We start from the raw sequence: 57,671 nt of genomic DNA, 5'->3' as shown, positions 1-57,671 counted from the left end.
GCCTGCGGGTGGAAATTCCGTCTGATGTGAATATCAGCGATGCCTTAAAACAGCGCCTTGAAGCCAAAGAGGGAGTCAGTGAGGTATTACTGGTACCTGAGGAGCGCAGTTTGTATGTCAAAATCGACAGTAAAGTGACAAACCGCTTTGAAGTTGAACAGGCCCTGAAAGCCTGAAAAAATGCCCGGCTTAGCCGGGCATTTTCTTAATCGCGGAAGTTCTTGAACTGGAACGGCTGGCCGAGATCGCCGCCGCGTACCAGCGCCATCACGCTCTGCAGATCGTCGCGGGATTTCCCGGTTACACGAATCTCTTCGCCCTGAATCTGCGCCTGTACCTTCAGCTTGCTATCTTTGATGAGCTTAACGATCTTCTTCTGAACCGCGCTCTCAATGCCCTGCTTCAGTTTGGCCTCAACAAACCAGGTTTTACCGCTGTGAACAAAATCTTCTGGCACATCCAGGGATGTCCCCTCGATGCCGCGCTTCAGCAGTTTTGCGCGCAGAATATCGAGCAGCTGATTCACCTGAAAGTCAGACTCGCTCAACACCTTAATTGTCTTATTCGCGTCATTCAGCTCAAATGAAGCCTCAACGCCACGAAAATCGAAGCGAGACTCAACCTCGCGGCTGGCGTTGTCTACGCCGTTACGTACTTCCTGGATATCAACTTCGGAAACAATATCGAAAGATGGCATCTTTTCTTCTCCCTTCACTTTTGTTGCGTTGCATAATACCCGCTACGGGGCATAACTCAACAGAAGCTTAGTTGTCGACGCTATACTAAATGTTGAAACACCTGGTGCAGTTGCAGGTGAGGAGGAACGATGAAAATTACCGTGCTCGGATGCGGAGCATTGGGACAACTTTGGCTCACCGCACTTTGCAAACATGGGCATGAAGTACAGGGCTGGCTGCGCGTGCCACAGCCCTATTGCAGTGTAAACGTAATTGAAGAAGACGGAAGTATCTTTAACGAATCGCTGATCGCTAACGACCCTGACTTTCTGGCGCAAAGCGATCTGCTACTGGTCACCCTGAAAGCCTGGCAGGTTTCCGATGCCGTCCGGGCGCTGGCAACCCCCCTCCCCCGCGCCTCCCCAATCATGTTGCTACACAACGGCATGGGCACCATTGAAGAGCTCAGACACGTTCACCAGCCACTGCTGATGGCAATCACCACCCATGCCGCCCGCCGGGATGGCAATGTAATTGTTCATGTCGCCAGCGGCATGACCCATATCGGCCCTGCACGTGACCAGGAGGGTGACTACAGCTATCTGGCGGATCGCTTTCAGCAGGTGCTGCCGGATGTCGCCTGGCACGATAACATTCGTCCACAGATGTGGCACAAGCTGGCGGTAAACTGCGTGATCAATCCGCTGACTGCCCTGCTGGATTGCCCGAACGGCGAGCTTAAACATCACCCTGAGGAGGTGGCAACCCTGTGCGCTGAGGTGGCTGCCGTGGTGGAGCGGGAAGGCATTCACACCTCAGTGGATGATATTCGCTATTACGTCGAAGAGGTCATTGAGAGTACGGCGCAGAATATCTCCTCGATGCTGCAGGATATCCGCGCTCTGCGCCATACTGAAATTGACTATATTACCGGTTACCTGCTAAAACGCGCCCGGGCACACGGTATCAGCGTGCCAGAAAATGTCCGGCTGTATGAACAGGTTAAACGTAAGGAGAGTGAGTATGAGCGCGTCGGCACTGGTATGCCTCGCCCCTGGTAGCGAAGAGACCGAAGCGGTCACCACCATCGATCTGCTGGTTCGCGCCGGGATTAGCGTCACAACGGCAAGTGTCGCCAGCGATGGCAACCTGGTCATCACCTGCTCCCGTGGGGTGAAAATCGTGGCAGATGCACCGCTGGTGGAAGTCGCCGACGGTGATTACGACGTTATCGTCCTGCCGGGTGGCCTGAAAGGCGCCGAGTGCTTCCGCGACAGCCCGCTGCTGGTCGAGACGGTCAGGCAGTTCCACCATTCCGGGCGGATCGTCGCGGCTATTTGCGCGGCGGCGGCCACGGTGCTGGTTCCGCACAATATCTTCCCGATCGGCAACATGACCGGTTTCCCGACGCTGAAGGATAAGATCCCCGAAGAGCAATGGGTGGATAAGCGTATGGTCTGGGATCCGCGCGTCAACCTGCTCACCAGCCAGGGGCCTGGAACCTCGATTGATTTTGCGTTGAAGATTATTGAGCTGCTGGTTGGGCGCGAAAAAGCGTATGAAGTGGCCTCATCGCTGGTGATGGCGGCGGGGATCTACAACTATTACGAAGCGTAGAAATTGCCCGGCGGCGCTACGCTTGCCGGGCCTACAAAGCACGACCAGGCCGGGTAAGGCATAGCCGCCACCCGGCACAACCACTACGGGCGATACACCTTCACATTGGTAAAGCCCTGCTCGCGCAGATAGAGCGCTTGCAGGCGGCTCATCACTCCGCGCTCGCACCACAGCAGATAGGTTTTGCTCTTATCGAGATCGCCAAATTTGGTGCTCAGCTTGTAGAATGGCAGTGAGGCCACTTCTACCCCATCCGGCTCAAACGGCTTCGCATCCTGCTCATCGACGGAGCGGATATCCAGCAGCACGTCATCCGGGCCGAAACCGTTAACGGTCTCCACTTCGACGACGTCCTGCTCGGTCTGCTGGGCGATTTCGCGGATATCGATGTTAGAGGCTTCCTCCACCACTTTATCAAGAATGGAGAAGTCGAAGTTCTCCTCTTCCGCTTCGATCTTCGCCTTCACCGCTTTGACCGTCGGGCTCTTTGAGATCACGCCGCAGTATTCTGGCATGGTGCGGGCAAAGTCTTCGGTGCCGATCTCACGCGCCAGATCGATGATGTGCTCTTTGTCGTGAGAGATCAGCGGACGCAGGATCAGCGTGTCGGAGACATTGTCGATAAGACGCAGGTTGGTCAGAGTCTGGCTGGAGACCTGGCCCAGCGCTTCGCCGGTCACCAGCGCCTGTACGCCATAGCGTTCAGCGACTTTTGAGGCCGCACGCACCATCATACGCTTCAGCACCACGCCCATCTGGCCGTCGTCCACTTTTTCGAGGATTTCACCCACCACAGGTTCAAAGTTAATGGCAACAAAACGGACGCGGTGGGAGCTGCCGAAGCGGTTCCAGAGATAGTGCGCAACCTGACGCACGCCAATTTCATGGGCAGCGCCGCCAAGGTTAAAGAAGCAGTAGTGTACGCGGCAGCCGCGACGCATCAGCATATAGCTGGAGACACCGGAGTCGAAACCGCCGGAGATCAGCGACAGCACATCTTCCTGAGTACCAATAGGGAAACCGCCAATCCCTTCATAGCGGCCTTTAATCAGCAGCAGACGGTCGTTTTCGATTTCCAGATGCACGGTCACTTCCGGGTTGGTCAGGCGCACGCGCGCAGATTCAACGTGCTGATTCAGACCGCCGCCCACGTAACGTTCTACTTCAATCGAGCTAAACTCATGTTTACCGCGACGCTTGGCGCGCACGCAGAAAGTTTTGCCTTCGATCTGATCGCGATACTGCGCCAGCGCTTTTTCGAAGATGTCGTGCAGGGAAGTGAACGGAACATCTTCCACTTCCAGAATATGGTGGATCCCCGGGATGCGGGTTAAGGCATCACGAATGTCCAGGCGCTTATTTTCATCTTTAGCGCGGACTTCAACATGATCCCAGTGACGCACGACGGCAAGGGTTTCGTCGTAGTGCTTCAGAACGTTACGAATGTTCCCGGTTAAAATTTTTATAAAGCGCAAACGCACAGATTGGCTTTTGATGGTGATTTCCGGGAACAATTTAATGATAAACTTCATGGCGGCAATGTTTCTTTGGCAAGCATTTAAGCTTGTAATGGAAAAGTACAGCAGCCCCTATAACCGAAGGCTGCTTCCAGGCGCGCAAGTATACCACCATCAGGCGCCTCCTGTGCACATTGCGCGTTATTTGATAATTACCCTGAGTCCGATACCATATCAGGGATAAAAAACTGAGAGTCAGACATTCACTATGCCGAAGAAAAACGATGCACCTGCCAGTTTCGAAACTGCGCTGAGTGAACTGGAGCAAATCGTTACCCGTCTGGAAAGCGGCGATCTGCCGTTAGAAGAGGCGCTTAATGAATTCGAACGCGGTGTGCAGCTGGCGCGCCAGGGCCAGGTAAAGCTGCAACAGGCGGAACAGCGCGTGCAGATCCTGCTCTCCGATAACGAAGACGCAGCCACCACCCCCTTCACCCCGGATGCCGAGTAGATGGATTTTTCGAACCAGCTTCAGGCGTGTGTCGAGCGTGCTAACGACGCACTGCGCCGTTTTATAGAACCGCAGCCTTTTCAGAACACTCCACTGGTTGAGGCCATGCATTATGGCGCACTGTTAGGCGGTAAGCGCCTGCGTCCTTTTCTGGTCTATGCCACTGGCAGAGTGTTCGGTATCAGCCTGGATACGCTGGATGCCCCGGCCGCTGCGGTCGAATGTGTTCATGCCTATTCGCTGATCCATGACGATCTCCCGGCAATGGACGACGACGATCTGCGCCGCGGCCAACCGACCTGCCATATTAAGTTTGGCGAAGCGAATGCCATTCTGGCAGGCGATGCCCTGCAAACGCTGGCGTTTTCGATCCTGAGCGATGCACCGATGGTGGAAGTGGCGGATCGCGACCGTCTGGCGATGGTTTCGGAGCTGGCGAGGGCCAGCGGGGTTGCCGGCATGTGCGGCGGCCAGGCGCTGGATCTGGAGGCGGAAGGCCGTCAGGTTAATCTGGAACAGCTGGAGCGCATTCATCGTCACAAGACCGGGGCACTGATTCGCGCCGCCGTTCGTCTGGGGGCGCTGAGCGCGGGTGAGCGAGGACGCGAAGCCTTACCGATTCTGGATCGCTACGCAGAAAGTATCGGTTTAGCGTTCCAGGTTCAGGATGACATTCTGGATGTCGTGGGCGATACTGCAACATTGGGTAAACGTCAGGGTGCCGATCAGCAGCTTGGCAAAAGTACCTATCCCGCCCTTCTGGGCCTTGAGCAAGCCCGACAAAAAGCCCGGGACCTGATTGATGACGCCCGCCAGTCGCTGAATCAACTGGCTGCGCAGTCACTGGACACCTCGGCACTGGAAGCGCTAGCGGACTATATAATCCAGCGTGATAAATAACGAAAACACCACGATGAGTCTCTGATGAGTTTTGATATTGCCAAATACCCGACACTGGCGTTGGTTGACTCCACCCAGGAGTTACGTCTGTTGCCGAAAGAGAGCCTGCCGAAGCTGTGCGACGAGCTGCGTCGCTATCTGCTCGACAGCGTAAGCCGCTCCAGCGGCCATTTCGCCTCTGGGCTTGGCACGGTGGAGCTCACCGTGGCGCTGCATTATGTCTATAACACGCCCTTCGATCAGCTGATCTGGGACGTGGGTCATCAGGCTTATCCGCACAAAATTCTCACCGGCCGTCGCGATAAAATTGACACCATTCGCCAGAAAGGCGGCCTGCATCCGTTCCCGTGGCGGGGCGAAAGCGAGTACGACGTGCTGAGCGTCGGTCACTCTTCCACCTCTATTTCTGCCGGGATCGGGGTAGCCGTCGCAGCGGCTAAAGAGAACAAACAGCGCCGCACCGTCTGCGTCATTGGCGATGGCGCGATCACCGCCGGGATGGCCTTTGAAGCGATGAATCACGCGGGTGATATCAAGCCAGACATGCTGGTTGTCCTCAACGACAACGAGATGTCGATTTCTGAAAACGTCGGGGCGCTGAACAACCACCTGGCGAATCTACTCTCCGGCAAGCTCTACTCCACCCTGCGTGAAGGCGGCAAAAAAGTGCTCTCCGGCGTGCCGCCCATTAAAGAGCTGCTGCGTCGCACCGAAGAGCACATCAAAGGGATGGTGGTTCCCGGCACGCTGTTTGAAGAGCTGGGCTTTAACTACATCGGCCCGGTGGATGGTCACGACGTTCTGGGCCTGGTCAGCACCCTGAAAAATATGCGTGACCTGAAAGGCCCGCAATTCCTGCATATCATGACCAAAAAAGGTCGTGGCTATGAACCGGCGGAAAAAGATCCCATTACCTTCCACGCGGTACCTAAATTCGATCCGACCAGCGGCTGCCTGCCAAAAAGCAGCGGCGGCATGCCGAGCTACTCAAAAATCTTCGGTGACTGGCTGTGTGAAACCGCCGCCAAAGACGGCAAGCTGATGGCCGTGACCCCGGCGATGCGCGAAGGCTCCGGGATGGTCGAGTTCTCCCGCAAATACCCGACCCAGTATTTTGATGTCGCCATCGCTGAGCAGCATGCGGTGACCTTTGCCGCGGGCCTGGCGATTGGCGGCTACAAACCGGTGGTGGCGATCTACTCTACCTTCCTGCAGCGCGCCTACGATCAGGTGATCCACGACGTCGCGATCCAGAAACTGCCGGTGCTGTTTGCCATTGACCGCGCGGGTATTGTCGGTGCCGACGGCCAGACGCACCAGGGGGCGTTCGATCTCTCCTATCTGCGTTGTATCCCGGATATGGTGGTGATGACCCCGAGCGACGAGAACGAATGTCGTCAGATGCTGTTCACCGGCTATCACTATCAGGATGGCCCAACGGCCGTGCGTTATCCGCGCGGTAACGCGGTTGGCGTTACCCTTGAGCCGCTGGCAAAACTGCCGATTGGTAAAGGCGTGGTTAAGCGTCGCGGTGAAAAGCTGGCGATCCTCAATTTCGGTACGCTGATGCCGGAAGCGGCAAAAGTGGCGGAATCTCTTAACGCGACGCTGGTGGATATGCGCTTTGTGAAGCCGCTCGATGAGGCGCTGATCCTGGAGATGGCATCTGAGCACGAAGCGCTGATCACGCTCGAAGAGAATGCGATTATGGGCGGCGCGGGCAGCGGCGTGAACGAAGTGCTGATGGCGAAGCGTAAAGTTGTGCCTGTTCTGAACCTCGGCCTGCCGGATCACTTTATTCCGCAGGGTACCCAGGACGAAGCGCGCGCCGACATCGGCCTGGATGCCGCAGGTATCGAAGCGCGCATCGCCGCCTGGCTGGCGTAATCCCTCCCCTTTCCGCTCCTGCTATGCTTAACGGTACGTTTTAAGCAAACAGCAGGAGTGGAACCATGCAATACAATACATTAGGAAAAACGGATCTTAAGGTTTCCCGTCTTTGCCTGGGCTGCATGACCTTTGGCGAACCGGACCGGGGTAAACACGCCTGGACGCTGCCGGAAGAGAGCAGCCGTCCGATCATCAAACACGCCCTCGAAGGCGGCATTAACTTCTTTGATACCGCCAACAGCTACTCCGACGGCAGCAGCGAAGAGATTGTTGGCCGGGCGCTGCGCGATTTTGCCCGCCGCGAGGAGGTAGTGGTCGCCACCAAGGTTTACCATCAGGTAGGCGATCTGCCGGAAGGCCTCTCCCGGGCGCAGATCCTGCGCTCCATTGATGACAGCCTGCGCCGCCTGAATATGGAGTATGTCGATCTCCTGCAGATCCACCGCTGGGATTACAACACCCCGATTGAAGAGACGCTGGAAGCGCTGAATGACGTGGTCAGAGCAGGTAAGGCGCGCTATATCGGCGCGTCGTCGATGCATGCCGCGCAGTTTGCCGACGCGCTGGCATTACAGGAACAGCACGGCTGGGCACCGTTCGTCACCATGCAGGATCACTACAATCTTATCTACCGCGAAGAGGAGCGGGAGATGCTGCCCCTCTGCTACCAGCATGGCGTGGCGGTGATCCCGTGGAGTCCGCTGGCGCGCGGGCGTTTAACCCGTCCGTGGGGCGAAACCACTGCCCGCTCGGTGTCCGACGAGTTTGGCAAAACGCTGTATGACGAAACCGAGGCCAACAACGCGCAAATCGCCGAGCGCTTAACGGGCGTTGCCGAGGATCTTGGCGTGACGCGCGCTCAGGTGGCGCTGGCATGGGTGCTGAGCAAACGGGGCGTAGCCGCACCGATTATCGGTGCCTCGCGGGAAGAGCAGCTGGATGAGCTGATCAACGCCGTGGACATCACTCTGACGCCGGAGCAGATTGCCGAGCTGGAGACGCCGTACAAGGAGCATCCGGTGGTGGGGTTTAAATAGATGTGAACGCATTTGTAGGCCGGGTAAGCGCAGCGCCACCCGGCAATACAAGCCGCACAGAACTATGCGAAGTGGTCGTAACCTTTCCAGTCGAGCGTCACCGGCTCGCCGTTCTGCACAAATTGCAGCCCTTCGCTCTCCGGCATAATCTGGCCGATACAGGTAAACCCTGCCCCCAGATTGGCTAACGCCACATCCAGCGTGCCGCGGTTCAGCTCGGGTACGGTAAAGCACAGCTCGTAATCTTCCCCGCCGGAGAGCGCCCAACGCAGCGCCTGCTCTGGCTCCACATGCCTGCGCATCGCCTCAGAGAGCGGGAAGTGATCGAGGTCGATCCGCGCGCCCACGCCGCTGGCTTTCAGAATGTGGCCGAGATCGGAGATCAGGCCATCGGAGAGATCGATAGCTGAACTGGCGCGATCGCGCAGCGCCTGACCGTGCAGAATACGCGGCGTCGGGCGCAGATGGCGCTGCACGAAATAGGCCGCGTCATCGGCGTTTTCCACCATCAGGCGCTTCTGCAAAATCGCCAGCCCGGCCGCGCTGTCACCCGGCGTACCGGTGACATAAATCCAGTCGCCCGGCTTCGCGCCAGCGCGTTTCAGCGCGCGGCCTGCTGGTACGTAACCGTGGATCGCCAGAGTCATCGACAGCGGCCCGGCAGTCGTGTCGCCGCCGATCAGCTGCATATCGTAGTAGTTAAGCTGCTCAAACAGCGCATCGCTGAAGGCCTCGAGCCAGCTTTCATCGACCTCTGGCAGGGTCAGCGCCAGGGTTAACCACGCGGGATCGGCCCCCATTGCCGCCAGATCGCTCACGTTTACCGCCAGCGCTTTGTACGCCAGATCGGCAGGAGCAATATCCGGCAGGAAATGGTTACCGCACACCAGGGTGTCGGTGCTGATCGCCAGCGTCTGTTTTTCGGGAATATTGAGAAGTGCACAGTCGTCGCCGATGCCGGTTTCCACATCGCGACGCGAGCTTCTGACTCGGTCAAAATAACGGGCAATCAGGGAAAATTCGCCGCATGCCATACGTTATGCCTCAGCAAAGAAAATAAAAAAACCGGAGCCCGCACCACCCAAAGGCAGTACGACACTCCGGCTTGCGGATCACTTTTTACGGGGACGGATCGCAGGTGCAGCTTTGTCCAGCACGCCATTCACAAATTTGTGGCTGTCTTCAGCACCGAAGGTTTTCGCCAGTTCGATCGCTTCGTTGATGGCCACTTTGTAAGGCACATCGTCACGTTTAGACAACTCAAACAGTGCGATACGCAGCACCGCTTTTTCAACCTGACCCAGCTCTTCGAGCAGACGGGAGAGGTACGGCTTCATCAGACCGTCGAGATACGCGCTATTAGTCGCCACTCCCGACAGCAGTTCACGGAAGTACACGACGTCAACGTCTTTGACGTCTTGTTCCGCCAGGAACTGGTATTCAACATCAGCGATGTCGTTCTGGGACAACTGCCAGGAGTAAAGTGCCTGAACGGCACATTCACGGGCGCGGCGACGAGCAGCAGGTTTCACGGAATTCCCCTTACAAAAAAATCAGGCCTTGATGGCTTTCAATACATTGATCATTTCAAGCGCGGTCAGTGCAGCTTCTGCACCTTTGTTACCGGCTTTGGTGCCAGCACGTTCGATGGCTTGTTCAATACTTTCAGTGGTGAGTACGCCGAACGCGACAGGAATTTCTGCATCCTGCGCCACGTGCGCCAGACCGTTGCTTGCGCCACCCGCAACATATTCAAAGTGCGCGGTACCGCCACGAATCACCGTACCCAGTGCGATTACCGCATCGTATTTGCCGGTTTTCGCCAGTGCGCCCGCTGCCAGTGGCAGTTCGTAAGCACCCGGAACCCAGACAACGGTAATGTTTTCGTCTTTCACCTGGCCGATACGTTTCAGGGCGTCAATCGCGCCATCCAGCAGGCTGTCATTGATGAAGTTGTTGAAACGCGCAATGGTGATGGCGACGCGAGCGTCCGGGGTAGCAACGGCTGCTTCAATAATGTTCATACTCTTCCTTAACGGGTTCATTTGGTGGCCCCGCAGGGGGGCGGATTTTATCATAATATTTTGCGCACTGCTTCCCTATTTAGGCAAGCCTTACGCGGTGGTCAGGTGAAGACAGACATCCGGCCCTACCGGACGTATTTCGCTGAAGCTAAATGCCGGTGCATCCGCCAGTTTTTCCAGCCCTGGCAAGGCGCACAGGCCGCGCGCGTCGTTGCCTAACAGTTTAGGCGCAAGATAGACGATCAGCTCATCCACCAGCCCCGCCTGCAACAGCGCCCCGGCGAGCGTCGGGCCAGCTTCGACCCAGATGCTGTTGATCTGCTGTTTGCCCAACAGCATCATCAGCACCACTAAATCGAGATGTCCTTTATGCTCCGGCACCAGAATGGTGCGCACGCCTTCCGGCCAGCTGCGGTCATCTTCCTGGGTGCGGGCAAACCAGGTCTCGCCTGGCTGCTGCACAATGCGGTGCTCAGGGGTAACAAGATTCTGCCGGTCGACCACAATCCGCAGCGGCTGGCGTAAATTCTCTTGCGGGTAGAGTGCCTGAGTATCCGCGTTTAGCTCATCCCAGCGCACGGTCAGCGCAGGATCGTCGGCCAGCACGGTGGCATGCGTGGTGAGAATAGCATGGCTTTGCGCGCGCAGACGTTGCACATCGCGCCTTGCCTGTGGGGAGGTGATCCACTGGCTTTCACCGCTGGCCATTGCCGTGCGGCCATCCAGCGACGCGCCAAGTTTCAACTGCACGTAAGGGAAACCGGTCCGCATCCGCTTGAGAAAACCTTTATTCAGGCGTTCGGCTTCACTCATCATCAGGCCGTGACTGACCTCAATCCCAGCCTCCTGAAGGCGGTACAGACCGCGCCCGGCTACCTGCGGATTAGGGTCCTGCATCGCCGCCACAACCCGTGAAACGCCAGCGGCAATCAGGGCATCGCAGCAGGGCGGGGTTCGGCCATGATGGCTACAAGGCTCCAGCGTGACGTAGGCGGTTGCGCCCCGCGCCTTCTCGCCGGCCATGCGCAGGGCATGCACTTCGGCATGGGGCTCCCCGGCACGGTAGTGAAAACCCTCCCCGACGATCTCGCCATCCTTCACAATGACGCAGCCGACATTTGGATTGGGATGGGTGGTAAAACGCCCGCGTTGCGCCAGCTTGAGCGCTCGCGCCATGTAAATCTCATCCAGCATGGGCTTAATCCTGTAGGCGGGCGATCTCTTCGCCGAACTCTTTGATATCTTCGAAACTGCGATACACGGAAGCAAAGCGGATATAGGCAACTTTATCGAGCTTTTTGAGCTGCTCCATCACCAGGTTACCGATCATTTTACTTGGCACTTCGCGTTCGCCGGTGGCGCGCAGCTGGGTTTTGATGTGATTAAGCGCCATTTCAACGTCGTCTGCGCTCACTGGCCGTTTTTCCAGTGCCTTGAGCATCCCGCTGCGCAGTTTTTCTTCGTTGAACGGTTCGCGGATGTCGTTACTTTTCACCACACGCGGCATCACCAGCTCAGCCACTTCAAAAGTCGTGAAACGTTCGTTACACACCAGGCACTGCCGCCGGCGGCGCACGGACGAGCCCTCTCCCACGAGTCGGGAGTCGATTACTTTGGTATCCACGGCGAGACAGAATGGGCAATGCATACGGTGTCCTGACTATCGGGTTAACTGAACTCTATTTTACCCCGAACTGGCTCCACAACAAAGAAGGAGCGTTTTTGAGATAAAGGATCTATACGAACGCCTGCGTCGTTGACTACCCTTAGCAGAATCCGATATTTCAGGGAAATAAGTGCCATGACAAGACGTTACCTGAGGATCCTGCTGGTGGGAAGCCTCTTTAGCCTTAGCGCCTGCGCGCAGCAAAGCGAAGTTCGTCAGATGAACCAGAGCATCAGTTCGCTGAACACAACCATGAACAAGCTGAACCAGGAAACCGTCAAAATCACCCAGCAGAATGCGCTGAACGCCAAATCGACCAGCGGCGTCTATCTGCTGCCAGGGTCAAACACCCCTGCCCGGCTGAACAGCCAGATCGGCACGCTGCGTATGTCGCTGATGAATGTTGCGCCTAATGCCGATGGCACCCGGGCCACGCTGCGCATCCAGGGCGAATCCAACGATCCGCTGCCGGCATTTAGCGCCACCGTAGAGTGGGGCCAGATTCAGGGCACGACCGACAGCTTCCAGGAGCTGAACGTTCAGACCCAGCTCATTAATGCTCCGGCCAGTGTGCTGGCACCCAGCGATGTTGACATCCCGCTGCAGCTAAACGGCATGACGCCCGATCAGCTCGGCTTTATCCGCATCCACGATATTCAGCCCGTCGCGCAATAATCCCCCTGCGGAACGTGTTCACGTTCCGCTCCCTTCTTTGGTTACAAACATTGGCAACAGAAATGTTTGCTATTACAATCCGCTCCGTTAAAAATACGCAAACGTGAACGCAATCGATTACGTATGTGAGAGATCTGTGAAACAACACATATTTTTGTGAGCAAGGATTCCTATAATAGGCCCCCAGAAACACGAAATATTTAGAAACGCAATTCGCGCCTTTTTCACGCCCGCAAGGGATTTCAAATCAGTGGCATTATTATGAAAAAAACATTACTCGCAGCCGGTGCACTCCTGGCGCTCTCTTCTACGTTCTCTGTGCAGGCAGCGGAAAACGATAAACCAGAGTACGTCTCCGACTGGTGGCACCAGAGCGTTAACGTCGTCGGCAGCTATCACACCCGTTTTGGACCGCAGATCCGCAACGATACTTACCTGGAATACGAAGCGTTTGCCAAGAAAGAGTGGTTTGATTTCTATGGTTACATGGATGCGCCGGTATTCTTCGGTGGTAACACGGATGCAAAAGGTATCTGGAACCACGGTTCCCCACTGTTCATGGAGATCGAACCGCGCTTCTCCATCGACAAGCTGACCGGCACCAGCCTGGCGTTTGGTCCGTTCAAAGAGTGGTACTTCGCGAACAACTACATCTACGACATGGGTCGCAACAAGTCTGGCCGTCAGAGCACCTGGTACATGGGTCTGGGTACTGACATCGACACCGGTCTGCCGATGAGCCTCTCCATGAACGTCTATGCCAAATATCAGTGGCAGAACTACGGCGCAGCGAACGAAAACGAGTGGGATGGCTACCGTTTCAAAGTGAAATACTTCGTGCCAATCACCCAGCTGTGGGGCGGTAACCTGAGCTATATCGGCTTCACCAACTTTGACTGGGGTTCTGATCTGGGCGACAACGATTTCCGTGACCTGAACGGGAAGAAGGCGCGCACCAACGACTCTATCGCCTCCAGCCACATCCTGGCGCTGAACTACGATCACTGGCACTACTCTGTTGTTGCCCGTTACTGGCACAACGGTGGTCAGTGGAACGACGACGCAAGCCTGAACTTCGGCGACGGTGACTTCAGCGTTCGTTCTACCGGCTGGGGTGGTTACCTGGTTGTGGGTTACAATTTCTAAGATGATTTGTGCCGGGTGGCGCTTCGCTTACCCGGCCTACAAAACATGTTAACGGCACAAACCGTAGGCCGGGTAAGGCGCAGCCGCCACCCGGCAAAAAAGCCAGCTTAAAAGCTGGCTTTTTTATTGCTTCACCTTCCGTAAAAAATCGGCCAGCGACCTGTTCGCGCTTTCGCTAAAGCGTCTCTCCGTCATGGTGATATTCAGACACCTGTCGAGCCGGAAGCAACGATAGTCATCACGTCGCTCGCACCACGCCGCCAGCAACCAGTGCTCTCCCCAGAAGAACAACCCCAGCGGCTGCACTTCGCGAGAAGAGAGCTGCCCGGCTTCATCACGATAATGCAGCGCCAGCACCCGCTGGCTGGATATCGCCTGATGAATAAGATCAAACCCGCTGCGGGAGTGGTGCTGCATGGCAATATCCGGGGCGTAGATCCGCGTCTGCTCTGCCTTGCGACGGCTCTCTTCCGGCAGGATCGCCAGCACTTTCTCCTGGGCCGACTCCAGTTCGCGCGACAGCGACTCCCCGCCCCAGGTTTTGAGCAGGCGGATCGCCACCATCAGCGCCTCCGACTCCTTGTTGGTGAGCATCAGCGGTGGCAGGTCAAAACCCGACATCAGCCGGTAACCGCTCCCCGCTTCGCCTTCCACCGGCACGCCGGAGAGCGACAGATCGCGGATATCGCGGTAGACCGTGCGTTCAGAGACGCCCACTCTTTCCGCCAGATGCGCTGCCGTTGTCAGACGTCTTCCCCGCAGGATCTGCACAATCTGAAACAAACGGTCAGCGCGTCGGGTCATTTTTTCTTACGCTCTCAGGCAGGTTGATGAAGGCCGACGCGATTACCTTCGCTGTCGGTAAATAAAGCGATAGTACCAATACCGCGCGGCAACGTCAGCGGGCCAAATACGCACTCGCCACCGGCAGAGGCAACGCGGTCAAGCGTGGCCGTCAGATTGTCAGTATGCAGATAGATAATGGCTCCCTGCACCGAGGGAATAATCCCCTCAAATTTTGCCAGCGCGCCACCGGTAGCCGGATCCTCATGCGGGAATACCGCCAGCTCGGCGCAGTCCATTTTCTCGCGCCTCAGTGAAACCTGCATTACCGGCTCATAAAATTTGATGGCGCGATCCATATCTGCGACCGGAATTTCAAACCAGTTAATCACACTTTTCATACATCCTCCTGACTCTTGTTTGGGTTCAGAAGGAGTCTACGACAGGCCTCCTGACAGCATACTGTCAGGAGTGTTTGTCAGGAACAGGCAAAAAAAATCCCGGTCAACAGACCGGGATTTTGATAACACGATAAACGTGGCCTTACGGCAGAATAGACGGCTGATCCGCCCCTTCTTTCTCAACCTTCTGCTGGAGCAGGTGCTCGCGCTTCATGCCCAGCTTCAGCGCCAGAGCGGACGCCACGTAGATAGAAGATGCTGTACCAATGGAGACACCGATCAGCATGGTCAGCGAGAAGCCTTCCAGAATCGGACCGCCGAAGAGATAGAGCATCAGGATCACCATCAGGGTGGTCCCGGAGGTGATCAAGGTACGGTGCAGCGTCTGGGTCAACGACACGTTAAAGATTTCGTACGGCGTACCGCGACGGATCTTACGGAAGTTTTCACGGATACGGTCCGATACCACGATACTGTCGTTCAGCGAGTAGCCAATAACCGACATCAACGAGGCCACAATGGTCAGGTCAATCTCGATATGGAACAGCGACAGAACGCCCATGGTGATCACCACGTCGTGCGCCAGGGCGATAACCACCCCGGCAGCCAGACGCCATTCGAAGCGGAAACCGACATACGTCAGGATACAGAGCAGCGCCACCAGCAGCGCCATCGCACCGGTCTGAGCCAGATCCGCGCCTACGCTTGGGCCAACGAATTCAATACGTTTTACCGTCGCATTCTGGCTGGTCGATTCGTTAATCACCTGTACGACTTTGCTGCCCAGCTCCTGGCTGCCGTTGGCATCCTTCACTGGCGGCATGCGCACCATGATGTCACGGCTGCTGCCGAAGTTCTGCAGCAGCGGCTCTTCAAAGCCCGCCTTCTGCAGCGACTCGCGCATCTGGTCCATATCGACCGGTTTTTCCAGGGTGATTTCAATCACCGTACCGCCGGTGAAATCGAGCCCCCAGTTAAAGCCTTTTACGCCCATGATGGCGATGGACAGAACCAACAGCAGACCCGAAATGCCAAAGGCCCAGTAGTCCCAGCGCATAAAGTCCCAGACTTTACGGCCGTAGTTCAATTGTTCAACAGTATATTCCTGTGCCACAACGCACTCCTCAGATAGACAGCTTTTTAACGCGCTTGCCGCCGTACAGCAGGTTCACGATGGCACGGGTGCCGACAATAGCGGTAAACATTGACGTCGCCACACCAATACCGGTGGTGATAGCAAAGCCCTTGATCGCGCCGGTACCCACTGCATACAGGATAAGAACCTTAATCAGTGTTGTTACGTTCGCATCGAAGATGGAGCTGAACGCGCCCCGGTAGCCTTCGTCGATCGCCTGTTGGATGGAGCGACCGTTGCTTAGCTCTTCTTTGATACGTTCATTTATCAGTACGTTGGCGTCAACCGCCACCGCAAGGGTTAAGACGATACCTGCAATCCCTGGCATGGTCAGCGTTGCCCCCGGCAGCAGGGACATAATGCCGACAATCAGCACCAGGTTTGCAATCAGCGCAGAGGTCGCAATCAGACCAAACTTCTTGTAGAAGAAGACCATGAAGATGATGGAGATCGCCAGACCCGCCAGACACGCTTCCAGACCCTGCTGGATGTTCTGCATACCCAGCGTTGGACCGATGGTACGCTCTTCAACAATCTGAATTGGCGCAATCAGCGCACCGGCACGCAGCAGCAGCGACAGCTGACGGGCTTCGTTCGGGTTGTTGATACCGGTGATACGGAAGCTGTTACCCAGGCGAGACTGGATATTGGCGATGTTAATCACCTCTTCCTCTTTCACCAGAACCGCACGACCGTTGGCATCTTTTTTACCGCTGTCTTTGTACTCCACGAACAGGGTCGCCATCGGTTTACCGATATTGTCCTTAGTGAAGTTAGACATGATGTTACCACCTGCGCTATCAAGCGAGATGTTAACCTGCGGCTGGTTGTACTCATCCTGGCTGGAGGTGGAGTCAGTGATGTGGTCACCGGTCAGGATCACACGCTTGTACATCACAACCGGCTGACCTTCACGGGTCTGTTTCACTTCAGAGTCGCCCGGAACGCGGCCAGATGCGACAGCAGACTGATCGACGTTGGTGTTCACCAGACGGAATTCCAGGGTCGCGGTTGCGCCGAGAATCTCTTTGGCACGGGCGGTATCCTGGATACCCGGCAGTTCAACCACGATACGGTCAGCACCCTGACGCTGTACCAGCGGTTCAGCCACGCCGAGCTGGTTTACACGGTTACGCAGGATGTTGATGTTCTGCTGCACCGCGTATTCACGCGCTTCTTTCAGACGTTCATCGGTCATGACCGCACGCAACTGGTTGCTGCCCTGAGAAGAGAGCACCAGATCGCGGTGACGCTGGGTCAGATAATCCATCGCCTGGTCGCGGGCGTTGCTGTCACGAAACGTGATGCTCATCCCGTATTTATCTTCCTTACGCACGGTGGTGTAAGGGATGCCTTTATCACGCAGATCGCTACGCAGGCTATCAATGTTTTGTTCCTGAAGTTTTCCGAGTGCGGTTTCCATATCCACTTCCATCAGGAAGTGAACGCCGCCACGCAGGTCGAGACCGAGTTTCATCGGCTCAGCGTTGATAGCAGCTAACCAACGCGGAGTTGCAGGAGCAAGGTTCAACGCCACGACATATTTATCACCCATCACGCCCATCAGCGCTTCACGAGCGCGGAGCTGCGTGTCGGTGGAGTCGAAGCGAGCAAGAATTGCGCCCTCTTCCAGTGCCACAGACTTAGCGGTAATTTTTTCTTCTTGTAAAGTTTTCTGGACCTGGATCAGCGTTTGCTCACTGGCGGCGACACCGCGCGCGCCAGTGATTTGAACAGCCGGATCCTCACCATACAGGTTGGGAAGCGCATACAGCAGGCCGACGACAATGACGACGACCAGCATGACGTACTTCCACAAAGGATAACGGTTTAACACGGCAGTTCCCTTTGGGAAAAGTTAATTACAGCGCCTTCATGGTGCCTTTCGGCAGAACGGCAGCAACGAAGTCACGTTTGATAACCACTTCAGTGGTATCGTTCAGTGCGATAACGATATAGCCGTTATCAGCGACTTTGCTTACGCGACCTACCAGACCACCGTTAGTCAGAACTTCATCGCCTTTCGCGATGGAGTCCATCAGCTTTTTGTGCTCTTTGGTGCGCTTCTGCTGTGGACGCAGGATCATGAAATAGAAGATCAGACCGAACACCACCAGCATCAGAATCAGAGACATCGGGCTGCCCTGCGCCGGTGCACCTGTTGCCGCTACCGCATCAGAAATAAAAAAGCTCATTAAATTTCCCTCATTAAATAAATTAATCAACGTTCAAAGGTGGAACATCCCGACCCTGTCGTTGGTAAAAATCGGTCACGAAGCTCTCTAATTTACCCTCTTCAATAGCCTTGCGTAAACCAGCCATTAAGCGCTGGTAATAGCGAAGGTTATGAATCGTGTTGAGACGCGCGCCTAATATTTCATTACAACGATCAAGATGATGCAAATAGGCACGAGAATAATTGCGACAGGTATAGCAATCGCACTCGGCATCGAGTGGGCTGGTGTCGCTTTTATGCTTCGCATTACGGATTTTTACCACGCCATCGGTCACAAACAGGTGACCATTACGGGCGTTGCGGGTCGGCATAACGCAGTCGAACATATCAATGCCGCGACGTACGCCTTCAACCAGATCTTCTGGTTTACCGACGCCCATCAGGTATCGAGGTTTATCTGTTGGAATTTGCGGGCAAACATGCTCCAGAATACGGTGCATATCTTCCTTCGGCTCCCCTACAGCCAGACCGCCGACAGCGTAGCCATCAAAACCTATCTCTACCAGACCTTTAACAGAGATATCGCGTAAATCTTCGTAAACGCTGCCCTGAATAATGCCAAACAGCGCATTTTTATTGCCCAGGCTATCAAAACGGTCGCGGCTGCGCTTCGCCCAACGCAGCGACATCTCCATCGAGCGCTTGGCGTAGTCCCAGTCCGCCGGGTATGGCGTACATTCGTCGAAGATCATCACGATATCGGAGCCGAGATCGTACTGAATCTCCATTGATTTTTCAGGATCGAGGAAAATCGGGTCGCCGTTAATCGGGTTGCGGAAATGCACACCCTCTTCGGTGATCTTGCGGATATCACCCAGGCTGAAGACCTGGAAACCGCCGGAGTCGGTCAGGATCGGTCCTTTCCACTGCATAAAGTCATGCAGATCCCCGTGCAGCTTCATGATCTCCTGACCAGGACGCAGCCACAGGTGGAAGGTGTTACCGAGGATAATTTGCGCACCAGTGGCTTCGACTTCTTCCGGCGTCATCCCTTTTACGGTGCCGTAAGTGCCCACAGGCATAAAAGCGGGCGTTTCTACTACGCCGCGATCAAACACCAGGCGGCCACGGCGAGCGCGACCGTCGGTAGTATCGAGTTCAAATTTCATTTTTTCTCCTGCACCAGAAAAACAGTCCGGCGCGTTAAACCAGTGCCGCGGACTTATTCCCCGACACGTTCATTCAAAGCCTGCGGATTGTACGTGATAAACATCGCGTCACCGTAACTAAAAAAGCGATATTTTTGTTCTACCGCAGCCTTGTAGGCGTTCATGGTGTTTTGATAACCCGCAAAGGCCGAAACCAGCATGATCAGGGTCGACTCCGGCAGATGGAAGTTGGTCACCAGCGCGTCGATCACCTGATATTGATAACCCGGATAGATGAAGATTTGGGTATCGTCGAAGAAAGGGGCGATCAGCGCATCTTTCGCGGCCTGGGCTGCGCTTTCCAGCGAGCGAACCGAGGTGGTGCCCACAGCTACGACGCGGTTACCGCGCGCTTTGGCCGCCATCACCGCGTCCACAACCTCCTGCGGCACCTCGGCATATTCGGAGTGCATGATGTGATCTTCGATACTGTCCACGCGCACCGGCTGGAAAGTACCCGCGCCGACGTGCAGCGTGACAAACGCCATCTCAATGCCTTTTGCGCGCAGTTTTTCCAGCAGCGGTTCATCAAAGTGCAGGCCCGCGGTCGGTGCCGCGACTGCGCCAGGCTTCTGGCTATAGACGGTCTGATAGAGCTCGCGGTCGGCCTCTTCGTCCGGCCGCTCAATGTACGGCGGCAGCGGCATGTGGCCGATGCTGTTGAGGATATCCAGTACCGGACGCTCATCGTTGAACTGCACTTCAAAGAGCGCATCGTGGCGCGCCACCATGGTGGCATTGATGCTCTCGTCATCCCCCAGCAGCAGCTCCGTACCCGGCTTCGGTGCCTTGGAAGCGCGAATATGTGCCAGAATACGTTTATCATCGAGCATTCTTTCGACCAGCACTTCAATTTTGCCGCCGCTGGCTTTACGGCCAAACAGACGGGCCGGGATCACGCGGGTGTTGTTGAACACCAGCAGGTCGCCCGGGTTGAGCTTGTCGAGCAGATCGGTGAAGGTTCCGTGCGTCAGCGCACCCGTCGGCCCATCCAGCGACAATAAGCGGCAGCTACTGCGCTCCGGCACAGGATAGTGGGCAATCAGGGACTCGGGTAAATCAAAAGAGAAATCGGCGACGCGCATGGCATATACTCGTGACTTAAAAACAGGCGGCTTAGTCTAGTGCTCACACCTCTTTGCTGCAACAACTAGCCTCGCTTCGGATAACGAATCGCATGAATTTTCTCGCTCACCTGCACCTCGCTCATCTCGCTGACAGCTCCCTTTCCGGCAACTTGCTGGCCGACTTCGTCCGCGGTAACCCCGCCGAGGCGTATCCCGCCGACGTGGTGGAAGGCATCTTCATGCACCGCCGGATTGATGTCCTCACTGACAACCTGCCCGAGGTCAAAGAGGCAAAGGAGTGGTTCCGCCCGGAGACCCGCCGCGTGGCGCCCATTACGCTGGATGTGATGTGGGATCACTTTGTCTCCCGCCACTGGGAACAGCTCTCACCCGAGATGCCGCTGCCAGCGTTCGTGCGCTATGCCCACGCCCAGGTGACGATCATTCTGCCGGACGCCCCGCCGCGCTTTGTTAATCTGAATGATTACCTGTGGTCAGAGCGCTGGCTCGAACGCTATAGCGAAATGGACTTCATCCAGCGGGTGCTCAACGGCATGGCCAGCCGACGTCCGCGTCTCGATGCCCTGCGCGACTCCTGGCAGGATCTGGATGCCCATTATGAGGCCCTGGAGCAGCGCTTCTGGCAGTTTTATCCCCGCATGATGGAACAGGCGAAACATAAGCAGCTTTAATATAAATGTGATTGATAGGTAAAAGCTGGGTTAACGATTGTCAACGCCTCTTTGTCTTTAGGACAAACACTCTCTATACTGGCCCGCGTTGCGTTCTAAATAACCTTAGTATCTACAGGAGAATCATATGGTTCTGGTAACTCGTCCGGCTCCGGATTTTACAGCTGCAGCAGTTCTGGGCAACGGTGAAATCGTTGAGAACTTCAACTTCAAACAGCATACCAACGGTAAAGCCACCGTTCTGTTCTTCTGGCCAATGGACTTCACCTTCGTTTGCCCGTCTGAGCTGATCGCGTTCGACAAGCGTTACGAAGAGTTCCAGAAGCGTGGCGTAGAAGTGGTTGGCGTCTCCTTCGACTCTGAGTTTGTACACAACGCATGGCGTAATACCCCTGTCGACAACGGCGGCATCGGTCCAGTGAAATACGCGATGGTTGCGGACATCAAACGTGAGATTCAGCAGGCTTACGGTATCGAACATCCGGACGCGGGCGTTGCCCTGCGTGGCTCCTTCCTGATCGACGCGAACGGCATCGTGCGTCACCAGGTCGTGAACGATCTGCCGCTGGGTCGTAACATCGACGAAATGCTGCGTATGGTTGATGCGCTGCAGTTCCACGAAGAGCACGGTGAAGTGTGCCCGGCTCAGTGGGAAAAAGGTAAAGAAGGTATGAACGCGTCTCCAGACGGCGTTGCTAAATACCTGTCTGAGAACGTATCCAGCCTGTAATTGGCACGGTTTACGAAAAAGGCCCGCTTATGCGGGCCTTTTTTTATGCCTTACGCTGTGTCTCCCGCCAGATGCGCCAGGCCATACCTGCCAGCAAAATCACGCCCGCAATCAGCACGCCCCACACCAGCAGCGTGTTCATCCTGCTCTCCCGCTCGGCCGCGGAGGTAGCGGTCAGACGCTCCTCGCCGCCTAACGCGACATTATCCTGAATGTCAGCCTGCGGCAGGTTTGCCATATCATAGGTTTTACGCAGGTCAGCAGGGATCAGCATGTCGGGCTCCACGCTGGCAGGCTTTGCCGCCCCATTGCCCCAGGCGAGCACATACGGCGCTTTCCCCTGTGCGTTGAACACCAGGTCATAGCGGTCGCGATGCCCCATGACGCTCGGCAGGTATTCTGGCAAACGCGCATTCAGCGTCGTGATTTTTACCGCCTGCACCAGGCCCCCGTTAAGCGAAACCGGTGGAGACATTTTCCCTTCCAGACGGTAAAGGATCTCTTTTTTCAGCGGGTGCCATTTGTCCTTCTCCGTACTCCGCCACGCTATCTCTACGGGTAGGACGCCGTCGCCATTCAGTGAGATAGTGACAGCACTCAGCGGCTGCGGTCGCGACCAGTGCCACTGGACTTCACTTGTCGATAACTGCTCCCCTTCCCCCTCCAGGCCGATCTCTTCCGGGGCCGCCTGCGCAGGTGCGCGAATTGCGTTTACGCCGGTCAGGGTTATCTCCTGGCTCTGCGTATTCAGCACCACCATGAGATAGCGATTCGCATCGGGAGATAAAACCATATCGGTATCGATCCGGTCGAGCTTAAGGCGATCCTGGCCGCTGACCACGTCCAGCAAGGGCATCTCTTCGCGCAGGGTATACCACTGCTTAAGATCCTCGCTGTAATAAACCGACGCCGTTCCCTGCCAGGACGTCTGGGGGGTATTCCAGAGCAGCTGCAACTGGGACAGGCTTATCTCGCCCGTAGCCTGCTCCGGCAAGGTCAGCAGATAATGTTGCCCGGCTGCGGCGGCTTTTTGCCCCTCGAGCACAATCTCTACGCCGTTTCGGGAGCGGAGCAGGATTTTATCGCTATCCTCATCCCCTCGCGCAGGTGCAAGCGGCGAGGCGTCCAGATGAAAGAAGCGAAGTGGTGTGGATTGCACTGACGCCTTGGGAGGCGTCGCGGTGACCAGGCTGAAGGGAACCGGCTCGCCTGACTGGTTAAAGACGCGGACATCATGCAGATCGGGTGACGTGCTCTGCTCATAGACGGCAAGCGGCAGCATCACCCGATACCACTGGGAAGGGACGGAGGTATCCAGTGAACGACCAAAGGCATAGTCCCGGGGCGATTCCGTTTGTACCCCGTCGCAAAACGCCGGGCCGGAAAGCACCAGCAGCGCGCTACACGCTACCGCTTTCATCCATTTCATTTTTCATCTCCTGTTTTGGGCGGCAGCGGTGAGAAATAACCTACGATCAGTACCAGGATCGCCACGCCGATAAACGCCACCGCGCGCGACAGCCCGCCTCCGCCCGCGCTATCTACCAGCATCAGTTTAACCATCACGACACCCAGCAGCACAGCGCCGCAGAGCCACTCCTGCCGGGAAGCCCGACGGGTAGCATGGATCATGACCACCAGCGCGCTCAGCATCCAGAACAGGGCAAAACAGGTCTGGACAAGCCGGGAATCCCACAGCGATGCCATATTCCAGGCCACGTCGCCATACCAGGCCAGCGCGCGCATTAGCGCACCGTTAAGCCACCAGAAGCCAAACGCCATAAGCGCGACGGCAGGCCACGGGCGGGCCTGCGAAAGCAACGCGGGGTAGTAGCGATCCACCGCGCGATAAAAGACCACCAGCCCCAGCAACGCGAACGCGGCACCTTCCTCAAGCGGGTTCACCAGCGGTAGCCAGGTCTGGCGATAGACCACGCCGTCCTGGAAATTGGTCACGACCAACAACACCAGCAGCGCCACGACAACAGGGATCGGCGCCAGGCAGGTGTAAAGCGCAGGCCATTCCCGGAACGGCCACCCGCGACGCCGTACCGCCGCAGAGAGCGCCATAATCAAACCGCCACCTGCTGCCATCGCCAGTCCACTGCCCCAGGCCGCCATTCCCCACGGCAGCGACCGGGCAAACCAGTAAAGCTCGGCGGCCAGCGCCAGTAAAATCATCCAGAACAGCGACAGATGCAGCCCCATCGCGATGCGCGGCAGGAGCCTTTCACCGTCACGCCGCAGCAGCATCAGCGCGGCAGGAAGCGCAACGCACCAGGCCAGGTTTGACCAGCCGGCGGCAAAGACCTGCTGATGCCAGAGCTGATACCCCACCATCAGCAGCATCAGCGGCCACAGCAGCCATTTGCTGGCATCCAGCTCTCGCCACGCCAGATGAGCGGCAGCCTGCCGCCAGCCCCAGACCGAGACGGCCGAGAGCGCCAGCACGCCTGCCAGAACAGATAATTCCTGCTTCAGCATCAGCTGTGACGCCCCCAGCAGCGCCACTATCCAGAACAGCAGCCCGCCTGCCAGCAGTACCCAACTGACGGGCAGAACGATTTCCCGCCACAGCCAGGCCGCAGCCAGCCAGCAAAGGCTGAGGACGGCGAAGATAAGCAGCAGGCTCAGCGATGTCACACCGTTCGTTTGCGCCCACAGCGTGCTACCCAGCGCCAGCACCAGCAGCGCCGTCCCACTATAGCTCATACGTCGCTGCTGCTGTTGCACGCCCAGCCAGAGGATGCCCAGACCCTCCAGCGCCCAGGCCATCGCCGTCCAGCGCGCCGACAGCGCCAGCGGAATGGCGAGCGTGGCAAACCCGCCGCCGATCGCCAGCGCCGCCATGACCAGCGGCCGTCCGAGGGAGGGATAGCGCCGCAGGGCGAGGAACGCCAGCGAGAGGTAAAAGGCACCGTACCCCAGCGCGCTGAGCGCCGGGCCGTAGGTCCAGTGCTGAGTCATGCCGTACTGCATTCCAAAACCAACCAGCGGCGGAGCAAACAGCAGCACGCCGTCAATAATTTGCTTCCCTTTCTCCTGCGCCCGCAGCGACAGCGCCACGCTCAGCACGCCGAATATCAGCGTATTGGCAATCAGGAACAGCTGGCAGACCCCATACTCTTCAGGCCGGTAGTCGTTCAGTCCCCAAAGGCCGCCCACGCCGAATGTAAACAGCAGCCCGAGCAGATTCAGCTCGCGCCAGTGCTGCCAGATGCTGATAGCGAGAATGCCGATGGAAAGCAGGAGGTAGAAAGAGAAGAGCGCCACAAAGCTGCCGCCTCCGGTAGACAACAGCAGCGGCGCAAGATATCCACCGAGACTCGCCAGCATAGCGAGGCTCAGCGCCCTCTGCAGCACCGCCAGCCCGACGCTCGCCGCGCAAATGACCACCAGCAGCGCAAAGGCCAGCGTCATCGGTAACATCTGCCAGAGCCGGAAGGCGCCAAAGACGGTCAGATAGAGGATGCCTGCCGCCCCTCCCTGGAGGATCAGCGAATAGACGCGCTGTCTGTGCCGCAGTCGCCACCCGAGGGCCAGCAGAACCATGGCAAACAGCGCCGTCGCGGCCAGGCGCAGCTCAAGCGGGAACAGGGAGTGCTCGACGGTATAGCGCAGGAGGAATGAAAGACCGAGAAAGAGCAGCAGGATGCCAAGCTTCGCCAGCGGGTTCCCCTGCATAAACCAGCGCACCAGCGACGTCAGTATGCCGCCAAAGGCAGAAGGCTGTTTTGCCGCGGGCGCAGGAGCCGGAGCGGTTGCGGGTTCTGCCGCGGCAGCGGGAATATCCGGGCGCCAGGGGTCGACAGGCGCGGGCGCGTCATCAACCACCGGCTCAGCCACGACCACCGGCGCAGCGGCCTGTTCAGGCTCCGGCGCTTTCTCCGCCACGCCGCGCTGCTCAAGTGCCTCAATGCGCTGGCGAAGCCTGGCGATCTCCTGTTTCGCCGCCGTGCTTCGATTAAAGCCGATAACCGCAAGCACGGGCGCAACCACCAGCGCAAAAATCAGGAATATACAGCCAAAGATGTAAAGCTCGTCCATGTTTCCACCTTCACCGTTAACGATCCGTTAAGATTGACACAAATCGTTGCATTTACGCCATCTTAAAAGGTGGAAACCGTCCCGCCCGACATTAACTGCCGAACCAGACCGAGGCGGAGATCGCCGGTAGCGACAGTACGCCCTCCTGCGCCACCCCTTTCCCCTCTTTCAGCTGCCACTGTTTGACGTTGAGCAGCGGCGAGTCATCTATCACCACTTCGCAGGCATCGCCCCGGTTAATCGCCACCAGCACCCGCTGCTGGTTGTAGACGCGCATAAACACCACCACGTTGTCGTGGGCGTAGACCACCTGACAGCCGCCGTAGCGCAGGGCCTGGCTCTGCTTGCGCAGCTTAATCAGCCGCTGATAGAGCGCCAGTAGCGTCTGGTCCTGCTTTTCAGCCTCCCATGGGAAGGTCTTACGGCAGAAGGGGTCATTGTTGCCGTCGAGCCCCACCTCATCGCCGTAATAGATACAGGGCACCCCAGGCCAGGTAAACAGCCAGGTGACCGCCAGCGGCAGGCGGGCGACATCCTTACCGAGCAGCGACTTAAAGCGGGCGGTGTCATGGCTGTCGAGCTGGTTAAACATGCGTAGCTGCTGCTGATGGGACAGGCTGGCGCGGTAGTTATCCATCCATTTCACGCAGGTTTCAGCGTCGATGTGCTGCGGATCGTAGGAGATGTCGGTGTTGGCAAGGAAGCCCCACAGCGGGAAGGTGAAGCCGCGGTAGTTCATCGCCGAATCTTCCGCGTCGGCCTGCAACCACTGGCGAGCGTCGCCAAAATGCTCGCCAAAGACGAAGGCCTCCGGATTGGCCAGCTTCGCCGAACGGGTGATCCCGGTGACATGCTGTAGATTATGGCGCGCCCCACCCTCTTCTCCGAGCATATGCACCACATCCAGCCGCCAGCCGTCCATACTCCACGGCGCTTTCAGCCAGTGACGAACAATACTCTCCTCGCCGCCGTAGATCTCGTTCACCACCCCTGACGACTGATAATCGAGCTTCGGCAGGCTGGCATAGCCCAGCCAGTCGAGGGCGCGGCCCTCGTCGTCAAAGCTGTACCAGTCGCGGTGGGGCGAGTCCGGGTTATGGCAGGCGCCGCCGGTTCCGCGGTTGTGGCGATCAAACCAGGCGTGGGAGTCCCCGCTGTGGTTAAACACCCCGTCCAGAATCAGGCGCATCCCCTCCCGTTGGGTATTTTCCCGCAGGCGTAACAGCGCCTCGTCGCCGCCAAACCGCTCATCCACGTGGCGGTAATCTTCGGTGTCGTATTTATGCACGCTGGGGGCGACAAACACCGGATTGAGATAGAGTGCCGTGACGCCGAGTTTTTTCAGCCAGGGCAGCTTTTCGCTAATGCCGTCGAGATCCCCGCCGTAAAAGGTGGAGCCCCCCGCCTGGGCGGTGACCGGTTCGTCCCACGCGCGGAAAATCGTCTCATGGCCTGCGGCATGGTGATAATACGTTTTGTCCAGCTCAGGGTTGCGCCGCTGGCTGCGGGCAAAGCGGTCCGGGAAGATCTGATAGAAGACCTGCTCCACTACCCACTGCGGTCCGGCATCCGGGTAATCAATGGCAAACTGCTCCAGCCGGGCGGGAGGAAAGCGGCTGAAGCCCTGCGGGGTGAACCACAGCTGGCGGTTATGCCAGAGCATTTTGAAGCTGTAGCGGTGCCGCGGCTGCCCTTTCGTCGTGTCAATGGTCGCCCGCCAGGCCGTCACGCCGGGCTGCGGCTGGCTGCGCTGCTTATGCATCGGCAGCGAGGTCTCTTCGTTATCGAATTCAGCGCGTAGCGTCACCCGCTCAGGCAGGTTTTCCCCTGTCAGCCACAGGGTAATGACAAGTTTGTCGTTGTTTTGTTTAACAAATGGGGCAACCGGCAGGTGCCATGCATTCAACATCTTTTATCCCCTTTCCCAGAAATGAGGCCACCTTGCCACAGGGTAGTTGATGTTCCCTCCTCATGGAGAGATTTATTGGGGGAGGAGAAAGGGGGAGGAGAAAAATGCCCGGCGTTTGCCGGGCATTTCGGTTACTGAGCTTCTGCTAACTGGCGCTCGCGGCGGCGTTTAAAGACCCACCCCACCAGCAATAGCGCAATCCACGCAAAGCCGACATACAACGAGATGCGGGTTTCCGGGTGGTAACCAATCAGGCCGATAATAAAGACCAGGAAGATCAGGCCAGCAACGGTAGTTGCCACGCCGCCCGGCACTTTAAACTTCAGCGCTTTTACCTCTTCAGGCGACAGACGGCGACGGAAGCCAATCTGCGACATCAGAATCATCATCCAGACCCAGACGGTGGCAAAGGTCGCCAGCGACGCGATCACCAGGAAGACATTCTCCGGCATGATGTAGTTGAGATAGACCGACAGCAGCAGCGCCACGGTCATCACCAGCACCGTCACCCACGGCGTACCGCGGCTGGAGGTTTTGGCGAAGGCCTTCGGCGCACTGCCCTGCTCGGCCATACCATGCAGCATACGCCCCACGCCGAACACGTCGGCATTGATAGCGGAGAGCGATGCGGTGAGCACCACGAAGTTCAGAATACTGGCGGCGAAGGTGATCCCCAGATGCTGGAAGGTCAGCACAAACGGGCTACCGTTCGTGCCCACCTGGTTCCACGGATAGATGGACATGATCACAAACAGCGTGCCCACGTAGAAGACCAGGATACGCATCGGTACCGAATTAATGGCGCGCGGAATAGACTTCTCCGGATCTTTCGCTTCCCCGGCGGTGATACCGATAATTTCGATCCCGCCGTAGGCAAACATCACCATCTGCAGCGACATCACCATGCCTATCCAGCCGTTACTGAAGAAGCCGCCGTTACTCCACAGGTTATGGATGCCGGTTGGTTCGCCGCCGTTGCCGATACCCCAGATAATGATGCCAATACCGGCGGCAATCATGATGATGATGGTGGCCACTTTAAAGAAGGAGAACCAGAACTCCAGTTCGCCAAACACCTTCACGCTCATCAGGTTGATGGCGCAGATGATCAGCACCACGCTGAGCACCCAGATCCAGTGCGGGACCGCCGGGAACCAGACGCCCATATAGATGCCGAAGGCCGTTACGTCGGCAATGGCGACAATCAGGATTTCGAAACAGTAGGTCCAGCCGGTGATATAGCCCGCCAGTGGGCCTAAGTTGTCTTGCGCATAGCGGGAGAAGGAGCTGGCTGAGGGGTTATGAACGGACATCTCCCCCAGCGCGCGCATGATGATGTAGGCGGCAACACCGCCGATAAGATACGCCAGCAAAACGCTGGGACCGGCCATTTTGATGGCATCTGCCGAGCCATAAAAAAGACCAGTACCGATCGCAGAACCCAGCGCCATAAAGCGGATGTGGCGGGCGGTAAGGCCCCGCTTCAGTTTGTTAGAGCTTTCCATTTACGTCTTGCCATTCAACACAAAAAAAACAAAAAACCACGGGGCCATAAGCCCCGTGGTTGAACATTTATCCGTTGATTAGTGCGCGTTCGACGTTACCCGACGCCCCGCAGCACGATCCCAGATTACGGCCAGAACCAGTGCAACAACGGTAGGCATCAACCAGGCCAGGCCCTGTTCGGACAGCGGCAGACGCTGTGTCCAGGCAGGGAGCGTATCGCCAATAGCCGATGCTTTGATGCCGTCAAGGATACCAAAAAGCAGGCTAATAAACATGGCCGGGGCAATAATTCGGGAAGAATTATTCCACCAACCACGGGTGAAGCTCAGCACCACCAGCACGATACACGGCGGGTAGATGGCCGTCAGTACCGGAATGGAGACCTGGATCAGGTGGCTCAGACCGAGGTTAGAGACCGCCATGGAGAAGATACCGAGGATGAACACCAGCGTACGATAAGAGAGCGGCAGATACTGGGCAAAGAACTCGGCGCAGGCGCAGGTCAGGCCCACCGCCGTCACCAGACAGGCCAGGAAGATCAGGATCGCCAGCAGGAAGCTCCCCGAACCGCCGAAGGTGTTCTGAACATAGGCATGCAGGATAGCCGCGCCGTTTGCGCTCTGGTCTACCAGGGCCGCGCTGTCAGAACCCAGACGGAACAACGCCAGATAGAGCAATGTCAGGCCTACGCCCGCAATCAGACCCGCCCAGATGGTGTAGCGGGTCAGCAGACGCGCTTCGGTCACGCCGCGGGAACGGGCGGCGTTCACAATGACGATACCAAACACCATCGCGCCCAGGGTATCCATGGTCAGGTAGCCGTTCACAAAGCCGTTAGAGAACGCGGCATTTTTGTAGGCGTCCATTGCATCGCTGATCGGGCCGGCAGGCCAGATAACGGCAGCCACGGCCAGCACAATCAGGGCCACGATTTTCAGCGGCGCGAGGAAGTTACCCACGGTATCCAGCAGCTTGCCCGGATAGAGGGAGACCAGAATCACCAGAGCAAAGTAGATGAGGCTATAGATCAACAGCGGCATAGCGCCGTCGCCGGTCAGCGGAGCGATACCCACTTCAAAGGAGACGGTCGCGGTACGCGGGGTGGCAAACAGCGGGCCGACGGCCAGATAGCAGACGGTTGCCAGCAGAATACCTGCGACTTTCCCGATAGGGGTGCTCAGGCTATCGACACCGCCGCCGACTTTCGCCAGCGCAACCACGGTCAACACCGGTAGACCCACGGCAGTAATCAGGAAACCAATAGCCGCCGTCCAGACGTGTTCACCCGCCTGTAAGCCAACCATGGGAGGAAAGATGATGTTACCCGCGCCAACGAACAGCGCAAATGTCATAAAGCCCAGCGCGATGATGTCGCGCGATTTCAATTGATGGGTCATAAAACCTTACTGCCTGTGGATGTGGTGTTGAAAACGTTGAATTTTTCGCTATCCGTTGCGGAACAAAACAGCGGAAAAAATGTGCAACCTCAGCGGGAAATGCTTCCCTACCGGCGTGGAGAAGAATAGTTTTTCGATTTACCACGCAAATACAGTCTGTCCGACGATATCAGGGTGGCAATTTAAACGCTTATAACGTTTAAAGGCAATATGGGATCTCAAAACCAGAACAATATGCCAACTCGAAAGTTAGAAGTGGGATAATAAACCATTTATAAGAAAAACTCATGGCTAATCATGCGAACAAAAAAGCAACAGGCGTATAATATTTATTCGCGCTGCGCTGAACTGCAAAGCAAACAGGCCAGCATTGGCTGGCCTGTGGCAATTTCTGATTACAGTGACGCCGTCAGGCGCTGTTACTGGCAATCAAACGTTCCGGGATCACAAAGCTAAAACGCGTACTTTTCCCCGGCGTACTGACGATATCCAGGCGGCTGTCGTGGTGATTAATGGCGTGTTTAACAATCGCCAGCCCCAGGCCACTGCCCCCCGTCTGCCGGGAGCGCGCCTTATCCACCCGGTAAAAACGCTCGGTAAGACGCGGAATATGCTCCGGGCCGATACCGGGACCATCGTCTTCCACGCTGAACTCCGCTCCCGTTGGCGCATGCTGCCAGCGCACGGTGATGTGGGTGCCGGGCGGGGTATGATTCACCGCGTTATAGACCAGGTTAGAGATGGCGCTGCGCAGCTCGTCGGTACTGCCGCGTACTTTGAGGCTGTTATCCACCTCGAAGGTAAGCTGGTGCTGCTGCTGGCTTAAGGTCTGCGCTTCGCGCTCCAGCATCCGCAGCATCATCGGCACATCGATGGTTTCATTCAGCGCCAGGGTTGGCGCCGCCTCAATGCGGGAGAGGGTCAGCAGCTGCTTCACCAGCCCTTCCATGCGCTGCGTCTGCTCGCGCATGGTATGCAGCGCTTTTTCCCGCGGCGCGCCTTCCAGCGTCTGCTCCTGCATCATCTCCAGATAGCCCTGCAATACCGTCAGCGGGGTGCGCAGCTCGTGGCTGACGTTGGCGAAGAAATTGCGCCGCGCCCCTTCAAGCTGGTGCATTTGCGTCACATCCCGCGCCACCATCAGCCACTGCTGGTCGCTGTAGGGCATCACGCGGATCTCCAGATGGCGACCGTTGTTCATGACCAGATTGTGCGGGCGGGTAAAATCGCGTTTTTTCAGATACTGGGCGAACTCCGGATAACGCAGGAGGTTGAGGATATTCTGCCCGTTATCATCCGGCCAGCGCAGGCCCAGCAACTGCTGCGCCAGTCCGTTACACCAGAACATCGCGCCCTCTTCGGTGGTCAATACCACCGCATCCGGCAGCGATTCGGCGCCGCTGCGAAAGCGTTTGATCAGGCTGCCCAGCTCGCGTCGGCGTTTTTTATTACGCATCTGCATCTGGTGCAGGCCATACAGGAGGGGTTCCCAGCTGCCGCTTCCTGGCGGCGGGGTCATACTTCTGTCAACCCATAGCCACCATGAGAGGCGGAGCAGATTCCAGAAGTGCCAGATCAGCAATCCCGTGACTGCCGCCAGCAAAAACCAGGGTAAATAACCGATTACGGCCCCGAGGATCAGGGCCGGAATACAGCAGAGTATCAGTTCAAAACAGAGCCTTTTCCATGACAGCCGTTCCAGCACGCGTCACACTCCTGTCATTGTTCAGAAACGGGTTGAGAAACGATAACCCGTGCCGCGGACGGTCTGCACCATGCGATCGTGACCGCTGGTTTCAAGTGCCTTGCGCAAACGGCGGATATGAACATCAACCGTGCGATCTTCAACATAGACGTTAGTGCCCCAGACATTGTTGAGCAACTGCTCGCGGCTATAGACGCGTTCCGGGTGGGTCATGAAAAAGTGCAACAGTTTGAATTCCGTTGGTCCCATATCGAGGGGATTTTCACCGGTCATCACGCGGTGCGAGGTAGGGTCCAGACTCAGCCCCTGCATCTCAATCACCTCTTCCACCGCCATCGGTGAAATACGGCGCATTACGGCTTTAATGCGCGCCACCAGCTCTTTCGGGGAAAACGGTTTGGTAATGTAGTCATCCGCGCCGGTCTCCAGACCGCGAACGCGATCTTCCTCTTCGCCGCGGGCCGTTAACATCATCACCGGAATATCGCGGGTTAACGCTTCACGTTTAATATGTTTGATGAATTGCAGGCCAGAGCCGCCAGGCAGCATCCAGTCGAGCAGTATCAGATCGGGCCAGGGTTCGTTGAGCTGGTTCACCGCGCTGTCGTAATCTTCGGCCTCTATCGGTTGAAAGCCATTTTGTTCGAGCACGAAACAGACCATTTCGCGAATGGGTGCTTCATCTTCTACGACCAGAATACGTCTCGCCATACTTAGCCCTGTCTTATTAAGGTTACATGTTTGTAATACGGCGTCATTATGCGTCAGATTTATGACAGATTTATGAAAAACGCGCCCGCTCATAAAGGCAAGCCGTTGTTTTATGGCAGCCCCGATTGTAGCGGTTATCTTCCTCCCCCTGAAAGTTTATAATCCCGCTAACCATTTTTTGCCACGGATCTGTTATGCGCATACTTCACACCTCGGACTGGCACCTGGGACAAAATTTTTACAGTAAAAGCCGCGCCGCCGAACATGAAGCGTTTCTCAACTGGCTGCTTGAGATGGCGCAATCGCATGACGTGGATGCCATCCTCGTGGCCGGGGATATTTTTGATACCGGCTCGCCGCCCAGCTACGCGCGCGAGCTCTATAACCGTTTCGTGGTCAATCTGCAAAAAACCGGCTGCCATCTGGTGATTGTGGCCGGCAACCATGATTCCGTCGCCACGCTGAACGAATCCCGTGAGATTCTGGCGTTTCTCAACACCACCGTGGTCGCCAGCGCCGGACATGGGCCGCAAATTCTGACCCGACGCGACGGCACCCCCGGCGCGGTACTCTGCCCGATCCCGTTTTTACGCCCCCGGGACGTGGTGCGAAGCCAGGCGGGCCTCTCCGGGCTTGAGAAACAGCAGCAGCTGTTGCAGGCCATTACCCACTATTATGCCGAGCAATATACCCAGGCCTGCGCGCTTCGCGGCGACAGCGTACTGCCGATTATCGCCACCGGGCATCTCACCACCGTCGGCGCCAGTAAAAGTGACGCGGTACGTGACATCTATATCGGTACGCTGGATGCGTTTCCCGCGCAGCACTTCCCGGCCGCTGACTATATAGCGCTGGGCCATATCCACCGGGCGCAGATGATTGGCGGTTGCGAACATATCCGCTACTGCGGCTCCCCTATTCCCCTCAGCTTTGATGAAACCGGCAAAAGCAAATGCGTTCATCTGGTGAGTTTCGACCAGGGCAAGCTCAGCAGCGTCGAATCGCTTGAGGTGCCCATTACCCAGCCGCTGGCGGTGCTGAAGGGCGATCTGGCGGCGATCACCGCCCAACTTGAGCAGTGGCGCGGCGTGGAGCAGACGCCTCCCGTCTGGCTGGATATCGAACTCACCACCGAGGAGTACCTGCACGATATGCAGCGTAAGATCCAGCAGCTGACGGACGATCTGCCGGTAGAGGTCCTGCTGGTGCGGCGCAGTCGCGAGCAGCGCGAGAGAAGCCTTGCCAGCAACCTGCGTGAAACCCTCAGCGAGCTGCGGGTTGAGGAGGTTTTTGAGCGCCGACTCGCCCAGGAAACCCTGGATGATACCCAGCGGGCCCGGCTAAACGAGCTGTTCAGCCACACGATCCACGCCCTCAGCAATGAAGAGGATGAGGCATGAAAATTCTCAGCCTGCGCCTGAAAAACCTTAACTCGCTCAAGGGCGAATGGAAAATCGACTTTACCGCCGAACCCTTCCTCAGCAATGGCCTGTTTGCTATCACCGGCCCAACCGGCGCCGGGAAAACCACCCTGCTGGATGCCATCTGCCTGGCGCTTTACCACGAGACGCCGCGCCTGAATACGGTCTCGCAATCGCAAAACGATCTGATGACCCGCGACACCGCTGAGTGCCTCGCCGAGGTCGAGTTTGAAGTCAAAGGGGTAGCTTATCGTGCGTTCTGGAGCCAGAACCGGGCGCGCAACCAGCCGGACGGCAACCTGCAGGTGCCCCGCGTGGAGCTCGCCCAGTGCAAGGACGGGAAGATCCTCGCAGATAAAGTGAAGGACAAGCTGGAGCTGGTTGCCTCTCTGACCGGGCTGGACTATGACCGCTTTACCCGCTCGATGCTCTTATCCCAGGGGCAATTCGCCGCCTTTCTGAACGCCAAACCGAAAGAGCGCGCCGAACTGCTCGAGGAGCTGACCGGCACGGAAATCTACGGCCAGATCTCCGCCATGGTGTTTGAAAAACATAAGGCGGCACGCAGCGAGCTGGAGAAGCGCCAGGCCCAGGCGGCCGGCGTGGTGTTGCTCAGCGAAGAGCAGCTACAGCAGCTTCAGCAAGGTTTGCAGGTACTTACTGACGAAGAAGCGCAACTGCTGGCGCAGCAGCAGGGACTCCAGAAAGATTATCAGTGGCTTACCCGCCACGATGAGCTGGTGCGGGAGCAACAGCGATCGAAGGCCGCGCAGCAACAGGCGCAGCAGGCCCTGACGGACGCCACGCCGGAGCTGGAAAAACTGCATCTCGCCCAGCCTGCGGCCCTGCTGCGCCCGCACTGGGAGCGGCAGCAGGAGCAGCTTGCCCAGCTTTCGCAGACGGAACAGCAGATGCTGGATGTGAATACTCGCTTACAGTCCAGTACGGCGCTGCGTTCAGGCATTCGTAACGGGGCGCTGCGCACGCACGACAGGCTGCAAACCGAGCTGGCTGCACTCACCCAGTGGCTTACCAACCACGACCGCTTCCGCCAGTGGGGCCAGGAGATTGCAGGCTGGCGCGCCCACTTCACCCAGCTTAATCGCGATAAAACCCAGATCGCGACGCTGACCGGGCGTATCACGGCGTTACGCCAGAAGCTGGCGGGATTACCGGAGAGCGCTCTGACGCTTACCGCAGAACAGACCACCAGCGAGATGGCACTCCAGACGCAGTCCCGCGCGGCACGCCAGCGCCTGACTACCCTGCATGCCCGCTATCAGCCTCTGCAACAGCGATCGCGGCAGACTCGCGAAAGCGTGCAAAAGGCCCAGGCCGAGCTGGCAAAACTGAACGAAACCCTGACGCTACGCCGCCAGCAGTACAAAGAGAAAAACCAGCACTATCTCGATCTCAAAACCTTATGTGAGCAGGAAGAGAAGATTAAGAAGCTGGAGAGCTACCGGGCGGAACTGGAGGCCGGAAAGCCCTGCCTGCTCTGCGGCTCTACCGAACATCCGGCCATTGCCCAATACCAGGCCCTGGCGCTCACCGGAAACCAGCGCCGCCGGGATGCGATGGAAAAGGAGGTCGCCGCACTCAAAGAGGAAGGCCTGCTGGTTCTGGGGCAGGTAAATGCGCTAAACAGCCAGCTTCAGCGCGAAACAAGCGAAGCGCAGACGCTCTTTCAGGATGAGCAAGCGCTCACTAAAGAGTGGAATGCGGTGTGTGAAACCCTCTCTGTGCAGTTGAACATTCAGGACGACATCGCCCCATGGCTGGCTAAACAGGAGCAGTACGAACAGCAGCTTTACCAGCTGAGCCAACGCCTGACCCTGCAAAGCCAGCTGAGTGAAGAGGAAGCCCAGCTTCAGCTTTACCAGCAGCAGCTTCTGGCGACGCGCACGGCTATGGCGCAAACGCTTCATGCCCTGTCGCTGGCGGCACCGGAGGACGGTACCGAGTCGGCCTGGCTTGCGGAACGGGAAAAAGAGTCGCTGGCCTGGCAGGAGCGGCAGACTCAGCACAGCGCCCTGCGGGAGCGCATCACCGCCCTGGCACCGCTGCTGGAGACCCTTCCGGCAACGGATTCCACGCAGGTGGAAAGTGCGATCCCGGATAACTGGCGCGAAATCCATACCGAGTGCGTCTCCCTGCAAAGCCAGCTCGCCACGCTGCAGCAGCAGTACACGCTGGAAAGCGAACGTTTACAACAATCGCAGGCGCAGTTTGCCGCCGCGCTGGCTGCCAGCATCTTTAGCGATCGGGAGACATTTCTGGCGGCCCTGCTGGATGGCGATACGGTTCGGCGTCTGGAGCAGTTGAAACAGACTCTGGAGAATCAGATCCAGCAGACCACGGCCCTGCTTCAGCAGGCCGGTCAACGACTGAACGAACATCTGGAACAACGTCCGGCGGGCCTGACGACGGACGCGCCGGCCCTGCAGGAACAGCTTCAGCAGCTCGGCCTGAAACTGCGGGAAAACACCACCCGCCAGGGGGAGATCCGCCAGCAGCTTAAACAGGACAGCGACAATCGCCAGCACCAGCAGGCACTGATGCAACAAATTGAGGAGGCGGCCCGCCTGGCGGATGACTGGGGTTATCTTAATGCGCTGATCGGTTCCAAAGAGGGGGATCGCTTCCGTAAGTTTGCCCAGGGCTTAACTCTCGACAACCTGGTATGGCTCGCCAACCAGCAGCTGATGCGTCTGCATGGCCGCTACCTGCTGCAACGCAAGGCCAGCGACGCGCTGGAGCTGGAGGTGATGGATACCTGGCAGGCGGATGCCGTGCGCGATACCCGCACCCTCTCCGGTGGCGAAAGTTTTCTGGTAAGCCTGGCGCTGGCGCTGGCGCTTTCCGACCTGGTGAGCCACAAAACGCAAATTGATTCGCTGTTCCTCGACGAGGGCTTCGGCACCCTGGACAGCGAAACGCTGGATACCGCCCTGGACGCGCTGGATGCGCTGAATGCCAGCGGCAAAACCATTGGGGTGATCAGCCACGTCGAGGCGATGAAGGAGCGCATCCCGGTGCAGATCAAAGTGAAGAAGATTAACGGGCTGGGGTACAGCAGGCTGGATAAGGAGTTTGCTGTTTTGTAAGCCGGGAGCGCTACGCGTCACCCGGCTTTTGCCCTGTCAGTTTGGCCACAGCCAGGCTGCGCCGCGTACGCCGCTGGAGTCGCCGTGCACCGCTTTACGGATCGGGGTTTCGCATTCGCCGCCAAACACCCACTGCTTCACCAGCTGGGGAACGGTGCTATAGAGACGGTCAACGTTGCTCATGCCGCCGCCCAGGACGATCACATCCGGGTCGAGAATGTTCACCACGTGCGCCAGCGACTTCGCCAGCCGCATTTCATAGCGGCTGAGCGCCAGCTCCGCGACGGCGTCCTGCTCTTCCACCAGACGCATGATCTCGTTGCCTTTTAGCGGATGCCCGCTCAGACGAAGGTAATCGGTGGCGAAGCCGGTGCCGGAGATAAAGGTCTCGATACAGCCCTGTTTGCCGCAGTAGCACGGCACTTCAGCGCGGTACTTCAGTTCGTCTTCATCCATCCACGGCAGCGGATTGTGTCCCCACTCGCCAGCCGTGCCGTTGCCGCCAATATGGGCGCGCCCGCCAAAGGCCACGCCTGCGCCGCAGCCGGTACCGATGATCACCGCAAATACGGTCTGTGCCCCCGCCGCGGCGCCGTCGATGGCCTCTGACACCGCCAGGCAGTTGGCGTCGTTGGCCAGCCGGACTTCACGGTTCAGGCGCTGGCTTAAATCGCGGTCAAAAGGCTGGCCGTTAAGCCAGGTCGAGTTGGCGTTTTTCACCACCCCGGTATAGGGCGAAATCGACCCCGGGATCCCCATACCGACCGTGCCGGTCTGGCCGGTGGCCTTTTCGGCCATCTCCACCAGAGTAGCGATGGTTTCAATGGTCTGCCGGTAGTCGTCACGCGGGGTAGGGAGGCGATGGCGGAACAGCTGCTCCCCCTGCTCGCCAAGGGCAATGACTTCTGTTTTCGTGCCGCCGAGATCAATACCAATTCGCACAGAACGTTCCTCATTATTTTGATTATCAACAGAGTAGAAGCCTGCTACCCGATTAGCAATGCAAGCGATGCGACAATTCGCTATCATGCCCGCTGAATTAAACGACAAGACCGTGGAAATTATCATGCTGTGGTTCAAAAATTTGATGGTTTACCGTCTCAGCCGCGATATCGAACTGCGTGCAGACGAGATGGAAAAACAGTTAGACCTTTACGCATTTACCCCGTGTGGCAGCCAGGATATGGCCAAAACCGGATGGGTTCCGCCTATGGGATCACAGAGCGATGCGCTGACCCACACTACCAATGGTCAAATCATCATCTGCGCGCGTAAGGAAGAGAAGATCCTGCCGACGCCAGTGGTGAAGCAGGCGCTGGAAGCCAAAATTTTTAAGCTGGAAGCCGAACAGGGCCGTAAGCTGAAAAAAACTGAGAAAGATTCGCTGAAAGACGAAGTGCTGCACTCCCTGCTGCCGCGCGCCTTTAGCCGCTTCAGCCAGACAATGATGTGGATCGACACGGTTAACGGCCTGATTATGGTCGACTGCGCCAGCGCCAAAAAAGCAGAAGATACTCTGGCGTTACTGCGTAAAAGCCTCGGTTCGCTGCCGGTGGTGCCGCTGACGATGGAAAACCCGATCGAGCTGACCCTCACCGAGTGGGTACGGGGCAACAACGTCCCGCAGGGCTTCCAACTGCTGGACGAAGCCGAGCTGAAAGCGATCCTGGAAGATGGGGGCGTGATCCGCGCCAAGAAGCAGGAGCTGATCAGCGATGAGATCGCCGTGCATATCGAAGCTGGCAAACTGGTGACCAAGCTGGCCCTCGACTGGCAGCAGCGCATTCAGTTCATGATGTGTGACGATGGCTCGATCAAACGCCTGAAGTTTTCCGACGAGCTGCGCGATCAGAACGACGATATCGACCGGGACGACTATGCCCAGCGTTTTGATGCTGACTTCATTCTGATGACGGGTGAACTGGCGGCGTTGATTAAGAGCGTAGTAGAAGGATTGGGCGGCGAAGCACAGCGTTAATGCTTCATACCAGAGATCGGAGCCGGGTTAACCCGGCTCTTTTTTTTACAGATAACGACACAGATAAGAGGCAGGTTCCGCAACCTGCAGATGGAATTCGCTGTGGCCTGGCACGTTGAAAACATCGCCCGGGTTATAGACTTTCCACTCCGTTTCCCCCGGCAGTAACACTTTGAGCGAGCCGCTCACCACGGTCATCTCTTCTGGCTGCGCGGTACCGAAGGCGTACTCCCCCTCTTCCATTACGCCAACACTGGCGCGGCCAGTAATGCTGCTGGTAAAACCGATGGACTTCACTTTACCGGAAAAGTATTCATTAGTCTGAAGCATGGACTGGTCCTTATTGTCGTTGGTTGTCAACCCAATATAGGGGTGACACTCCGTACCTGTCACGCAAAATCATCAGACCAGCAATTCCGAGGCCAGCCGGGCCACCAGCACGTTTGATAACAGCACCGGCACGTCCAGGTGTTTTTGCAGTAAATCACGGTGATGTTGATGAAAACCAAGACAATCGAGCATCAGGACATCTGCGCCGCGGGCCAGCAGATCGCGCCCGGCGTCGATCAGTTTCTCTTCGCTGTCCCAGAAAGGATTGGCTACAGCAAGCAGCGGCGCCTTAACCAGGCACTGCCATTTGCGGGACTGGTTCTCCATCAGCTCAGGGATCGGCACGATCACCCCCACCTGATGGCCATCGACAATCGATCCGACCAGCGGCGGGATGATCCGCGTCGGCTCAAGCAAAATTGCATTGCGGGCGACGAGGCCAGTGATGGGCGCGGTGCTCATCAGCAGGATCACCTCATAGCCCTGGTTATCGAGCACTTCGATCACGCCTTGCAGGGCGCACGCGATCTTCGGCAACGAGACGTTTCCCAGCTCGCCGTCGCTGAGCAGGGTAGGCAGCTGCGCCTCGCCCGGTTCAGGGGCGTAGTCTTCCATGACCTCTTCCCGGCTCAGCGTACCGAGCAAACTGTGATGCGTAATTTGTTGCGCAGAAATATGCTCCGTTAAGAGCGGTAGTACTTCGCTTACCGGGACTACCCCAATCGTGAGGATCGCCAATGTTGCCTTCATCGTTCTCGCCTTTCTATACAACCACTACCGTGACACAGATACAGGCACACTTCGCTGTTCAGGAAAAAGTGCTGAAAAGCGTAGCAGCAGATTCAACCGCTGGAATGTAAAGATCCACGTGCCTGACAGAATGTGTCTGTTAAACCTGAACATTACCCTCCGTTTAATGTTTACGCTTTTTGAATAGTGTGATTACGGTACGGTTTTGACCGTATTCAGATTTAATTCAGGCTTTATCGGGATCTTCGTAGCGCACTTTCGCATCCTTCGCTTCCTGCTCCGTTTCATGTTCACTGATCAGTGAATCCGGTTTCGGGTGGTCAGCACGCAGCTGATACCAGGTGACAGTCTTGCCCGTTGCGCCTTTCTCAACGGCAACAATACGGGCTTCACGCGGATAGGGAGGTCTGGTTGGCATAGTTCATCCTTTATTTTATTAGGTTGGCTGAACTATCAGTATAGACATCAGTTAGCTGGCGCATGCCAGATGAAGCGCAGCGACGATATTTTGCACCACTTGCGCAGGAGGAAGGGAGGCGTCCACCACGTGGTGAGCGGCTTCGCGATAGAGCGCATCACGCTCCGCCAGCACTGCGCTCACCTCTTCGCTGATAGGTTTGCCGGTCAGGGTTGGGCGCTGTCCCTCTTCTGGCGAGGCTTCGAGACGCCCGACCAGCACCGGCACCGGGGCACAAAGATAGATCACCCGGCCCTTTTCACGCATAAACTGACGGTTGTAAGCGGACAAAATAATGCCGCCGCCGGTGGCGATAATGCCGGAGCCTGCGGTCACCGCCTCGAGGGTCGCCGTTTCGCGGGCGCGAAAACTCTCCCACCCTTCCTGCTCAACAATCTCAGCGATGCTTTGCCCGGCATGGGTCTGTAGCCAGTGATCGGTATCGACAAATTCACTCTGACACAGACGAGCCAGTTCAAGACCGACGGTGGTTTTGCCACAGCCGCGGGGGCCAATTAAAAAAATAGGCTGGGTCATGACCAGGTGTTCCCTTTGATGCCGCGCGCATGCGGTGCGTGAAGTCGAAAAGAGTGCAATGATACCATTAAGCTAGTACACACGTTAACCGTAAAATAATTATTACATCAGGCGTGATGTTAAACTGACAGTTAAGTCAACCCAAGAGATAGCGAGGGTTATCCTGTAAAGAAAAAATTGCACTGAACGGTGCGCTCACCTTACCTGAACCCACCCGCCGTTGACAACCCCGGATTGTGGTAATAATGACCAAAACCGCTCACGCAGCGATGATTACCCCTGGCGGCGCTTCACTTCCAGCAGCCATTTGTCCAGCTCGGCGGCGAACTGCTGCCTGTCGCGCTGGGAGAGGCTGTCCGGCCCGCCGGTCTGCACGCCGCTGGCGCGCATCGTGTCCATAAAATCACGCATCGTCAGCTTTTCACGGATAGTAGCTGGCGAATAACGCTCGCCTCGCGGATTGAGCGCTGCGGCCCCTTTCTCCAGCACCTCCGCCGCCAGTGGAATATCGGCGGTGATCACCAGATCGTCCGCGCTGCACAGGCGTACAATTTCGTTATCGGCCACATCAAAGCCGGCCGGTACGCGCAAGGAACGGATAAATCGGGACGGCGGCACGCGCAAGGAACGGATAAATCGGGACGGCGGCACGCGCAGGTTCTGGTTCGCCACCAGCGTCAGCGGCATCTGTACGCGCTCGGCAGCACGAAACAGGATCTCTTTAATCACATTGGGACACGCATCGGCATCCACCCAAATCGCCATCTTCTCTCTCCGGCATATAATGCTGCGTAACAAAACCTGATAGGCTAAAGTGCCACAATCATAACAAAGTTTAAGAGGGAGACGTGATGGAGAAGAAAATCGGTTTTATCGGCTGCGGTAATATGGGCAAAGCCATTCTCGGCGGTCTGATTGCCAGCGGTCAGGTGCAGCCTGGCCAGATTTGGGTCTACACCCCATCACCGGACAAGGTCGCCGCCCTGCACGATCGGTACGGGATTAACGCCGCGCAAAGCGCCCAGGAAGTGGCCCAGGTGGCCGATATCGTCTTCGGCGCGGTGAAGCCGAACATGATGGTGAAAGTCCTGAGCGATATCACCTCCAGCCTCAATAAAGAGACGCTGGTGGTCTCTATCGCGGCAGGCATCACCCTCGATCAGCTGGCGCGCGCGCTGGGCCACGACCGTAAAATCGTCCGCGCCATGCCCAACACGCCGTCGCTGGTAAAAGCGGGCATGACCTCTATCACCCCTAACGCGCTGGTGACCCCCGAAGAGGTTGCCGATGTCGTCAATATTTTCCGCTGCTTCGGAGAGGCCGAAGTGATTGCCGAGGCGATGATCCACCCGGTGGTAGGCGTCAGCGGTTCAGCGCCCGCCTACGTGTTTATGTTTATCGAAGCGATGGCAGATGCCGCGGTGCTGGGCGGGATGCCGCGCGCGCAGGCCTATAAATTTGCGGCGCAGGCGGTAATGGGCTCCGCCAAAATGGTGCTGGAAACCGGCAAACATCCGGGCGAACTGAAAGATATGGTCTGCTCTCCGGGCGGCACAACCATTGAAGCGGTGCGGGTGCTGGAGGAGCGCGGTTTCCGGGCAGCGGTCATTGAAGCCATGAACAAGTGCATGGAAAAGTCAGAGCTGCTAAGCAAATCCTGACCGACAGCCGGACGTCAGGCGGCCACTTCGGTACGGTTACGTCCGGCATTTTTCGCCTTATAAAGTGCAATATCCGCCGCTTTTAACCATTCCTGATAATGCACCATCGACGTCGTGAGCGGCGCGACACCGACGCTGATGCAGAGCTTTACCTGCGGAGCGCCCGGCAGGCGCAGTTCCGCCAGCCGTTCATGGACCCGCGACATTGCCGCAATAGCGTTTTCCGCTGGCGTTCCGCTCATGATTACCGCGAACTCATCGCCGCCAAAGCGACCAATCATATCGCTGGCGCGTAACGTCAGTTGTAGCTGACGGGTCACGGCGAGAATCGCCTGATCGCCTACGTCATGGCCCCAGGTATCATTAATGCCTTTGAAGTGATCGATATCGATCAGCAGGATCGTGGCGCTCCGGTGATAGCGACGGCAGTTTTCAAATTCTGTACGCAGCAACACTTCCCAGTGACGACGGTTGTATACCCCTGTCATCCCATCCAGAGTACTCATCAACTCAAGACGGCGCTTATGTTCCACCAGACGGCTGGTTGTACGGAAGCTTACCCAGGCAAATAGCATCGGATAACCAACAATCCCCGGCAGGGCGAGCCAGACCTCAAGCGGGGTACTGATAAAGCCTGCCGGAATGTGCATCAGCTGCTGGGTAACCAGCGCCGCCAGCGCGGTCATCAATGATCCTGTACCACACAGCCTAATCCCCCCCACGCCCATCAGGTTCATGCTCATCATCATGACCAGCGCCGCGGTGGGCATGGCGTTAACGCCCATCAGTCCAATCCATACCCCGGCCATAATGGCATCGACTTTGAGGTTAAACATCTCATTGTGATGGGGATTGGCAGAGCGCATCGCCAGTTGCCAGGCCAGATGGGGCCAGACAAAGGCCCATCCAACCAGCAAAAGCCACCAGACGCCGTTAACCGATTGCGCGGTCAGCACGCTGGCAACAGGGAAAAACAGAAAAGCCAGGCCCGCCGCACGCGGGAGCCGTAAACGACGGGCCAGACGAATTCCTGAGCGATGATGCTCATCCGCCGAAAGCGCCAGATTTATCCCTTCCCGGGCATAGACTTTGCTGTAAATGTTTTCATCATTCATGGTCATTGGGAACACTCAAAAGCATTTTCCCAAATTATAGAAAGGGTTATCTGGCGCTAAGTATGATATTTCGGGTGAGCCAAACGGAACGCTCACCCTTTTGAACTAGCCAGTTTTCTTCAGGCAGGCGCTCATGAACTTACTCCGGTCGTCCCCTTTAAGGGATTGTTGGGTCGCCTGGGAGTTACATTCACGCATCCTTTGTTGTTGCGGCGTCAGGCTTTTTTCGTTGGGTTTAGAGGAGGCGTTTTTCAGGCAATCGCTCATATAGCTCTTACGGGAGTCGCCCTTCAGGTCCTGGGCGGTCGCCTGCTGATTGCAGGTGGTCATACGTTGCTGTTGCGGTGTGAGCGGCTGATCTTGCGCCCCCGCGGGAGTAAGAGAGAACAGGCCAAGGAGCAGGGTCGCCAGTAGTGTGATTTTCATAGCACTTTCCTTCTGTGAATGATCTCCTTAAGTCTGGTTCGTACTGCTAAAAAAACCACCCGCGCCATCGGGATAATTTCGCACAGTGGTTATTTCGGCGTGGCTCATGCCGTCGCTAATAAGCAGAATAATATGTTGGGCCGGCGGCAGCGTCATATACCCGGTACCAGGATAGAGAGAACATTTACAGCATAAATTGTGGGGATAATGTCGCGAGGTAAGCTATGGAATATAACGTGCGCTCTGTTTCACTTATTTTTCCCATTGAGGAAAGATAAAAATAAAACAGAGCGACGACAGGCAACCGGGGTGACGGTTTTTGACAACAACTCAGGTCAAATAATGGGTCAGCTGCGCGGGTGCCGTAGCAGCTTTTTTACGTATTGCTGCAGCATTTCGCTGTCCTGGGCCGGAACCTGTGCATCTGGCCTGGCCTCATCCAGCGCGCCTTCCACGCTTTCGATCAGCGCCTGTTGATCGCTTTGCGCCATCTGTCGTAGCAGGGCGGTAACCACTATTTCCAGCGCTTCAACCTGAACCACAAGCTCTTTTGACTCTTCTTCCTTTTCTGCCAGCTTAACTAACAACTCTGCAATTAGATTTTTCACAGCGCTATTTCCTTATCACGTTTTTTTGCGACGTTATCATTATGATTGAGACTTGCAAAGTGGGTAAAAGTACTATTTTTAAGGAAATCCCACATGGCGCATAAATGCGTTTCTGTACGGCCGGTAAAAATGCGACTTAAATTAAATTTTTCTTTTTTTCTGCGTAACCTGAATTAAATACAAGAACCGCCATTTCACAGGAATGATAATGGCGGCCAGATATCAATATATTATATAGCTACATTAAGAACGGCGGACTTCCTGCAGGCGGCGCTGGCGCATCGCCCACGCCAGTTGCAGAATGTTTACCAGCACCACCACAGCGGTGGCGGCAAATACCCAGCGGAAACCGGCCATCGCCGAGACCGCGGCCCCCATCAACGGACCGGCAACATTCCCCAGATACATAAACGACTGGTTATAACCGAAGATCCGTCCGGTGACCCGATCGCTGGAGTACTTAATCAGCAGGGTCTGTACGGCGGGCAGCATGGCGCCATCCGCAAAGCCGAGTAGAAAGCGCAGCACGCCCAACTGCAAAGGGGTGGTGACAAAGGACATGGCGAAAAAGAGCACCACCGCCACAATAAGCGTCGCCATCAAAATACGCCCGGTGCCTATGCGGTCCCCGAGCTTGCCCAGACGTGGGGCGGACATCAACGCGGAGATCCCCGGCACCGCGGCAATCATCCCGCTGAGGAAGGCGATATTATTGCTCTCGGGTGCCATCGACTGAATAAACAGCGCGAGGATCGGCCCCACCGAGCCGTTGCAAAGCTGGATAACCATGGTGGTGATGAACAGGCTGATCATCAGGCCCGGATAAGGGAGCGAGGCAAAGACCGCCCTGCCGCTCAGCCGCTCCGCCTTGCTGACGGTGGGGCGAACCCCCTCTTTGATCAGAAACAGCGTTACCAGAAAACTTACCACCAGCAGGATCGCTGTGATCAGAAATACCGCGCGCAGACCCACATGGTCTGCCAGAAAGCCGCCCATCAGCGGGCCGCCGATCACGCCGCTGATTTGCGCCGTCGACAGAGTACTGATGGCCCAGCCGCTGCGCTCCCGGGGAACCTGCGACGCCACCAGCGCCATCGCGTTAGGAATATAACCGGAGGTCAGCCCCATCAGCGCGCGCAGCAGAAAAAGCTGCCAGACGTTGGTGGCAAAGGCCTGGAGCAGGATCGCAATCGCCATGCCGAGCGAGGCGCGCAGCAGCATCAGCTTGCGCCCTTTACGGTCCGCAAGGCTGCCCCACATGGGCGAGACGATGGCCGAAACCAGAAACGTGACGCTGAAGGTGAGCCCTGACCACATCGACAACGCTTCGTGCGACGAGACGCCAAGCTGGGAGACATACAGCGGCAAAAACGGCAAAATCTGGCTGATGGCAAGGCCGGTGAAAAAACAACCAAACCAGACCGAAATAAGGTTAACCTTCCACGATTCCATAGGCGAGCACTGTCTTCATATTACGTAAATTCGTTATCAGATTAGCAAGTTACCTTTCACCGGACGTTGTCAGAGATGCGCCCCGCGTCTCTTTGGGGTTTTATCTTCCCAGTCATCATATTTGTGAAATATGTCACATACTTTCCCCTTTTTGCTGGTGATTTATGCTTTGCGGGCAGTAGCCAAACCCCCGCATCCCAAGGTGAAAGTGGTTGGCGTGGGCGGCGTTATAGTCCGGGCCCAGCGCGTTACCGAAATAGCCGCAGCTGGCACTCAGTAGCGCACGCAGCCAGGGTTCGGTGGAGGCACTCTTCCAGCCGCGCAGAACCGAAATTCGCTGACCGTTTTCCAGGGTAAAGCCGCTGATATCCAGCGCCTCGGCGGTGGCATGCTCGCTGCGCCGGGCGTTGGCGCGGTGATAGATATTGCGGCAGGCAAAGCTGCCGAAATGGTCAATGCGCGACAGACCGCTGCCCATCATGGTTTCGGTGATGGGCCGGGCCTGCTGGTTGACGAACAACGCCGAGCTGAGCGCCAGCGGGCAGCTGGCAAGAAAACTGCTGCTAAGACTGACGGAGCCAAAACTACGCACGCGCACCACATCACTCAGCGGACACTCTCCCGTGCTGTCGGCCACCGCCTGGGTGCGGATCAGCTGACGCGCATTAGCCTGCGCCAGCAGCACATCACAATGCTCAGGCGTCAGGCGACGGAGCTTAAACTGAGTCAGGGTACCGGGGGGATCGTCAAGCGTGAGCGGTGCAAACGGATTGTAATAAGACGGCAGCCAGCGGTAGCCCGCAATAGCCGCAGCAATGAGGATTAGACAGATAATCAGGCTTTTTCCTTTCACTCACCCCCCTTCGCAATGTGTCAAAACATTATGGCAGAAGGCGGCGAATCCCGCCGGGCATCGTGATATGGTAGGGGTTTTGAGTCAGAGTGGATGAGTGTACGTGATGGCGAAGTTGCGGGTAGGTATTGTCTTTGGGGGAAAATCAGCAGAGCACGAAGTGTCGCTGCAATCGGCCAAAAATATCGTTAACGCGATTGATAAGAGCCGCTTTGAGGTCGTGCTGCTGGGCATTGATAAACAGGGTCAATGGCACATTAACGACGAGCAGGGCTATCTGCTTAACGCCGACGATCCGGCGCATATTGCGCTGAATCCGTCTGAGGTCAGCGTTGCTACCGTGCCGGGCGTGACGCAGGGCCAGCTTATCGATGCCGGTACCGGACAGACGCTTTCACAGCTCGACGTCATTTTCCCGATTGTCCACGGCACGCTGGGTGAAGATGGCTCCCTGCAGGGGATGCTGCGCATGGCGAACCTGCCGTTCGTCGGCTCCGATGTCCTCGGTTCTGCCGCCTGCATGGATAAAGATGTCACTAAACGCCTGCTGCGTGACGCTGGCCTGAACGTGGCGCCCTTTGTTACCCTGACCCGCGCCAACCGCGAGCAGCACACCTTTGCCGATCTCAGCGCTCGCTTCGGCCTGCCGCTGTTCGTCAAACCGGCTAACCAGGGCTCCTCCGTGGGCGTCAGCAAAGTGAACAGCGAAGCGCAGTTCAGCGAAGCGGTACGTCTGGCGTTCACCTTCGATCATAAAGTGGTGGTTGAGCAGGGAATTAAAGGGCGTGAGATTGAGTGCGCGGTGCTAGGCAATGATTTCCCGCAGGCCAGTACCTGTGGCGAAGTGGTGCTGAACAGCGACTTCTATTCCTACGACACCAAATACATTGATGACAAGGGCGCGCAGGTGGTGGTACCCGCGGCGCTGGAGGCTGACGTTAACGACGCGATCCGTGGAATTGCCATCGAAGCCTATCAGGCGCTGGGCTGTCGCGGTATGGCGCGCGTCGACGTCTTCTTAACGGCGGACAACCGCGTGGTGATCAATGAGATCAACACCCTGCCCGGCTTCACCAACATCAGCATGTACCCGAAACTGTGGCAGGCCAGCGGTCTCAGCTACCCGGATCTGATCACCCGCCTGATTGAGCTGGCGCTGGAGCGACATGCCGCTGACAGCGCCCTGCAGATTTCAGTAAACGGTTAATCCGCGTCGTTCGCCGTCGTCTCTTCCGGGCGACGGCGAATAATAAACCCCGCCAGCCAGAAGCTGACAACCCAGGTCACCAGCCCTACCGCATAGGTCTGCCAGCCTTTCGCTTCGAAGCCCAGCAGCCCCACCACCCCATTCAGAATAAAGATAAGCCCAATAGCAAAGGCGTAGAAATGCCAGTCACGGCGAATTTTGGCAGGCAGTTTCATGGTCGCTCCAGAAGAAAAAATCTATCCTCGCACAGATTTGTCTTCAGGTCTGCGGCCTGTGCGGAAAATCTGAAATGTGCGGGGATTTCACTTAAGTAAAAAATCTGTGATGTGCGGCAAAATTCGACAAACCAGGAGAATTCTCCAGGCCAATTTACCAACATTCCGATATTGACAACAGCCATGAGCTGTCAAACTTGACGTGTACAACAGGCACATAGCCAGTCAGAACACTCGGAGGTATGTATGGCAGATTTTACGATGTCAAAGCCCATCTACAACACCAGGCAACCAAAAACCTCCACGGCAGGAAATATTGCATACGCGCTGTTTGTGCTTTTCTGCTTCTGGGCTGGCTCACAGCTGCTCAATATTCTGGTGCATGCTCCCGGCGTCTATGAGCACCTGATGCAGGTCGAAGAGAGCGGCCGTCCGCGCGTTGAGATTGGGCTCGGTGTCAGCACCGTCTTCGGGTTGATCCCCTTCCTTGTCGGGCTGGTGGTGTTGGGCGCCGTTGCCCTCTACGTGCGCTGGCGCCGTTATCGCTAGTTGAGCGCCATGCACTTCGCCCGGCGATCGTCAACGCGCTGGGCAAACCAGGCTGTCGTCAGATTGCGGGTGATTTTCGGGCTCTCAAGCTGGATCCCCGGCAGCATCGCTCTCGGTAACGCCTTGCCACTCTTCTGCTCCGCCAGTTTAAAGACCTGCTGATAGAGCTCGGTTTTCTCAAACGCAAAGCTGTCACCCTTCTCCAGCTGCCGACGGATCTCACTGTCGCTCATGTCCAGCTTGCCTGAAAGCTTGCGCACCGCCAGCTCCGTCTTCCCTGCGTTACTGCTGCCATAGGCGATCAGATCGCCATCCAGGGCCAGCTTCACCCCACTGGCGCGGCTGACGGCATTCTGGAACGCCGCATTGCGGCTCGCATACCAGCCCGCGTTAAAGTCAGCAAAGCGGTAGAGCGGCACCGTATAGCTGGCGGGGTAGTTCAGCAGATGGTAAGTGCCGAACCAGAGTCCGCCGCGCAGGGAGAAGACCTCCTGGCGAACCGTGTTCTCGATTTTCCACGGATAGCCGTCGGTATGCTTTTCGGCAAAGGCGATACTGACCTGCATTGGACCACCGGTATGTACCGGATTGAGAGAGCCAAACAGCGTCTGTCCCATCGGCACCATATTGATAAAGTCATCGAAGATGGCGCTGAGCTGCTTCTCGGTTTTCACCGTATCCAGCCGCTCGCTGTAGCTCTTGCCGTTTGGCGATTTGATTTTCAGTGCCGTGTGGACCAGAAACACCGGGATGTGGAGTTTTTCGGCGCGACGGTCAATCTCCTTCCAGGCGATTTTATTCAGCCCCGGCACCGCCGGATCGGACTGATACAGCGACTCCTGCTGTGCCACCGCCAGCACCGAGCAGATATTCTCCTCGGTAGGGGCAATCTTCTGGCTCTCAAAGGTTTTCGCCAGCGCCGAGGCCCACTGGTCCCGGTCTTTTACCGTGGCGGGCATTTTTTGCCGCACCACGCTTGCCACGTCGACGGGCTTTTCGCCCTTTTTCAGCGGCGCAGCCCCTTGCTCAGCACACCCGGCCAACACCAGGGCGGCAAGCAGGGATAAGGGTAACGCGCGCGGTACGGTAAAAGACATAACAGCTCCCTGTATCAACTCAACGTATGGGTAACTTCCTGAAGATCCTGACCATCCAGCTCACGTTCAAAACTGCGCAAACGTTTATAGATGGACATCAGCTCCACCAGCGTGGTCCATGAACTGATCAGATACTGGAACGACCCGCGTACCTGACCGAAGACGTTGGTAATTTGCGTCATCAGACCCAGCGTAATCGTACCGGCTACAATCGACGGGAACAGCAGGAACAAACCGAAAACGTTATCCACCTGCAGATAGAGAATGCGGGCAATGTTGAAATACATGTAGTGGAAATAGAGGCGGAAGTAGTTCCGGCGCACCGCGCCAAACAGCTCACGCACCGTTGGCGGCGAGGCGCGGCTGGCATCGTCTTCGCCGTAGACCAGCTCTTTACGGTAGGCGGCCTCAACGCGCTGGTTTTTGAACTCCAGCCCCGGCAGTTTGATCCCTACCACCGCCAGCAGGCCGGTGCCCATCAGCGACCAGACAATCGCGGCGATCACCAGGCCATAGGGCAGATGACCGACAATCGGCAGGTCCGGCACGTGCGCCGACAGTGTGACCAGCACCGGCAGGAAGGCGATCAGAGTCATAATAGCGTTGATAAAGCTGACCCCCATATCCTCAAGCGTGGAGGCAAAGCGCATGGTGTCTTCCTGCACACGCTGGGCGGCACCTTCAATATGGCGCAGCTGCTGCCAGTGGGCCATATAGTGTTCGTTCATCGCGGTACGCCAGCGGAAGACGTAGTGGCTGACGAAGAAGTTATTCATTACGCCAATAACAACGGCGATGAGCGCGATGCCGAGGAACACGCCTACTTCATGATAAAACTGATTGATAGAGACTTTGTGCGGCGCGCTGAGGGCGGTCTGGATCAGGTCATAGAACGGGGCATACCAGGCGTTGACCGCCACGCCCACCTCCACCAGAAACCAGGTGACGAAAATAATCAGCGCGGTGCCGAGAATCGACCAGTACTGCCAGCGGTGCGGCGACCAGACAAACCAGAACAGGGCAAACGCCCCGACGCAGAACGCATAATAGGCGTAGAAGATCAGATAGCTGCGTGACCAGAAACGTGCCGCGCTGATCGGCACATCACCCGTAGCGCCAACCAGACGCTCAAACCAGGCCCCGCCACCCGCCTGCCAGAAAATGACCGCGATCAGAGCCCAAATAAAGGCCGAGAGAAAAAAGGGTCCCGGTTTTGGGAAAAACGACTTAAACATAACGCTTCCTTCTTGTAGTTATCGCTACTGCTGTGGACGACGGATTATCAGACCTGTTGGGCTTGTATTAGTTCGCCGTCAACCGCCACCCGAGCGGAAAAGCCAATGAACCTGGCAGGTATCATAAGCGCAATGTCACAAAACATGAGATCGGTAATAACGAAATTGTTCGTATTTACCCGCGGTTACGTTTTTCACGCTATCGTTATGCTGTTCAGGCCTTTGCATTATGGTGTTTAGTAGTATAAATACGCATACTTTTTCATTCACTTCATGGATACTTTCGTTGAAACGTTGTCTGTTCCTCTCCGCCGCGCTGTATGCGGCCAGCCTCACCAGCGCGCAGGCTGTCGAGCCGATTACCGACCCGGCTTTTGCCTCCGATGTGGTTGATCGCTACGCGAATCATATTTTTTACGGCAGTGGCGCAACGGGGATGGCTCTGGTGGCGATTGACGGCAACCAGCGCGTATTCCGCAGCTTTGGCGAAACGCGCCCGGGCAATAATATCCATCCGCAGCTTGATTCTGTAGTGCGCATCGCCTCCCTGACCAAGTTAATGACCAGTGAGATGCTGGTGAAACTGCTCGATCAGGGCGTGGTTAAGCTCAACGATCCGTTAAGTAAATATGCGCCACCGGGCGCCCGGGTGCCGACATATCAGGGCGCGCCGATTACGCTCGTCAACCTGGCTACCCACACCAGCGCCCTGCCGCGCGAACAGCCAGGCGGCGCGGCCCACCGTCCGGTCTTCGTCTGGCCAACCCGCGATCAGCGCTGGAACTGGCTGTCGACAGCCACCCTGAAATCATCCCCGGGCTCCCAGGCCGCCTATTCGAACCTGGCGTTCGATCTGCTGGCCGATGCGCTGGGCAACGCCGCGGGCAAGCCCTACGCCCAGCTGTTCGAAGAGCAGATCACCCGTCCGCTGGGGATGAAAGATACTACCTTTACTCCGTCACCCGATCAGTGCAAACGCCTGATGGTGGCAGAGAAAGGGGCCAGCCCGTGTAATAACACCCTGGCGGCGGTCGGTAGCGGCGGGGTTTACTCCACTCCTGGCGACATGATGCGCTGGATGCAGCAGTTCCTCTCCTCTGATTTCTACGCGCGCAGCAACCAGGCCGACAGAATGCAGACTCTGATCTATCAACGCAGCCAGTTAAGCCGGGTGATCGGGATGGATGTACCAGGCCGTGCGGACGCGCTGGGCCTTGGCTGGGTCTATATGGCACCTAAAAATGGACGGCCTGGCATTATTCAGAAAACCGGCGGTGGCGGCGGATTCATCACCTATATGGCGATGATCCCGCAATCTAACGTGGGCGTATTTGTGGTGGTAACGCGCTCGCCGCTCACGCGTTTCGTCAACATGAGCGACGGCGTTAACCAGCTGGTGGTGGAGCTGAGCGAGAACAAACCGCGGGTTATCCCGGCATCCTGACGCTAATATTCAGCGGGCAAGTGGTTGATTCTGACCAGCTTGCCCCTGTCCATAGTGATGTAGTTCCCCTGGCGTAGCGCCGCCAGCACTTCTGCCACCACGGAACGCGAAATACGTGTGCGGCGCTGAATGTAGTTCATGACCCCCACCCGCATACGCAGCGTCTCATCCCACTGGGCCATATCCAGCAACGTGGAACGGATTTGACTGTACGAATTGTTGCCCACCAGCTGTTTGTCGCGGATCTCCATTACCCGGTGGTGCCAGGAGAGCCAGCAGAAGGCATCGGACCATAAACCGGCCTGCTGGATCAGCTGGCGGGCCCCGGATGCAGGCAGCCAGAAACCGGTACAGGGGGATTGCGTCACCAGCAGGTATTCGGTGCTGCAGCCCATCATGCCGGCATTCAGCCCGAAGATATAAGGTGCGGTGACAATCTCTATCAGCAGATCGTCCTGCTGACGGTGGATACTGAGCGTGCCCGACTGCAGCACTACTGCGTTTTCATTTTCTTTATCGCAATCCCCGAAGACAGGATGCATTGCAGGAAGCGTAAATGGTGTGCTGTGCGCCGCCAGGCACTGTTCAAGTCGGGAGAACTCAGAAATGGGTTTTGCATAACGGTTCATGAGATCTCAGGTCATCCTTAACTGACGCTATAACAACGGGGAGGCAGGCCTCCCCGCATCAGACATATTACCAGGTGTATTTCACACCCAGATTAGCGCCCCAGTTTTGATCGACATCCCCCCCACCCAAATAGGTGGCATCAGTGTACGCACTGAAGTTTTTGGTGAAGCTGAACTGGGTCCCCAGGCCTACGCGCACCGCAGAGCCTTTCACACCGTTATCGATGTTGTCGCCGTTAACTTTGGCATCTTCACCGGCATCGTCATAAACGTAGGCCAGTTTGAAGAACGGCGTCAGCGCCTGGTCGTCGCCATAACCGAAGGTATAACCTGCATCAATACCGGCTTCATAACGCATGCTGTCGTAAGACTGGCTTCCCACACGCAGGTCGTTGCTCAGGCGGTAGTCGTCCCCGGACTGGAACAGACCGGAAATGGCTGCATAGGGGGTCAGGTAACCGGCAGTGTTCGGTTTCCAGTCGTAACCCAGTTTCAACCCAAAGCCCCAGGCGTCAGTCGTGGTATTGCCATCGACATATTCACCATTGCTCATGTTCGCTGAGAGATCGTTATTGAAGCGCGAATAGCTCAGGGAGCTATCGATGAAGAGATCGTTAGCAAAGCGCGCCGCGGAATAGAGCATTGCGGTCTGGCTGTCCTGATCCACCTGGCCGCTGCGGTCATTCATATCGCCTTTCGCAAAGCCTGCTGCCGCACCGACGATCCAGTCAGCGTTATTACCATCAATATGGGTATCGAGGCCCACCATGATGCCGCTAACGTCCTGATCGTAATGGATAGTGCCGTTATCGCCGTCAAAATTACCGCCGAATACGTTCACCCATGCGCCACCGTTGTCTGCCAGGCCATGACGGCTGTTGGTCAGACGGTTAGCGAGCGCATCCTGCTGCAGATGCCAGATGTTGGTGTTGGCAGATGGAATGCTCAGCGCCATGTTGGCGTAATCAGTCAGACGCTCCTGACGCAGCACCACGGTATCGCCCTGCTGCTGTGCCTGATAGGTGTAAGCACCAAGATCCGCTTTATTGGCTGCGGTGAAGCTGGCCTGCGTATCGGCGTTATTATCGTAGACGCGAATAATTTCCTTATTCTTGTAGTCAGCGACAGAACCCGCGCCGGTTGCGTTATCCAGACGCACTTTATAGTTACCGGACACTTCACCGTTCACCGCCAGATGACCGTCAGAGTTCAGGGCGATCACCCCGTAATCGTAATCAGCCTGGTGGATATCATTGGTGATATAGCGAGCATTGTTCAGATCGGAATTGAACACATAATCACGGCTGGCAACATTCAGCACGCCGCCATCGGTCAGCACCATTTTGTGGGTATCGACCTGGCCCAGACCCAGCGCCAGTTCAGCATGGTTATCCACGGTAATGGTGTTGGCATACAGCGCCGCCGTTTCCTGAGTCAGGGTGGTCCGGCTTGCGCTGTCGAGATAGAGGCTGTCGGTTGCCACATCACCGGAATCGCCAATGTTTATGGTCGACGCGTTGGTCAGAGTGATGCTGTCCGCCAGTAAGCCAGAGCTTTCTACGTTGACCTGCGAACGGTTATTGACGGTCAGCTTGTCAATGTTGGATTGCTTACGGGTATCCCATTCGGAACCGTTATCCAGCGCGACGTTGAACAGACCGCTCTGATAAACCTGGTTGCCCACCAGATGACCATTGCTGTTGAAGGTGGATTCAGGCCAGATGCTGTTTGGCTCCAGGCTACGCCAGTCGACGCTGCTGTAGCCCAGACCATACATCTGAGAAGGCCCAATCGCCTCGACGCTGGAGACGGCTGCGCCGACCCACTTACTGCCGTTGGTAAGGGTCAGATCCAGTTTGTCAGTGCCATCCCAGCCGTTGGTGGTCGGGTTGTAGACGCCGTCAGCGGTGGTATCGGTAGCCGGATCGCCATTTGGATAGAAGTTGTTGTCGAAGGTGCTGGTGAACAGTACATCGCCGCTCAGCGTGGAGTGATCGAAGTTAGCCGTGGTCTGCATGGCGTTATCCGCGCTGCTGGCACTGACGATCAGCGCTGCATCATCCGCAGCCGTGGCGTTGCTCTCGCCGTAATCGCTCGGTTTCGCCGACTGACCGTAAAAACCGTTGGTGCCCAGATCGCTGTAGGCGCCGGAGGTGACAACCGAATCGTTAACCTGCAGGGTATTGGTAAAGACATGGCTGTTGTCTTCAATGCCGGTCACAGCATCATACGGCGTGTTATCCAGCTGCTGATAGCCCTGAGTCAGAGTGATACCGGCCACGTGGGAGTTGTTTTGAATAACGATGTCCGATTCTACGTCGAGGGTAATGGCATTGCCCAGCGCGTAAGTATCCCAGTAACGGGTGGTCGTGCTGATGCCGTCAACGACGTCATAAGCGTAGTGCTCGTAGGTATCGTTGATGGTGGAATTGTCGACATTCAGGCTAAAACGATCGTACTGGTTATGCGTTGTACCATCCGCATTCAAACCGCCAGCACATTCGGTGGTCATGCAACCGGAGGTGATCATACCGTTGACGGTGCTGTTGGAGATTGACAGCGAATTGGCATGCCCGCCCGCGCCATCATCAAGGTAATACGTTGAGATAACGCCGTTTACCGTCGACTTGTTAATGACAGGATAGATATCGTTGTCGTGGGTCGCGCTGGAGTAATTCCAGTCGGAGTAGCCGTTATACCAGGCAGAGGTAGACGTATTATCATATCCAAAAGTGTTATAAGTGCTACCAGAAATATCTTTTGCATTGGCCTGAGAAGCGATAGCCAGCGTACAGGCTAATGCAAGTTGAGATACAACAAATTTCTTTTTCCATGTTTGCATTGGGTCATCCCTCCTCAGGGACGTAAGCAAGTTTGTCCGTAAATACAGTGCAAATATATTGCGAGGAGAATTATGCAGTCGCTAAAGAAAATAGTTCAATGAATGTAGTAATTATGTCCGAAAACAGACAATATAATACAGGCACTTTTTAAAATATAAAAAATAATAATAAAAAGCACTAATAACAAAGAGTTGCATTCAATCGAAACAAAAGAAACGCAAGGCGAAAGATCATCAGAAATTATTAAATAAAAGCGAATGAGAAATATAACATATAAATAATAATAGCAATTTTAAAAAAACAATGAGAAGGATTAGGATATTACCAGGGCTAGCTATATCCAGATTCAGATAATTTTCGCGCGATATTATAATGTAAACTTATTTCAGGAAGTAAAATATAAAACCATAAATAATACCGCTCCTACCGCCCTGCATTCTCAACCTAAACGACAACTTTAGTAAAACAGTCCGGCTGCATTTCAGGTACACTGTCCCTCTTCGATTCACTACCTCAGGCATATCATGACCGATTTAATTGCTCGTCCCCGTCGCCTGCGCAAAACCCCGGCGTTGCGCGCATTATTTGAAGAGACAACCCTGTCCCTGAACGATCTGGTGTTGCCGATTTTTGTTGAAGAAGAGATCGACGACTACAAAGCCATCGACGCCATGCCGGGCGTGATGCGCA

56 protein-coding genes (2 of these 56 only partly in view) are annotated in these 57,671 nt (G+C 56.6%); 19 read left to right on the top strand and 37 right to left on the bottom strand.

What is annotated here, in order from left to right:
- Positions 1-176 carry the final stretch of an MFS transporter gene (locus GNG29_RS05140; RefSeq protein ID WP_103178472.1) on the top strand. Its footprint begins 1,186 nt before the window's first position, so only the last 176 of its 1,362 coding nucleotides appear in the window; its start codon lies beyond the left edge, outside the window; the stop codon is at positions 174-176.
- Positions 177-205: 29 nt separating this feature from the next.
- Here the strand turns inward: GNG29_RS05140 and GNG29_RS05135 are convergent, their stop codons facing one another.
- Positions 206-697, bottom strand: a complete 492-nt coding sequence (locus tag GNG29_RS05135; protein WP_103178471.1) for a YajQ family cyclic di-GMP-binding protein — start codon at positions 695-697, stop codon at positions 206-208.
- A gap of 129 nt (positions 698-826) precedes the next feature.
- Between GNG29_RS05135 and panE the strand changes: the two genes are divergently transcribed.
- Positions 827-1,738 (top strand): 2-dehydropantoate 2-reductase, encoded by a 912-nt coding sequence (gene panE, locus GNG29_RS05130; RefSeq protein ID WP_103178470.1) that lies wholly within the window; start codon positions 827-829, stop codon positions 1,736-1,738.
- The gene (yajL, locus tag GNG29_RS05125; RefSeq protein WP_103178469.1) at positions 1,701-2,294 is read left to right on the top strand and encodes a protein deglycase YajL; all 594 of its coding nucleotides are present in this window, start codon (positions 1,701-1,703) and stop codon (positions 2,292-2,294) included. The genes panE and yajL overlap by 38 nt, the downstream gene beginning before the upstream one ends.
- An 83-nt stretch (positions 2,295-2,377) precedes the next feature.
- Here the strand turns inward: yajL and thiI are convergent, their stop codons facing one another.
- On the bottom strand, positions 2,378-3,826 hold the full coding sequence (gene thiI, locus GNG29_RS05120; RefSeq protein WP_156653996.1) for a tRNA uracil 4-sulfurtransferase ThiI: 1,449 nt from the start codon (positions 3,824-3,826) through the stop codon (positions 2,378-2,380).
- A 193-nt stretch (positions 3,827-4,019) separates the two neighbouring features.
- On the opposite strand from thiI, the gene xseB reads away from it, so the two are divergent.
- The 4 genes from xseB (at position 4,020) to GNG29_RS05100 (ending at position 8,089) form a co-directional block, all read left to right on the top strand.
- Positions 4,020-4,262, top strand: a complete 243-nt coding sequence (gene xseB / locus GNG29_RS05115; protein ID WP_032616819.1) for an exodeoxyribonuclease VII small subunit — start codon at positions 4,020-4,022, stop codon at positions 4,260-4,262.
- Positions 4,263-5,162 (top strand): (2E,6E)-farnesyl diphosphate synthase, encoded by a 900-nt coding sequence (gene ispA, locus GNG29_RS05110; RefSeq protein ID WP_156653995.1) that lies wholly within the window; start codon positions 4,263-4,265, stop codon positions 5,160-5,162. It abuts the gene before it with no gap.
- A gap of 24 nt (positions 5,163-5,186) precedes the next feature.
- Positions 5,187-7,049 carry a 1-deoxy-D-xylulose-5-phosphate synthase gene (dxs, locus tag GNG29_RS05105; protein WP_156653994.1) on the top strand — a complete coding sequence of 621 codons (1,863 nt, stop codon included), beginning with the start codon at positions 5,187-5,189 and terminating at the stop codon, positions 7,047-7,049.
- A gap of 65 nt (positions 7,050-7,114) precedes the next feature.
- Positions 7,115-8,089, top strand: coding sequence for an aldo/keto reductase (locus GNG29_RS05100; protein ID WP_156653993.1), 975 nt, complete (start codon positions 7,115-7,117; stop codon positions 8,087-8,089).
- Between the two features lie 62 nt (positions 8,090-8,151).
- On the opposite strand, the gene thiL is transcribed toward GNG29_RS05100, so the two are convergent.
- The 5 genes from thiL to nrdR all read right to left on the bottom strand — a co-directional run bounded on the left by thiL (position 8,152) and on the right by nrdR (position 11,761).
- Positions 8,152-9,123, bottom strand: a complete 972-nt coding sequence (gene thiL / locus GNG29_RS05095) for a thiamine-phosphate kinase (protein WP_156653992.1) — start codon at positions 9,121-9,123, stop codon at positions 8,152-8,154.
- A gap of 78 nt (positions 9,124-9,201) precedes the next feature.
- Complete coding sequence (gene nusB, locus GNG29_RS05090) at positions 9,202-9,621, bottom strand: transcription antitermination factor NusB (RefSeq protein ID WP_032616814.1); 420 nt, start codon at positions 9,619-9,621, stop codon at positions 9,202-9,204.
- 21 nt (positions 9,622-9,642) lie between these two features.
- The gene (gene ribE, locus GNG29_RS05085) at positions 9,643-10,113 is read right to left on the bottom strand and encodes a 6,7-dimethyl-8-ribityllumazine synthase (protein ID WP_039032362.1); all 471 of its coding nucleotides are present in this window, start codon (positions 10,111-10,113) and stop codon (positions 9,643-9,645) included.
- Positions 10,114-10,203: 90 nt separating this feature from the next.
- Positions 10,204-11,307 carry a bifunctional diaminohydroxyphosphoribosylaminopyrimidine deaminase/5-amino-6-(5-phosphoribosylamino)uracil reductase RibD gene (gene ribD, locus GNG29_RS05080; RefSeq protein ID WP_156653991.1) on the bottom strand — a complete coding sequence of 368 codons (1,104 nt, stop codon included), beginning with the start codon at positions 11,305-11,307 and terminating at the stop codon, positions 10,204-10,206.
- Between the two features lie 4 nt (positions 11,308-11,311).
- A complete protein-coding gene (nrdR, locus tag GNG29_RS05075) occupies positions 11,312-11,761 on the bottom strand; it encodes a transcriptional regulator NrdR (protein ID WP_103178462.1) in 450 nt (149 codons plus the stop codon).
- 153 nt (positions 11,762-11,914) lie between these two features.
- Here nrdR and GNG29_RS05070 point away from each other — a divergent pair, with 153 nt between their 5' ends.
- Entirely contained in the window at positions 11,915-12,454 is a 540-nt protein-coding gene (locus GNG29_RS05070) for a DUF3251 domain-containing protein (RefSeq protein ID WP_103178461.1), read from the top strand.
- Between the two features lie 261 nt (positions 12,455-12,715).
- Positions 12,716-13,600 carry a nucleoside-specific channel-forming protein Tsx gene (locus GNG29_RS05065; RefSeq protein ID WP_103178460.1) on the top strand — a complete coding sequence of 295 codons (885 nt, stop codon included), beginning with the start codon at positions 12,716-12,718 and terminating at the stop codon, positions 13,598-13,600.
- Positions 13,601-13,723: 123 nt separating this feature from the next.
- Here GNG29_RS05065 and GNG29_RS05060 read toward each other — a convergent pair whose 3' ends face one another.
- The 7 genes from GNG29_RS05060 to queA form a co-directional block, all read right to left on the bottom strand.
- On the bottom strand, positions 13,724-14,404 hold the full coding sequence (locus GNG29_RS05060; RefSeq protein ID WP_156653990.1) for a YafY family protein: 681 nt from the start codon (positions 14,402-14,404) through the stop codon (positions 13,724-13,726).
- A 14-nt stretch (positions 14,405-14,418) separates the two neighbouring features.
- Complete coding sequence (locus tag GNG29_RS05055; protein ID WP_156653989.1) at positions 14,419-14,784, bottom strand: VOC family protein; 366 nt, start codon at positions 14,782-14,784, stop codon at positions 14,419-14,421.
- Positions 14,785-14,926: 142 nt separating this feature from the next.
- Entirely contained in the window at positions 14,927-15,898 is a 972-nt protein-coding gene (secF, locus tag GNG29_RS05050) for a protein translocase subunit SecF (protein ID WP_156653988.1), read from the bottom strand.
- A 10-nt stretch (positions 15,899-15,908) separates the two neighbouring features.
- Positions 15,909-17,756 (bottom strand): protein translocase subunit SecD, encoded by a 1,848-nt coding sequence (gene secD / locus GNG29_RS05045; protein WP_103178456.1) that lies wholly within the window; start codon positions 17,754-17,756, stop codon positions 15,909-15,911.
- 25 nt (positions 17,757-17,781) lie between these two features.
- Positions 17,782-18,114 carry a preprotein translocase subunit YajC gene (yajC, locus tag GNG29_RS05040; protein ID WP_032616800.1) on the bottom strand — a complete coding sequence of 111 codons (333 nt, stop codon included), beginning with the start codon at positions 18,112-18,114 and terminating at the stop codon, positions 17,782-17,784.
- Between the two features lie 22 nt (positions 18,115-18,136).
- Positions 18,137-19,264: a tRNA guanosine(34) transglycosylase Tgt gene (gene tgt / locus GNG29_RS05035; protein WP_103178455.1), complete on the bottom strand. Its 1,128-nt coding sequence runs from the start codon at positions 19,262-19,264 to the stop codon at positions 18,137-18,139.
- A gap of 53 nt (positions 19,265-19,317) precedes the next feature.
- Positions 19,318-20,388: a tRNA preQ1(34) S-adenosylmethionine ribosyltransferase-isomerase QueA gene (gene queA, locus GNG29_RS05030; protein ID WP_156653987.1), complete on the bottom strand. Its 1,071-nt coding sequence runs from the start codon at positions 20,386-20,388 to the stop codon at positions 19,318-19,320.
- A 92-nt stretch (positions 20,389-20,480) separates the two neighbouring features.
- Here queA and acpH point away from each other — a divergent pair, with 92 nt between their 5' ends.
- The gene (acpH, locus tag GNG29_RS05025) at positions 20,481-21,062 is read left to right on the top strand and encodes an ACP phosphodiesterase (RefSeq protein ID WP_103178453.1); all 582 of its coding nucleotides are present in this window, start codon (positions 20,481-20,483) and stop codon (positions 21,060-21,062) included.
- A gap of 127 nt (positions 21,063-21,189) precedes the next feature.
- Entirely contained in the window at positions 21,190-21,792 is a 603-nt protein-coding gene (locus GNG29_RS05020; RefSeq protein WP_040076949.1) for a peroxiredoxin, read from the top strand.
- Positions 21,793-21,835: 43 nt separating this feature from the next.
- On the opposite strand, the gene GNG29_RS05015 is transcribed toward GNG29_RS05020, so the two are convergent.
- From GNG29_RS05015 to phoB, 7 genes are all read right to left on the bottom strand, one after another.
- On the bottom strand, positions 21,836-23,221 hold the full coding sequence (locus GNG29_RS05015; protein WP_156653986.1) for a DUF3999 family protein: 1,386 nt from the start codon (positions 23,219-23,221) through the stop codon (positions 21,836-21,838).
- The gene (locus GNG29_RS05010; RefSeq protein WP_156653985.1) at positions 23,218-25,839 is read right to left on the bottom strand and encodes a DUF2339 domain-containing protein; all 2,622 of its coding nucleotides are present in this window, start codon (positions 25,837-25,839) and stop codon (positions 23,218-23,220) included. Before GNG29_RS05010 ends, GNG29_RS05015 begins: the two co-directional genes overlap by 4 nt.
- Positions 25,840-25,930: 91 nt before the next feature.
- Positions 25,931-27,748: a maltodextrin glucosidase gene (gene malZ, locus GNG29_RS05005; protein ID WP_103178449.1), complete on the bottom strand. Its 1,818-nt coding sequence runs from the start codon at positions 27,746-27,748 to the stop codon at positions 25,931-25,933.
- A 131-nt stretch (positions 27,749-27,879) separates the two neighbouring features.
- Positions 27,880-29,253: a proline-specific permease ProY gene (gene proY / locus GNG29_RS05000; protein WP_103178448.1), complete on the bottom strand. Its 1,374-nt coding sequence runs from the start codon at positions 29,251-29,253 to the stop codon at positions 27,880-27,882.
- 78 nt (positions 29,254-29,331) lie between these two features.
- Positions 29,332-30,651 (bottom strand): branched-chain amino acid transporter carrier protein BrnQ, encoded by a 1,320-nt coding sequence (gene brnQ, locus GNG29_RS04995; RefSeq protein WP_103178447.1) that lies wholly within the window; start codon positions 30,649-30,651, stop codon positions 29,332-29,334.
- Positions 30,652-31,060: 409 nt separating this feature from the next.
- Complete coding sequence (phoR, locus tag GNG29_RS04990; protein ID WP_103178446.1) at positions 31,061-32,356, bottom strand: phosphate regulon sensor histidine kinase PhoR; 1,296 nt, start codon at positions 32,354-32,356, stop codon at positions 31,061-31,063.
- A 21-nt stretch (positions 32,357-32,377) separates the two neighbouring features.
- Positions 32,378-33,067, bottom strand: a complete 690-nt coding sequence (phoB, locus tag GNG29_RS04985) for a phosphate response regulator transcription factor PhoB (RefSeq protein WP_039031479.1) — start codon at positions 33,065-33,067, stop codon at positions 32,378-32,380.
- 194 nt (positions 33,068-33,261) lie between these two features.
- Here phoB and sbcD point away from each other — a divergent pair, with 194 nt between their 5' ends.
- Positions 33,262-34,467: an exonuclease subunit SbcD gene (sbcD, locus tag GNG29_RS04980; protein ID WP_156653984.1), complete on the top strand. Its 1,206-nt coding sequence runs from the start codon at positions 33,262-33,264 to the stop codon at positions 34,465-34,467.
- Entirely contained in the window at positions 34,464-37,595 is a 3,132-nt protein-coding gene (gene sbcC, locus GNG29_RS04975; protein WP_156653983.1) for an exonuclease subunit SbcC, read from the top strand. Before sbcD ends, sbcC begins: the two co-directional genes overlap by 4 nt.
- A gap of 36 nt (positions 37,596-37,631) precedes the next feature.
- Here the strand turns inward: sbcC and mak are convergent, their stop codons facing one another.
- Entirely contained in the window at positions 37,632-38,537 is a 906-nt protein-coding gene (mak, locus tag GNG29_RS04970) for a fructokinase (RefSeq protein ID WP_197431831.1), read from the bottom strand.
- A 124-nt stretch (positions 38,538-38,661) separates the two neighbouring features.
- Between mak and rdgC the strand changes: the two genes are divergently transcribed.
- Complete coding sequence (gene rdgC / locus GNG29_RS04965) at positions 38,662-39,573, top strand: recombination-associated protein RdgC (RefSeq protein WP_156653981.1); 912 nt, start codon at positions 38,662-38,664, stop codon at positions 39,571-39,573.
- Between the two features lie 45 nt (positions 39,574-39,618).
- Here rdgC and ppnP read toward each other — a convergent pair whose 3' ends face one another.
- The 5 genes from ppnP to GNG29_RS04940 all read right to left on the bottom strand — a co-directional run bounded on the left by ppnP (position 39,619) and on the right by GNG29_RS04940 (position 42,412).
- Positions 39,619-39,903 (bottom strand): pyrimidine/purine nucleoside phosphorylase, encoded by a 285-nt coding sequence (ppnP, locus tag GNG29_RS04960; protein WP_103178442.1) that lies wholly within the window; start codon positions 39,901-39,903, stop codon positions 39,619-39,621.
- Positions 39,904-39,975: 72 nt separating this feature from the next.
- Positions 39,976-40,653, bottom strand: a complete 678-nt coding sequence (locus GNG29_RS04955) for an AroM family protein (RefSeq protein WP_103178441.1) — start codon at positions 40,651-40,653, stop codon at positions 39,976-39,978.
- A 226-nt stretch (positions 40,654-40,879) separates the two neighbouring features.
- Positions 40,880-41,071 (bottom strand): protein YaiA, encoded by a 192-nt coding sequence (yaiA, locus tag GNG29_RS04950; protein ID WP_103178440.1) that lies wholly within the window; start codon positions 41,069-41,071, stop codon positions 40,880-40,882.
- A gap of 51 nt (positions 41,072-41,122) precedes the next feature.
- Complete coding sequence (gene aroL, locus GNG29_RS04945) at positions 41,123-41,647, bottom strand: shikimate kinase AroL (RefSeq protein WP_103178439.1); 525 nt, start codon at positions 41,645-41,647, stop codon at positions 41,123-41,125.
- A 273-nt stretch (positions 41,648-41,920) separates the two neighbouring features.
- The gene (locus tag GNG29_RS04940; protein WP_156653980.1) at positions 41,921-42,412 is read right to left on the bottom strand and encodes a YaiI/YqxD family protein; all 492 of its coding nucleotides are present in this window, start codon (positions 42,410-42,412) and stop codon (positions 41,921-41,923) included.
- 86 nt (positions 42,413-42,498) lie between these two features.
- Here GNG29_RS04940 and proC point away from each other — a divergent pair, with 86 nt between their 5' ends.
- Positions 42,499-43,308 (top strand): pyrroline-5-carboxylate reductase, encoded by an 810-nt coding sequence (gene proC / locus GNG29_RS04935; RefSeq protein ID WP_103178437.1) that lies wholly within the window; start codon positions 42,499-42,501, stop codon positions 43,306-43,308.
- Positions 43,309-43,322: 14 nt separating this feature from the next.
- Here proC and adrA read toward each other — a convergent pair whose 3' ends face one another.
- From adrA to GNG29_RS04910, 5 genes are all read right to left on the bottom strand, one after another.
- Positions 43,323-44,438 (bottom strand): diguanylate cyclase AdrA, encoded by a 1,116-nt coding sequence (gene adrA / locus GNG29_RS04930; protein ID WP_290554741.1) that lies wholly within the window; start codon positions 44,436-44,438, stop codon positions 43,323-43,325.
- A 90-nt stretch (positions 44,439-44,528) separates the two neighbouring features.
- Complete coding sequence (gene psiF / locus GNG29_RS04925; RefSeq protein ID WP_103178436.1) at positions 44,529-44,849, bottom strand: phosphate starvation-inducible protein PsiF; 321 nt, start codon at positions 44,847-44,849, stop codon at positions 44,529-44,531.
- 347 nt (positions 44,850-45,196) lie between these two features.
- Positions 45,197-45,457 carry an anti-adapter protein IraP gene (gene iraP / locus GNG29_RS04920; RefSeq protein ID WP_103178435.1) on the bottom strand — a complete coding sequence of 87 codons (261 nt, stop codon included), beginning with the start codon at positions 45,455-45,457 and terminating at the stop codon, positions 45,197-45,199.
- A gap of 243 nt (positions 45,458-45,700) precedes the next feature.
- On the bottom strand, positions 45,701-46,909 hold the full coding sequence (locus GNG29_RS04915; protein WP_103178434.1) for a multidrug efflux MFS transporter: 1,209 nt from the start codon (positions 46,907-46,909) through the stop codon (positions 45,701-45,703).
- A 133-nt stretch (positions 46,910-47,042) separates the two neighbouring features.
- On the bottom strand, positions 47,043-47,762 hold the full coding sequence (locus tag GNG29_RS04910) for an extensin family protein (RefSeq protein ID WP_103178433.1): 720 nt from the start codon (positions 47,760-47,762) through the stop codon (positions 47,043-47,045).
- A gap of 106 nt (positions 47,763-47,868) precedes the next feature.
- On the opposite strand from GNG29_RS04910, the gene ddlA reads away from it, so the two are divergent.
- On the top strand, positions 47,869-48,969 hold the full coding sequence (gene ddlA, locus GNG29_RS04905) for a D-alanine--D-alanine ligase (RefSeq protein WP_156655435.1): 1,101 nt from the start codon (positions 47,869-47,871) through the stop codon (positions 48,967-48,969).
- Here ddlA and GNG29_RS04900 read toward each other — a convergent pair.
- A complete protein-coding gene (locus GNG29_RS04900; RefSeq protein ID WP_039031465.1) occupies positions 48,966-49,184 on the bottom strand; it encodes a DUF2754 domain-containing protein in 219 nt (72 codons plus the stop codon). The two genes, ddlA and GNG29_RS04900, sit on opposite strands and share 4 nt — an antisense overlap.
- Before the next feature lie 246 nt (positions 49,185-49,430).
- On the opposite strand from GNG29_RS04900, the gene GNG29_RS04895 reads away from it, so the two are divergent.
- Positions 49,431-49,733 carry a DUF2755 family protein gene (locus GNG29_RS04895; RefSeq protein ID WP_103178431.1) on the top strand — a complete coding sequence of 101 codons (303 nt, stop codon included), beginning with the start codon at positions 49,431-49,433 and terminating at the stop codon, positions 49,731-49,733.
- Here the strand turns inward: GNG29_RS04895 and GNG29_RS04890 are convergent.
- Both GNG29_RS04890 and sbmA read right to left on the bottom strand, forming a co-directional pair.
- Positions 49,730-50,830 carry a DUF1615 domain-containing protein gene (locus GNG29_RS04890; protein WP_103178430.1) on the bottom strand — a complete coding sequence of 367 codons (1,101 nt, stop codon included), beginning with the start codon at positions 50,828-50,830 and terminating at the stop codon, positions 49,730-49,732. The genes GNG29_RS04895 and GNG29_RS04890 overlap by 4 nt on opposite strands.
- A 14-nt stretch (positions 50,831-50,844) precedes the next feature.
- The gene (gene sbmA, locus GNG29_RS04885; protein WP_103178429.1) at positions 50,845-52,065 is read right to left on the bottom strand and encodes a peptide antibiotic transporter SbmA; all 1,221 of its coding nucleotides are present in this window, start codon (positions 52,063-52,065) and stop codon (positions 50,845-50,847) included.
- A gap of 286 nt (positions 52,066-52,351) precedes the next feature.
- Between sbmA and ampH the strand changes: the two genes are divergently transcribed.
- Positions 52,352-53,509, top strand: coding sequence for a D-alanyl-D-alanine-carboxypeptidase/endopeptidase AmpH (gene ampH / locus GNG29_RS04880; protein WP_103178428.1), 1,158 nt, complete (start codon positions 52,352-52,354; stop codon positions 53,507-53,509).
- A gap of 2 nt (positions 53,510-53,511) precedes the next feature.
- Here the strand turns inward: ampH and GNG29_RS04875 are convergent, their stop codons facing one another.
- Together GNG29_RS04875 and GNG29_RS04870 are read right to left on the bottom strand one after the other, a co-directional pair.
- Entirely contained in the window at positions 53,512-54,138 is a 627-nt protein-coding gene (locus GNG29_RS04875; protein WP_156653979.1) for a helix-turn-helix domain-containing protein, read from the bottom strand.
- Positions 54,139-54,205: 67 nt separating this feature from the next.
- Positions 54,206-56,980, bottom strand: a complete 2,775-nt coding sequence (locus tag GNG29_RS04870) for an autotransporter outer membrane beta-barrel domain-containing protein (RefSeq protein ID WP_156653978.1) — start codon at positions 56,978-56,980, stop codon at positions 54,206-54,208.
- A 525-nt stretch (positions 56,981-57,505) separates the two neighbouring features.
- Here GNG29_RS04870 and hemB point away from each other — a divergent pair.
- Positions 57,506-57,671: the 5' portion of a porphobilinogen synthase gene (gene hemB / locus GNG29_RS04865; protein WP_103178425.1), read on the top strand. It continues 809 nt past the right edge of the window; the window shows 166 of its 975 coding nt (coding positions 1-166); the start codon lies at positions 57,506-57,508; its stop codon lies beyond the right edge, outside the window.

Source organism: Leclercia sp. Colony189 (assembly GCF_009740165.1).
In the GTDB taxonomy this organism is placed as follows: Bacteria; Pseudomonadota; Gammaproteobacteria; order Enterobacterales; family Enterobacteriaceae; genus Enterobacter.
The sequence above is the reverse complement of the archived record's forward strand: the minus strand, read 5'-3'. Positions and strand labels throughout refer to the sequence as shown.

Coding starts and splice junctions, on each gene's coding strand:
- thiI (WP_156653996.1), bottom strand. CDS start 3,826: ATGAAGTTTATCATTAAATTGTTCCCGGAAATCACCATCAAAAGCCAA.
- sbmA (WP_103178429.1), bottom strand. CDS start 52,065: ATGTTTAAGTCGTTTTTCCCAAAACCGGGACCCTTTTTTCTCTCGGCC.
- acpH (WP_103178453.1), top strand. CDS start 20,481: ATGAATTTTCTCGCTCACCTGCACCTCGCTCATCTCGCTGACAGCTCC.
- GNG29_RS04875 (WP_156653979.1), bottom strand. CDS start 54,138: ATGAACCGTTATGCAAAACCCATTTCTGAGTTCTCCCGACTTGAACAG.
- GNG29_RS05135 (WP_103178471.1), bottom strand. CDS start 697: ATGCCATCTTTCGATATTGTTTCCGAAGTTGATATCCAGGAAGTACGT.
- GNG29_RS04895 (WP_103178431.1), top strand. CDS start 49,431: ATGGCAGATTTTACGATGTCAAAGCCCATCTACAACACCAGGCAACCA.
- brnQ (WP_103178447.1), bottom strand. CDS start 30,651: ATGACCCATCAATTGAAATCGCGCGACATCATCGCGCTGGGCTTTATG.
- tgt (WP_103178455.1), bottom strand. CDS start 19,264: ATGAAATTTGAACTCGATACTACCGACGGTCGCGCTCGCCGTGGCCGC.
- GNG29_RS04870 (WP_156653978.1), bottom strand. CDS start 56,980: ATGCAAACATGGAAAAAGAAATTTGTTGTATCTCAACTTGCATTAGCC.
- yajC (WP_032616800.1), bottom strand. CDS start 18,114: ATGAGCTTTTTTATTTCTGATGCGGTAGCGGCAACAGGTGCACCGGCG.
- ribD (WP_156653991.1), bottom strand. CDS start 11,307: ATGCTGGATGAGATTTACATGGCGCGAGCGCTCAAGCTGGCGCAACGC.
- malZ (WP_103178449.1), bottom strand. CDS start 27,748: ATGTTGAATGCATGGCACCTGCCGGTTGCCCCATTTGTTAAACAAAAC.
- thiL (WP_156653992.1), bottom strand. CDS start 9,123: ATGGCATGCGGCGAATTTTCCCTGATTGCCCGTTATTTTGACCGAGTC.
- proY (WP_103178448.1), bottom strand. CDS start 29,253: ATGGAAAGCTCTAACAAACTGAAGCGGGGCCTTACCGCCCGCCACATC.
- GNG29_RS05010 (WP_156653985.1), bottom strand. CDS start 25,839: ATGGACGAGCTTTACATCTTTGGCTGTATATTCCTGATTTTTGCGCTG.
- GNG29_RS05100 (WP_156653993.1), top strand. CDS start 7,115: ATGCAATACAATACATTAGGAAAAACGGATCTTAAGGTTTCCCGTCTT.
- proC (WP_103178437.1), top strand. CDS start 42,499: ATGGAGAAGAAAATCGGTTTTATCGGCTGCGGTAATATGGGCAAAGCC.
- GNG29_RS04900 (WP_039031465.1), bottom strand. CDS start 49,184: ATGAAACTGCCTGCCAAAATTCGCCGTGACTGGCATTTCTACGCCTTT.
- GNG29_RS04940 (WP_156653980.1), bottom strand. CDS start 42,412: ATGGCGATTTGGGTGGATGCCGATGCGTGTCCCAATGTGATTAAAGAG.
- GNG29_RS04955 (WP_103178441.1), bottom strand. CDS start 40,653: ATGAAGGCAACATTGGCGATCCTCACGATTGGGGTAGTCCCGGTAAGC.
- panE (WP_103178470.1), top strand. CDS start 827: ATGAAAATTACCGTGCTCGGATGCGGAGCATTGGGACAACTTTGGCTC.
- ispA (WP_156653995.1), top strand. CDS start 4,263: ATGGATTTTTCGAACCAGCTTCAGGCGTGTGTCGAGCGTGCTAACGAC.
- yajL (WP_103178469.1), top strand. CDS start 1,701: ATGAGCGCGTCGGCACTGGTATGCCTCGCCCCTGGTAGCGAAGAGACC.
- GNG29_RS04915 (WP_103178434.1), bottom strand. CDS start 46,909: ATGGAATCGTGGAAGGTTAACCTTATTTCGGTCTGGTTTGGTTGTTTT.
- sbcD (WP_156653984.1), top strand. CDS start 33,262: ATGCGCATACTTCACACCTCGGACTGGCACCTGGGACAAAATTTTTAC.
- yaiA (WP_103178440.1), bottom strand. CDS start 41,071: ATGCCAACCAGACCTCCCTATCCGCGTGAAGCCCGTATTGTTGCCGTT.
- GNG29_RS05060 (WP_156653990.1), bottom strand. CDS start 14,404: ATGACCCGACGCGCTGACCGTTTGTTTCAGATTGTGCAGATCCTGCGG.
- nrdR (WP_103178462.1), bottom strand. CDS start 11,761: ATGCATTGCCCATTCTGTCTCGCCGTGGATACCAAAGTAATCGACTCC.
- xseB (WP_032616819.1), top strand. CDS start 4,020: ATGCCGAAGAAAAACGATGCACCTGCCAGTTTCGAAACTGCGCTGAGT.
- aroL (WP_103178439.1), bottom strand. CDS start 41,647: ATGACCCAGCCTATTTTTTTAATTGGCCCCCGCGGCTGTGGCAAAACC.
- GNG29_RS05065 (WP_103178460.1), top strand. CDS start 12,716: ATGAAAAAAACATTACTCGCAGCCGGTGCACTCCTGGCGCTCTCTTCT.
- GNG29_RS05020 (WP_040076949.1), top strand. CDS start 21,190: ATGGTTCTGGTAACTCGTCCGGCTCCGGATTTTACAGCTGCAGCAGTT.
- GNG29_RS05070 (WP_103178461.1), top strand. CDS start 11,915: ATGACAAGACGTTACCTGAGGATCCTGCTGGTGGGAAGCCTCTTTAGC.
- ppnP (WP_103178442.1), bottom strand. CDS start 39,903: ATGCTTCAGACTAATGAATACTTTTCCGGTAAAGTGAAGTCCATCGGT.
- queA (WP_156653987.1), bottom strand. CDS start 20,388: ATGCGCGTCGCCGATTTCTCTTTTGATTTACCCGAGTCCCTGATTGCC.
- sbcC (WP_156653983.1), top strand. CDS start 34,464: ATGAAAATTCTCAGCCTGCGCCTGAAAAACCTTAACTCGCTCAAGGGC.
- ddlA (WP_156655435.1), top strand. CDS start 47,869: ATGGCGAAGTTGCGGGTAGGTATTGTCTTTGGGGGAAAATCAGCAGAG.
- rdgC (WP_156653981.1), top strand. CDS start 38,662: ATGCTGTGGTTCAAAAATTTGATGGTTTACCGTCTCAGCCGCGATATC.
- GNG29_RS05055 (WP_156653989.1), bottom strand. CDS start 14,784: ATGAAAAGTGTGATTAACTGGTTTGAAATTCCGGTCGCAGATATGGAT.
- GNG29_RS04890 (WP_103178430.1), bottom strand. CDS start 50,830: ATGTCTTTTACCGTACCGCGCGCGTTACCCTTATCCCTGCTTGCCGCC.
- dxs (WP_156653994.1), top strand. CDS start 5,187: ATGAGTTTTGATATTGCCAAATACCCGACACTGGCGTTGGTTGACTCC.
- GNG29_RS05015 (WP_156653986.1), bottom strand. CDS start 23,221: ATGAAATGGATGAAAGCGGTAGCGTGTAGCGCGCTGCTGGTGCTTTCC.
- phoB (WP_039031479.1), bottom strand. CDS start 33,067: ATGGCGAGACGTATTCTGGTCGTAGAAGATGAAGCACCCATTCGCGAA.
- ribE (WP_039032362.1), bottom strand. CDS start 10,113: ATGAACATTATTGAAGCAGCCGTTGCTACCCCGGACGCTCGCGTCGCC.
- psiF (WP_103178436.1), bottom strand. CDS start 44,849: ATGAAAATCACACTACTGGCGACCCTGCTCCTTGGCCTGTTCTCTCTT.